Genomic DNA, 55,366 nt, shown 5'->3' with positions numbered 1-55,366 from the left:
CCGGGTCGAGCAGGCCGACTGGGACAACCCGGACCGTGCGTCCTGGGTGGAGGCGCTGGAGCGCGCCATCGATGCCGAACGCACCCCCGTCATCCTCGTCGCCCACAGCCTGGGCTGCGTGACGGTTGCCCACTGGGCCGCGCAGTCCGATCCGGATGTGCTGCGCCGCGTCCGTGGCGCGCTGCTGGTGGCGCCGGCGGATGTGCAGCGCCCCGGTTGTCCCGAGCCGCTCAAGGGCTTTGCGCCGATTCCGCGTGAGCTGCTGCCCTTCCCGACGCTGCTGGTGGGCTCGGACAACGACCACGCCGCCAGCCCCCAACGGGCCCTGGAAATGGCTCGCGACTGGGGGGCGGAAGCCGCCATCCTCACCGGCGCCGGGCATATCAACGTGAAGTCCGGGCACCACACCTGGGAGCAGGGCTTCGCCCACCTCTATCGCCTGCAGAGCCGTGTCGAGCAGTTGGCCCGAATCCGCGCCTGATCTGATTCACCGCCCATTCAGCAATACGCCAGGGTCCGCTGCATCGCAGCCTGGGCCCGGCGGGAGATTTCGCCATGAGCAAGGAAAACCCCGGCCAGCCGCTGCTGAGTTTTGCCGATGCCGACCGCAGCCCGCTGAGCATCCGCGCCCGCGCGCTGGTCTTCGTCGATGAGCGCTCGCGACGTCTGCGCGAGGAGGTCGACCAGCTCGCCCCCGGCACCCTTCCGGTGCTGATCCAGGGCGAGACCGGCACCGGCAAGGAATTGCTGGCGCGACAGATCCATCGTTCCAGCGACCGTCCCGGCCTGTTCGTGGCGGTGAGCTGCAGCGCCATCAGCAAGACCTACGCCGAGGCCGAACTGTTCGGCCATGCCGTCGGCGCCCACAGCGGCTCGGCCAGCAGCCGTGCCGGCTGGTTCGGTTCGGCCAACGGCGGGACGCTCTACCTGGATGAGATCGGCGACCTGCCGCTGCCCCTGCAGGGCAAGCTGTTGGCGGCCCTGGAAAGCCGCGAAGTGGTCCGCGTCGGCGCCCAGCAAGCGACACCGGTGGACGTGCGCCTGGTGGCTGCCACCAGCATCGACCTGGCCAAGGCGGTGGACGCCGGCAAGTTCAACGCACGGCTCTACCAGTACCTGGACGAGGGGAGGGTGGAACTGCCGCCGCTGCGTGAGCGTCCGGACGACATCCTGCCCCTGGCCGAGTATTTCCTCGGCATCTACGCCCAGCGCCTGGACCTGCCGCTGCCCCTGATCGGCCCGGCAGCCCAGGCCGCGCTGGAGGCCTATTCCTGGCCGGGCAACACCCGCGAGCTGGAGAACAGCGTGCACTTCGCCCTGCTGGTCAGCGAGGGCGACGAGATCCAGCCGCAGCACCTCAACCTGCCGCCGCTGCCGGGCTACGCCCAGCTCACCGCGCAACTGCGCCGGCTGGCGGCCAATGACGCCGGGCGCGAGCACCTGCGCCAGCTGTTCGCCGACGTGCTGGCGGGCTAGGGCCTTGGTGTAGGAGCGAGCTTGCTCGCGAATGGCCAGACACCGCTTTCGCGAGCAAGCTCGCTCCTACATTCCGCTCCCAATTCGGGTTACGGGTGGAGCTGCCCGGTGGCTTTAAGGTGATCCTTCACTGACCGCAGGCGCGGTAGCGGAAGGCAGACGAGGATGGTCAGGGCCAGCACGCCTACGCCCATCAGCGGCAGGTTCGCCAGGCCCATGTGGGTGCTCAGCCACAGGCCGCCGATGAAGGCGCCGCTGGCGTTGCCCAGGTTGAAGGCAGCGTGGCTGAGGGTGGCGGCCAGGCTCGCCGATTCGCCGGCCTGCTCCACCAGCAGCAATTGCAGCGGCGAGGAAATCGCGAAGCTGGCCACGCCCCAGAGGAACAGGCAGCCCAGGGCCAGGGCCGGAATCTGCGCGAAGACGAACAGCCCCAGCAGGCACAGCATGCTCACCCCGAAGGCCATCGGCAGCGCGTGGCGGAAGCCCTTGTCCGCCAGTCGCCCGCCCAGCAGGTTGCCCACAGTCAGGCCGATGCCGAACAGCAGCAGGGCGAAGTTGGCGTGTTCCGGGCTGAAGCCGGAAACATCGCGCAGCAGCGGGCTGATGTAGGTGAACACGCCGAACAGCGCCACCGAAGACAGGCTGCAGACGAACAGCGCGTGCAGCACCGGGCGCCGCAGGATGCCATCCCAGGCGCCGGCAGCATTGGCCTGCGGCTTGGGTGTGGCCGGCAGCCAGAGGGCTTGCGCCAGCAGGGTGAGGAAGCCCAGGCCCGCCACCACCATGAAGGTCACCCGCCAACTGGTGGCCTGGCCCAGCCAGGCGCCGGCGGGAACGCCGAGCACGTTGGCGATGGTCAGGCCGCTGAGCACCAGCGCCATGGCCGACGCGCGGCGATGGGGCGGCGCCAGTTCGGCGGCGAGCAGAGTGGCGCAGCCGAAGAAGCCGGCATGGCTGAAGGCGGTGAACATGCGCATGGCCAGCAGCCACTCGTAGCTCGGTGCCAGGGCGCAGCCGAGGTTGCCCAGGGCGTAGGCACCCATCAGCCAGAGCAGCGCCTGACGGCGCGGCAGGCGACCGAGCAGCGGGCCCAGTAGCGGCGCGCCGATCACCACGCCCATGGCGTAGGCGCTGACCAGCAGGCCGGCATCGGACAGGCTGACCTGGAGGTCTTTGGCGACCTCGGGCAAGAGGCCCATGATGATGAATTCGCTGCTGCCGACGACGAAGCCGCCCAGGGCGAGGGCCAGCAAGGGCAGGGAGAGGAGGGTGCTCGGGTTCATGCGGGTTCCGGTGGCGGGGCTGTATTGCGGGGGGGCGCGGATTCTACGCGCATTTGCTTGCGGGGGGCTTGCCGAGTGGGCCGCCGGAGGGGATAGACCCTGTGGGGGCGAATTCATTCGCTATGCAGACCGCAGGTTTGCTCCTTGGATTTCCAGGGGGCAGCTGCGCTGCCCTTTGCGAATGAATTCGCCCCCACAAGGAACGGCAAGGACAATCAGCCGCCCAGGAACTTGCTCAGGAACTGCCGGGTGCGTTCTTCCTTCGGTGCGCTGAACAGCGCCCTGGCCTCGCCCTGTTCGACGATCACGCCCTTGTCGATGAAGATCGCGCGGTTGGCCACGTCGCGGGCGAAGCTCATTTCGTGGGTGACGATCACCATGGTGCGTTTCTCTTCCGCCAGGCCACGGATGGTGGCGAGCACTTCGCCCACCAGCTCCGGGTCGAGCGCCGAGGTGGGCTCGTCGAAGAGGATCACATCCGGCTCCATTGCCAGGGCGCGGGCGATGGCCACCCGCTGTTGCTGGCCACCGGAAAGGCGCTTGGGATAGGCGTCTTCCTTACCCGCCAGGCCGACCTTGGCCAGCAGCCGGTGGGCCCGCTCGATGGCGCGCTCGCGCGGTTCCTTCTTCACCACCACCGGGCCTTCGATGACGTTCTCCAGCGCGGTGCGGTGCGGGAAGAGGTTGAAGTTCTGGAACACGAAGCCGACGTGCTGGCGCAGCTTGCGGATCAGCCCCTGCTGCTGCTTGAGCGGCTTGCTCGCGTCGATCTCGATCTCGCCCACCCGGATGCGCCCGCCGCTGGGTACTTCCAGCAGGTTGAGGCAGCGCAGCAGGGTGGTCTTGCCCGAGCCGCTGGGGCCGATGATGGCCACCACTTCGCCCGGTTCGATGGACAGGTCGATGCCCTTGAGCACCTCCTGGCCCTTGAAGGATTTGGTCAGGTTACGGACGGTGATCATCAGCTGTCCTGCTCATGCTGGTTGACCCGCGCCTCGAGGCGGCCCTGGAAGTGCGACAGCACGGTGGCCAGCACCCAGTAGATCAGCGCGGCGGCCAGGTACATGGTGAAGATCTCGAAGGTGCGCGCGGTGATCAGCTGCGCCTGGCGGAACAGTTCCGGCACCTGGATGGTGGCGGCCAGGGCGGTGTCCTTGACCAGCGAGATGAAGCTGTTGCCCAGCGGCGGCAGGGCGGTGCGCGCGGCCTGCGGGAGGATGGCGCGAACCAGCGTCTGGGTGCGGCTCATGCCGATGCTGGCGGCGGCTTCCCACTGCCCCTTGTCGATGGAGGAGATGGCGGCGCGGAGGATTTCCGAGGTGTAGGCGGCCATGTTCAGCGAGAAGCCGATCAGCGCCGCGGGCAGCGGCTCCAGCTGGATGCCCAGCTGCGGCAGGCCGTAATAGATCATGAACAACTGCACCAGCAGCGGCGTGCCACGGAAGAAGGACACGTAGATCCGCGAAATCCACTGCAGGGCGGTGAAACCGTAGAGGCGCATCAGGGCGAGGACGAACCCCAGCAGCAGTCCGAAGAACATGCCGCCGAGGCTCAGCACCACCGTGAATACCGCGCCCTTGAGCAGGAAGGGCGCGGAATCCAGCGCCAGTTGCAGGCTGGCGTCGATCATTGGGTCACGTCAGCCTTGAACCACTTCTCGGAGAGCTGCTTCAGGGTGCCGTCGGCCTTGAACTTGGCCAGCGCCTTGTCGATGGCGGCCAGCAGTTCCGGGTTGCCCTTGCGCAGGGCGATGCCGGCTTCCTGGCGGGAGAAGGGTTCGCCGGTCACGGCCAGCCTGCCGCCGGTTTTCTCGACCATTTCGAAGGCGGCCAGACGGTCGACGAGGATGACGTCGATGCGGCCGACGTTGAGGTCCTGGAACTTGGTGGGGTCGTCGTCGTAGGTGCGAATGTCGGCCTGCGGAACGTTTTCCTTCAGCCACTGTTCGTAGTTGGTGCCCAGGCCCACGCCGACCTTCTTGCCGGCCAGGTCGGCCGCGCTCTTGATGTCGCCCTCGGTGCCCTTGCGCACCAGCGCCTGGATGCCGGAGACGGTGTAGGGGGTGGAGAAGTCGTACTTCTTCTTGCGCTCGTCGGAGATGGTCACCTGGTTGATCACCACGTCCAGGCGCTTGGATTCCAGCGCCGCCAGGATGCCGTCCCACTTGGTCGGCTGGAACTCGGCCTTCACGCCCAGCTCCTTGGCCAGGGCCTCGGCCAGGTCGACTTCGAAGCCGGTAAGCTTGCCGTTCTCGTCCTGGTAGTTGAAGGGCGGGTAGGTGCCCTCCAGGCCGACCTTGATGGCGCCTTTCTGCTGGATGTCCTGGAGCAGGTCGGCGGCGGAGCTGGTGCCGATGAAACCGGCGCCGAGCACCAGGCTCAGGCTGCCGAGGATGAAGTGACGACGCAGGGATGCAAATGTCATATGAGCCTCACGGGGCAGGTGTCTAGGGGTGGGGCAACTCTAGGTATTTGGTTATATGCAATAAAATAATTAAAAATTATTTATTGCTTAAAATGGTGCATAAGAACGTCTCACGGGGCACCCGCAGGATGATAGGCGAAGAGCGCAGGAGAGCCACCGGTGTGCAGGAACAGCACCGGGCCATCACCTTCGAAGGCGCCCCGGGCGATGCCATCCAGCAGGCCGGCGAAGGCCTTGCCGGTGTAGACCGGGTCCAGTAGCAGGCCTTCGTGGCTGGCGGCCAGGCGCACGGCGTCGAGGGTGCCGGCGTTCGGTTCGCCATAGCGCGGGAAGAAGTACTGGTCCCACAGCTCTACCTTGAGTCCGGCCGGAACCGGTACGCCGAGCAACTCGGCGGTGCGTTGCAGCAGGCCTTCCACCTTGGGCCGCTGGGTGGCGTCCGGGCGCGAGACGGTGACGCCAACCACGCGCGTGCCGGGCAGGGCATGCTCCAGCGCCAGGGCGAGGCCGGCATGGGTGCCGGCGCTGCCGGAAGCCAGCACCACGGCAGAGAAGGTTTCGCCGCTGGCCTTGATCTGCCGGGCCAGTTCCAGGCCGGCACGCACGTAGCCCAGGGCGCCCAGGGCGTTGGAGCCGCCGATGGGCACCAGGTAGGGACGCTTGCCGGCGGCGCGCAGGCGTTCGCCGGTGGTGGCGAGGAGTTCGTCGGCGTTGTCCAGGTCGGGCACCAGTTCTACCTCGGTGCCGAACAGGTCCAGCAGCAGGCGGTTGCCGTTCTCCAGGTAATTGCGGTCAGCGGTGCCGATGGGGTTTTCCAGAAGGGCGACGCAGCCAAGGCCCAGGCGCGCAGCGAGGGCGGCTGTCTGGCGCACGTGGTTGGACTGAATGGCGCCGGCGGTGACCAGGGTATCGGCCCCCTGTGCCAGGGCATCGGCGGCGAGGAATTCCAGCTTGCGCACCTTGTTGCCGCCCAGGGCGAAGGGCGTGATGTCGTCGCGTTTGACGAACACGCTGCGGCCAAGCTGGCGCGAGAGGCGCTCCAGTTTCTCCAGCGGGGTGGGCGAGGGAACCAGTTCCAGGCGGGAAAAGCGGGCGAGGGCGGCGTTGAGCATGACAGCGGCTCACTGGGCAGTTGCGAAGCTTGCCACTCTAGTGAGGCGGCGCTTTGCAGGCAATTCTCAGAGGCGACATGAAAGTACCGGTCAGTCAGGGCGGAGACGGGGTCGGGCGGTCTGTATATGTGTGAAAAATGGAATATTTGAATAAGAAAATGATATTTGATGGTTATAAAAAATCTTCGTAGTGTCGGCGTCACCCCGGCGTACCCCGACCGGGCATCCCAATACCCGCTCGCGGCTGAAGATCCAGCCGGAGCTGCAGAATCGAAAGGATCATCATGAAGAAGACCCTGCTGTTGACCGCTCTGGCTGCCGCCCTTTCCGCCACCCTCGCCCAGGCCGGCGAAAAACTCGTGGTCGCCGCCACGCCGGTGCCCCATGCGGAAATCCTCGAACTGGTCAAACCCCAGCTGGCCAAGGAAGGCGTGGACCTGGAAGTGAAGGTCTTCACCGACTACGTGCAACCCAACCTGCAGGTGGACCAGAAACGCCTGGACGCCAACTACTTCCAGACCAAGCCCTACCTGGACAACTTCAACAGCGGCAAGGGCACCCACCTGGTGATCGTCAAGGGCGTACACGTCGAGCCTTTCGGCGGTTACTCCAGCAAGTACAAGTCCCTCAAGGAACTGCCGGACGGCGCCACCATCGCCATCCCCAACGAAGGCAGCAACAGCGGCCGCGCATTGTTGCTGTTGCAGAAGTCCGGCCTGCTCAAGCTGAAGGACCCGAAGAACGCCCTGGCAACGCCCAAGGACATTGCCGAAAACCCGCACAACTTCAAGTTCAAGGAACTTGAAGCGGCCCTGCTGCCGCGCGTGCTGGACCAGGTCGACCTGGCCCTGATCAACACCAACTACGCCCTGGAAGCCAAGCTCAACCCGTCCAGGGACGCGCTGGTGCTGGAAGACCGCACCTCGCCCTACGTGAACTACCTGGTGGCCCGTCCGGACAACAAGGACAGCGACGCCATCAAGAAACTCTCCACCGCGCTGACCAGCCCGGAAGTGAAGGCCTTCATCGAGCAGAAGTATTCCGGCGCAGTAGTGCCGGCGTTCTGATCAGCTAGCCACGGTGCGGGAAGCATGACCCGCCCCTTCCTCACGCCGACGAGTCTCGACTATCGTCGGCGTTCTTTTTTCTGCTGCACTTGCAGGGACGATTCCTTGTGGGGGCGAATTCATTCGCTGAGGACCGCGCAGCGGTCCCCGACCAGGCAGGGCAGTCCTGCGGACTGCATCGCGAATGAATTCGCCCCCACAGAGACAAATGCCCGCCTGCCTTTCCGGAGTTCCCCATGCCCACCCCCAAACCCGGCCTTTCCACCCGTTCGGTTCACAGCGGCAACGAGGTCGACCGCAGGATGGTCACCCGGCCCAAGAGCCTGCCCATCTACGAATCCTCGGTGTTCGTCTACGACTCGCTGGAGCAGGTGGACGACTTCCTCGCCGGCAACCCCGACAACTACATGTACACCCGCATCGCCAACCCCAACCAGGCGGCGCTGGAGGAACTGGTGTGCGCACTGGAAGGCGGCGAGGCGGCGTTGTTCTCCGCCTCCGGCATGGCCTCGGTGAGCGCGGCGCTGCTGGGAAGGCTGAACGCCGGCGACCACCTGATCGCCAGCCGCGAGCTGTATGGCACCACCCAGAGCCTGATCGAGAAGGAGCTGGCGCGCTTCGGCATCGCCGCCACCCTGGTGGAGATCAACGACCTGGCGGCGGTGGAAGCGGCCATCACCCCGGCGACGAAACTCATCTACACCGAAACCGCCTCCAACCCGCTGGTGCGGGTCAGCGATGTGCCAGCGCTGGCCAGGCTCGCCAGGGCGCACGGGCTGAAGCTGCTGGTGGACAACACCTTCCTTTCGCCCGCGCTCTACAACCCGCTGGCCGAGGGCGCCGACCTGGTGCTGCACAGCACCACCAAGTACCTCAACGGCCATAGCGACGCCACCGGCGGCATCCTCGTCGGCAATGCCGAATGGATCGCCCAGGCACGGCGCTTCCAGATCAACGCCGGCGGCAGCGCCAGCCCCTTCGAAGCCTGGCTGACCTTCCGGGGCGCCAAGACCCTGGCCCTGCGCATGAAGGCCCACTCGGCCAACGCCCAGGCCTTGGCCGAGGCCCTGGAAGCGCACCCGAAGGTGGCGCGGGTGTTCTACCCCGGCCTGCCATCCCACCCCGACCACGCCCTGGCCCGTCGGCTGTTCCCCAAGGGGGCTTCGGGCATGCTCAGCTTCACCCTGCACGGCGGCCTGCCAGAGGTGGACAAGCTGATCCGCGCTCTGAAGAACACCGCCTTCGCACCATCGCTGGCCGGCGTGGCCAGCAGCATCACCCACCCCGGCAAGACTTCCCACCGTGCCCTGTCGCCGGAAGCCCTGGCGGAGCTGGATATCCACGACGGCACCATTCGCGTGTCGGTGGGCATCGAGGATGCGGCCGATATCGTCCAGGACTTCGTGCAGGCGTTGGATAGCCTCTGATAGCTCTCCTTGTGGGGGCGAATTCATTCGCTAAGGACCGCGCAGCGGTCCCCTTCGGAATGGCAGGTCTGCGACCTGCATCGCGAATGAATTCGCCCCCACAAAACAGCAAAAGCTCCGTACCTCGGTCTTCTATCCTTATTCAATAAAAGTATTTCACAGCGCGTTCTTATGCTCGTTATTCTCTCGCCACAACTTGTTATAACAAGTCAGGATCACGAGCGAAGAACACCATGGCAGAACTGCTCCCCCTTTCCCCGGTACCGCTCTACAGCCAGCTCAAGGAGCTGCTGCGCGGGCGCATCCTCGACGGCACCTACCCGCCCCACAGTCGCATGCCTTCGGAAAGCGAGCTGGGCAAGGCCTTCAACGTCAGCCGCATCACCGTGCGCCAGGCGCTGGGCGACCTGCAGAAGGAAGGCCTGATCTTCAAGATCCACGGCAAGGGTACCTTCGTCGCCAAGCCCAAGGCGTTCCAGAACGTCAGCACCCTGCAGGGCCTGGCCGAGTCCATGACGCAGATGGGCTACGAAGTGCTCAACCGCCTGCGCAGCTTCAGGCACGTGCCGGCCAGCGCCCTGGTGGCGGCCCGCCTGCAGGTGGAGGAAGGCAGCCCCGTGACCGAAATCCGCCGTGTGCGCCTGATCAATCGCGAGCCGGTTTCCCTGGAAATCACCTGGCTGCCCAAGGCGGTGGGCGAGAAGCTGGAGAAGGCCGACCTCGCTACCCGCGACATCTTCCTCATCCTCGAAAACGACTGCGGCATTCCCCTCGGCCATGCCGACCTCGCCATCGACGCGGTGCTCGCCGACGGCGACCTGACCCAGGCGCTGGCGGTGGAAGAGGGCTCGCCGATCATGCGCATCGAGCGCCTGACCCACGCCGCCGACGGCACGCCGCTGGACTTCGAACATCTCTACTACCGCGGCGATGCCTTCCAGTACCGCCTGCGCATCGACCGCCAGAAAGGGGCCCACGCATGAGCACCCGTGAACAGGATTACGACATCGTCGTCATCGGCGGCGGCACCGCCGGCCCCATGGCCGCGATCAAGGCCAAGGAGCAGAACCGCGAACTGCGCGTGCTGCTGCTGGACAAGGCCAACGTCAAGCGCAGCGGCGCCATCAGCATGGGTATGGATGGCCTGAACAACGCCGTCATTCCCGGCCACGCCACGCCCGAGCAGTACACCAAGGAAATCACCATTGCCAACGACGGCATCGTCAACCAGGCGACCGTGCACGCCTACGCCACCCACAGCTTCGAGACCATCCAGCAGCTCGACCGCTGGGGGGTGAAATTCGAGAAGGACGAAACCGGCGACTACGCGGTGAAGAAGGTCCACCACATGGGTGCCTACGTGCTGCCCATGCCCGAGGGCCATGACATCAAGAAGGTGCTCTACCGCCAGCTCAAGCGCGCGCGGGTGGAGATCAGCAACCGCATGGTCTGCACCCGCCTGCTGCTGGATGGCGAGGGCGCGGCAAGCGGGGTGATGGGCTTCGACTGCCGCAGCGGCGAGTTCCGGGTGATCCGCGCCAAGGCGGTGATCCTCGCCTGCGGCGCCGCCGGCCGCCTCGGCCTGCCGTCTTCCGGCTACCTGATGGGCACCTACGAGAACCCCACCAATGCCGGCGACGGCTACGCCATGGCCTATCACGCCGGGGCGGAACTGGCGAACCTGGAGTGCTTCCAGATCAACCCGCTGATCAAGGACTACAACGGCCCGGCCTGCGCCTACGTCACCGGCCCGCTGGGCGGCTACACCGCCAACAGCAAGGGCGAGCGCTTCATCGAGTGCGACTACTGGAGCGGCCAGATGATGTGGGAGTTCCATCAGGAACTCGAAGGCGGCAACGGCCCGGTGTTCCTCAAGCTCGATCACCTGGCCGAGGAAACCATCCAAACCATCGAAGAGATCCTGCACAGCAACGAGCGTCCCAGCCGTGGCCAGTTCCACGCTAATCGCGGCACCGACTACCGCTCGCAGATGGTGGAGATGCACATCTCCGAGATCGGCTTCTGCTCCGGGCATTCGGCCTCGGGCGTGTGGGTCAACGAGAAGGCCGAGACCTCGGTGAAAGGCCTGTACGCGGCCGGCGACATGGCGGCGGTGCCGCACAACTACATGCTCGGTGCCTTCACCTACGGCTGGTTCGCCGGGGTCAATGCGGCGCAGTACGTGGCCGGGCGTGAATTCGCCGAAGTCGATGCCGGGCAGGTGGAGCGCGAGCGCGCGCGGGTGTTCGCACCGCTGGAGCGCGAGCATGGCCTGCCGCCCGCCCAGGTGGAGTACAAGCTGCGGCGCATGGTCAACGACTACCTGCAGCCGCCCAAGGTGACCAGGAAGATGGAGATCGGCCTCACACGCTTCGCCGAAATCGAACGGGACCTGGCGCAGATGAAGGCCAGCAACCCCCACGAGCTGATGCGCGCGATGGAAGTGAGCGTGATCCGCGACTGCGCCGAGATGGCCGCCCGCGCCTCGCTGTTCCGCGCCGAGAGCCGCTGGGGCCTGTACCACCACCGGGTGGACTTCCCCGAGCGCAACGACGCCGAGTGGTTTTGCCACTGCCACCTGAAGAAGGGTGAGAACGGTGAGATGACCAGCTTCAAGAGACCTGTCGAGCCCTACCTGATCCCGCTGGATGCCGAGGAACAGCAGGCCTATGACCGCCTGCGGGTGAAGGCGGGGGTCGCGGTGTAGGTTCGCCGGATACGACGCAACAAAACGCGAGAGCCCCAGGCTCCAAGGAAATCGTGAAATGGCCCATCAACCCCAGGAAATCTTCTTCCGCAGCAGCGCGCCGGTGACCATCGACGAAGACAAGTGCATCGCCGAGAAGGGCTGCACCGTGTGCGTCGAGGTCTGCCCGATGGATCTGCTGGCGATCAACCCGGCCACGCAGAAGGCCTACATGGCTTTCGACGAATGCTGGTACTGCATGCCCTGCGAGAAGGATTGCCCGACCGGCGCGGTGAAGGTGGAAATTCCCTACCTGCTGCGCTGAGTCAGCATCGGAAACCTATAGGAGCCAGCTTGCTGGCGAACAGCGGCCCTTCAGGCTCGTGCATCGCCAGCAAGCTGGCTCCTACACAAAGCAAGAACGCAAGTCTGCCATCCGGCCAACCCCGGACGCTTCACCTGAAAGCCCCTCGTTTCCCACCACCCGACCAGGTGGCGGAGACGATTCCAACACTCATGATTCGAGGGGAATTACCCATGCGCCCTAGTGCAACCGTCGCCGGCCTCGCGCTGGCCATCTCCAGCCTGTCCGCCTCCGCGGAAACCATCCGCATCGCCATCGGCACCCAGGACACCACCATCAACTGCGCCACCGGCGGCCTGCTCATTCGCGAGCTGGGCCTGCTGGAGAAGTACCTGCCCCATGACGGCAAGTACAAGGACGCCGACTACCAGGTGGAGTGGAAGAACTTCACCAGCGGCGCGCCGCTGACCAACGAGATGGTCGCCGGCAAGCTGGACTTCGGCGCCATGGCCGATTTCCCCGGCTCCTTCAACGGTGTCGCCCACCTCGACGCCGGCAAGCGCAGCCTGTTCATCAGCGTGCTTTCGGGCAGCACCCGTGGCAGCGGTAACGGCATCGTGGTGCCGGCGTCCTCACCGGTGCAGTCGCTGGCCGAGCTCAAGGGCAAGACCATTTCCGTGCCCTTCGCCTCCACGGCCCACGGCATGCTGTTGCGCGCCGTCGCCGCTCAGGGCTGGGACCCGGAGAAGGACGTGCGGATCATCGCCCAGCCGCCGGAAATCGCCGGTTCCGCCCTGCGCAGCAACCGCATCGAGGCCCACGCCGATTTCGTGCCCTTCGCCGAACTGTTCCCCAACCGTGGCTTCGCGCGGAAGATCTACGACGGTTCCCAGGCCGAGGCGCCCACCTTCCACGGCGCCCTGGTGGACGCGGCCTACGCGCAGAAGTACCCGGAGATCGTCACTGCCTACCTGCGCGCCAGCCTGGAGGCCGACCGCCTGCTCGCCGAGTCGCCCGAGAAGTACAGCGAACTGATCGAGAAAGTCACTGGCATCGAAGCCGAGGTGAACTACCTGTTCCACGGTCCCCTCGGCCTGCAGACCCGCGACCTCACCTGGAAGCCCGAATACCGCAAGGCGGTCGCTACCTCCATCGACACCCTGAAGCTGTTGAAGAAGACCGACCGCGGCCTGGACACCGACAAGTTCATCGACGACCAGTACATCCGCGCGGCATTCAAGGCAGCGGGCCAGGACTACGACAAGGCCCTGCAGAACTACCAGCAGCTGCCGCTTGAGGCCAACGACGCGCTGACCGGCAAGCCCATCACCGACTTCAGGCGCCTGGCGCAGATCTGGGTGCGTGGCGAAGACAAGGTGCGCCATTACGCCTCGCCGGAAGCCGCGCTGAGCGCCCTGGCGCAGCTGGAGCAGGAAGGCAAGGACATCCGCGCCATCTACGCCCAGGCCGCCGACAGCGGTATCAAGCTGCTGGCCAACCAGGCCTGGTTCGTGCGCAACGACAAGGGTGAGCTGAACGCCTTCCTGCTCAAGTCCCAGGCCGAGCAGTACGCCCAGCAGCACGGCGGCATCGCCCTGGACTTCGTCAGCGCCAACCAGAAGCTGGTGGCCCAGCGCTGAACGCCCTTGCCCTCTCCCCCGGCCCCTCTCCCGCAAGCGGGCGAGGGGTGACTCGTGCCGGTTACGCCGTGCACGGACAGCCCCCTCTCCCCTCGGGGGAGAGGGCTGGGGAGAGGGGGTAGCAGCAGGAGATAACCGATGACCGACCTCTATCGCTGGCCCCTGCGCCTCGCCTCGCTGGCCGCCTGCCTGCTGTTCTGGCAGCTGGCCGCCAACGCGCGCCTGGACCTCGGGCTGTTCAGCTTCACTTACGTACCCACGCCCGCCGCCGTACTGGATGCCGCGTGGCAACTGGCGCATTCCAGCAAGCTGCTGCCGCACCTGGCCAGCAGCCTGTCGCGGGTGTTCGCCGGCTACCTCGCCGCGGCCCTGCTGGGGGTGCTGCTGGGGCTACTCATCGGTCGCTCGAAATGGGCCGAAGACAGCCTCCTGCCGCCTCTGGAAGTGCTGCGGCCGATTCCCGCGGTGGCCTGGATTCCCCTGGCCATCCTGATGTTTCCCTCGTCGGAGCTGTCGATGGTGTTCATCACCTTCACCGGCGCGCTGTTCCCGATCCTGCTCAACACCGTACATGGCGTGGAAGCGGTGGACCCGCGCCTGATCGCCTCGGCGCGCAGCCTGGGCGCCGGTCGCCTGGCGATCCTGCGTGAGGTGGTCCTGCCCGGCGCGGCGCCGAGCATCGTCACCGGCCTTGCCATCGGCATGGGCACGTCATGGTTCTGCCTGGTCACCGCCGAGATGATCTCCGGGCAGTTCGGCATCGGTTACTACACCTGGGAGTCCTACGTGGTGCAGAACTATGCCGACATTGTCGTCGGCATGTTGCTGATCGGCCTGCTCGGCATGGGCAGCAGCGCCCTGGTGAAGCGCCTGGGTGCGCTCGCCACGCCCTGGTATCGCGCGCGGAGGAGTGCCTGATGAGCGCCTTAGAGAAATCCGTGGAGCCCGGCCGCATCGAGGCACGGGGCATCTCCATTCGGCTGGGGCAGGGCAAGCAGGCCTTCGAGGCGGTGCAGTCCCTGGACTTCGCCATCGCAGCGGGGGAATTCGTCTGCATTCTCGGCCCTTCGGGGTGCGGCAAGTCGACCCTGCTCGGCGCCCTTGCCGGCCACCTCAAGCCCAGCGCCGGTCGCCTGGAGGTGGATGGCCAGCCGGTGGAAGGACCGTCGCCCGAGCGCGGCATGGTGTTCCAGCATCACACGCTGCTGCCCTGGCGCAGCGTGCTAGACAACGTCGCCTTCGGCCTGAAGATGCAGGGCATCGGCACGCTCGAAAGGCAGCGCCGCGCCGTCGAGTTCCTCGGCCTGGTGGGGCTGGGCGACTTCGCCGAACGTTGGCCCAGCCAGCTTTCCGGCGGCATGCAGCAGCGCGCCGAAATTGCCCGCGTGCTGATCAACCGGTCGCGCCTCTTGTTGATGGACGAACCCTTCGGCGCCCTGGACGCGCAGACCCGTTCGCGCATGCAGGAACTGCTGCTGGATATCTGGACGCGCATCCGCACCACCGTGGTGTTCGTCACCCATGACATCGACGAGGCGCTGTTCCTCGCCGACCGCATCCTGGTGATGAGCCCGCGCCCCGGCCGTTTCATCGAAGACCTGCGCCTGGACTTCCCGCGTCCGCGTCGCGCCAGCCTGCTCACCAGCCCCGGCTTCACCCACCTGAAACGTCACTGCCTGGAACTGCTGCGCCATGAAGAAGGCCGCGAGCTGCCACGCCTGACCCCGCTGGGGCTGCCCACCGACCATCCGCCACTGCGAATCGCCCTATGACCGACCGTGAAACCGACAACCCCGACATCCTCTACCTGCTGCCACGCCTCACCGATGAAGATGCCGGTGTGCGCCGTATCGCTCTGATCGAACTGGCCGACCTGGAAGACCCGGAGGGCCTGCCCTGGCTCACCGACGCCCTGGTGGTGGACCCCGCCGCCGAAGTGCGTGCCGAGGCCGCGCGTCTGCTGGAAGCCTGGGAAGAACCTGAGGTGGTGCAGGCACTCTGCGCCGCCCTGGCGGACACAGCCGAACCCGTGCGCCTGGCTGCGGCCCAGAGCCTGAGCGAGCTGAAGAGCCCGGAAGCGGGGCAACTGATCCTGCCCTGGGTGAACCACGCCGATGCCTTCGTCCGCAGCAGCGCCCTGCGTGCCCTACGCGAGTTGCGACTGGAAGATGCGGCGGGTCCCGCGCTGCTGGCGCTGGGTGATCGCGAGGCGGCGGTGCGCCGCGAGGCAGTGGGCATCCTCGGCTGGCTCAGGCACGCCGAGGCATTGCCGGCATTGGCCCGCCTGGCCAGCGATGACACGGATACCGAAGTCCGTCGCGCCGCCACCGGCGCCCTCGGCCTGGCCCGTGACGCCAGTGTGTTGCCGGCCCTCGATGCCGCGCTGCGGGATCCCGCCTGGCAGGTCCGCGAGGAAGCCGCCACTACCCTCGGCAAGGTCGGGCTGGCCGAGGCTGGTCCCGCGCTGGTGCAGGCCCTGCAGGACGACTACTGGCAGGTCCGCCTGCGCGCCGCCCGCGCCCTGGGACGCCTGCGTTATGGGCAGGCCCTGGGCGAGCTGGCGGCACTGCTCGGCCACGGCATCGCCAACCTGCGCAAGGAAGCGGCCCTGGCCCTGGGCGAACTGGGCGATGCCGCGGCGTTGCCGGCGTTGCGCCAGGCGGAAGCCGACGGCGACCCGGAAGTGCGCAAGGCCGTGCGCATCGCCCTGGCGCAATTGCAGGGAGCGGCCTGATGGACGCCCCCAGTGCCCTGCGCAACTCCCGCAGCCTGGCGCGGCTGAGCCTGGAGTGGGCCGATGGCGAGCAGCAGCAGATCAGTTACACCCGCCTGCGCGGCGCCTGCCCCTGCTCGCATTGCAAGGCGGCGCGGCTGCGCGGGGCGATCGCGCTGGTGGATGAAGGCGTACGCCTGGAACGGATCGCCCTGCAGGGTTACGGCGTGCAACTGGTGTTCAGCGACGGCCACCAGCGGGGCATCTATCCCTGGGAATACCTGCGGGCGCTGGGCGGTACCCATCTGTAGGAGCGAGCTTGCTCGCGAAATGTTGTGCACGGACCCTTCGCGAGCAAGCTCGCTCCTACACGTTCTGCACCGAACCTGTGGGAGCGAATTCATTCGCGATGGAGCCCGTCAGAACGGCTTGTCGCCCAGGATGGTCGCGCGGTGCATCACGCGGCGCTGCGGACGGTAGTCGTCCACGGCGAAGTGCTGGGTGATGCGGTTGTCCCAGAAGGCCACGTCGCCCACCTGCCAGCGCCAGCGGATGGTGAATTCCGGGCGCGTCGAGTGGGTGAAGAGCAGGCGCAGCAGCGCGTCGCTTTCCGCTGCCGAGAGTTCGTTGATGCGGGTGGTGAAGCCCTCGTTGACGAACAGCCCCTTGCGCCCGGTGACCGGGTGGGTGCGCACCACCGGATGGCTGAGTGGCGGGTGCTTGCGCTTGGCGTCTTCCAGGCGCTGGAGTTCTTCGGCAGTGAGGCCGAAGCGTTCCTCGGGGAAGGAGTGGGCCAGGTCGTGGGTGGCGGTGAGGCCTTCGAGCAGTTGCTGGATGGGCTTCGACAGCGCGTCGTAGGCCGCGCTGCTGCTGGCCCAGAGCGTGTCGCCGCCATAGGGAGGGAGCTGCTTGGCGGCGAGCACCGCGCCGAGCGCAGGGGTTTCCAGGAAGGTCACGTCGGTGTGCCAGAGGGCGTTGTCGCGCACGTCGGTGACGGCGGTGTCCAGCACCAGCACTTCCGGCTGTTCGGGGATGTTCGGGTAGATCGGGTGGATGTGCAGGTCGCCGAAGTTGTGCGCGAAGGCGGCCTGTTGCTGCGGGGTCAGCGACTGGTCGCGGAAGAACAGCACCTGGTGGGAAAGCAGGGCGTTTTCCACCGCTTTGCGCAGTGCGCTGTCGAGCGGCTTGCTGAGGTCAATGCCTTCGACCAGGGCGCCGAGGGCAGGGGAGAGCTGAGTGATGTGCAGGGTCATGGCGGATATCTCGACGTTTGGATGCGTTGGGTTTCGCGGCGCTCGCGGAGCGCCGCCCAACCCGACGGAGAAAGGGGGTCAGTGGCTCTGCCCGTGCCAGGGCACGAGCTTGCGTTGCAGGGCGCGCAGGCCGAGTTCGAGGGCGAAGGCAATCAGGGCGATGACGAGGATGCCGAGGGTCACCACATCGGTGACCAGGAACTGCGCCGCCGACTGCACCATGAAGCCCAGGCCGCGGGTGGCGGCCACCAGTTCGGCAGCCACCAGGGTGGACCAGCCGACGCCAAGGCCGATGCGCACGCCGGTGAGGATGTCCGGCAGGGCGCTGGGCAGGATCACGTAGCGGATCAGCTGCACCTGGGTGGCGCCGAGGGACTGCGCCGCGCGCAGCCGCGCCGGGTCGATAGTGCGCACGCCGGTGGCGGTGGCGATGGCGATGGGGGCGAAGATCGCGAGGTAGATCAGCAGCACCTTGGACAGTTCGCCGATACCGCACCAGATGACGATCAGGGGCAGGTAGGCCAGCGGCGGAATGGGCCGGTAGAACTCGATCAGCGGGTCGAAGATGCCACGGGCGATGCGGTTGCGGCCGATGGCGATGCCCAGGGGAATGGCGGTCAGTACCGCCACCAGCAGGGCCAGACCGATGCGCCCGAGGCTCGCTCCCAGGTGCTGCCAGAGGCTGGCCTCCATGTAGCCCTGGGTCAGCAGCACCCAGCCCTTGCGGGCGATGGCCTGGGGGCTGGGCAGGAACAGGGGTTCGATCAGGCCGGCGGTGGTCACCGCCCACCAGAGCAGCAGCAGGCCGCCGAGGGTCAGCAGGCTGATGGACAGCGTGCCGAGGGGCTGGCGCTGGCGGGGTTTCACGGTCGGCTCGGCCTTGGCGGCCAGGGACAGGTCGAGGCTGCTCATGCGCTTCTCCTCTGGCGTTCGGCGAAGACCTGGGCGAGCACGTGCTCGCGGGTTTCGATGAAGCGCGGGTCGGATTTGATCGCCCGCGCGCTTTCCCCGGCGGCGTAGCGCTGGCCGAAGTCCAGGCGCAGGCGCTCGCTGATGCGGCCCGGGTTGGGCGACAGCAGGATGAGTTCGTTGGCGAGGAACACCGCTTCCTCGATGTCATGGGTGATCAGGAAAACCGGCTTGGCCGCACGTCGCCAGACCTGCAGCAGCAGTTCCTGCATCTGTTCGCGGGTGAAGGCGTCGAGGGCGCCGAAGGGCTCGTCCATCAGCAGCACACGCGGGTCGGCGGCCAGGGCGCGGGCGATGCCGACGCGTTGTCTCTGTCCGCCGGAAAGCTCCCAGATACGGCGCTTGTCGAAGCCGGCCAGGTCCACCAGGGCGAGCATTTCGCGGGCACGAGCCTCTCGCTCGGCGCGGGGCACGCCGGCCAGTTCCAGACCGAAGGCGACATTGCCGAGCACGTCCTGCCAGGGCAGCAGGGCGTCGTCCTGGAACACCACGCCGCGCTCGGCGCCGGGGCCGCTGACGAGAACGCCGTCGAGGCTGATGCGCCCGGCGCTGGGGCTGACGAAGCCGGCGATGAGGTTGAGCAGCGTGGTCTTGCCGCTGCCGGAAGGGCCCAGGGCCACCAGCAGTTCGCCGGGGCCGAGGTCGAGGGAAATGTCGGTCAGTACCGGCTCGGCCGTGCCGGGGTACTGTGCGCTGATGCGCTCCAGCTTGAGTAAGGCCATTTTCTGCGGATCTCGAAAGTGCCTGCCCGGGACGTCCGGGCAGGCGGGGCGGATCAATTGGTGACGTATTTCGAGCTGACGTAGGGCGCGTAATCAGGCAGCACGGCGTCGACCTTGCCCTGCTCCTTGAGGAAGGCGGCGGTCTCGCTGATGGCCTGGGTGGTGGGCGCGCCGAGGGCGGTGACCTGGTCGGCGGCAAGCGGGAAGACGTTGCCCTGCAGCAGCAGCGGAATGTCCTCGGCCTTGGCGCCGGAGAGCTTCACCAGCTTGTCGATGTTGCCCTGGTCGGCCAGCCAGGCCTGCGGGTCCTTGCGGTAGTCGGCGTAGGCGTCGAGGGTCACCTTGGCGAAGGCGCGGACCACTTCCGGGTGCTTCTCGGCGAAGTCCTTGCGCACGATCCAGGCATCGAAGGTCGGTGCACCCAGCTTGCCCAGTTCGGCGGAGCTGATCAGCACCTTGCCGTTGGATTTGGCCACGCCCAGGGCCGGGTCCCAGACGTAGGTGGCGTCGATGTCACCGCGCTGCCAGGCGGCGATGATGGCCGGCGGCGCGAGGTTGAGGATGGTCACCCTGGTGGGGTCGATCTGCCAGTGCTTGAGCGCTGCCAGCAGGCTGTAGTGGCCGGTGGAAACGAAGGGCACGGCGATTTTCTTGCCGATCAGGTCTTCGGGCTTGGTGATGCCGGCGCCGTTGCGCGCCACCAAGGCTTCGGCGTCGCCGATCTGGGTGGCGATCAGGAAGGTCTGGATCGGCAGTTGGCGGGTGGCGGCGGCTGCCAGGGGGCTGGAGCCGACATAGCCGATCTGCACGTCACCGGAGGCCACGGCGGTGATGACTTCAGCGCCGCCATCGAACTTGCGCCAGTCGATCTCGGATTTGCTCGCCTTCTCATAGGCGCCATCGGCCTGGGCCACCTTGGCCGGGTCGACGGTGGTCTGGTAGGCGACGGTGAAGTCCGCGGCCTGGGCGCTCAGGGCCAGGCCGCCAAGGGTCAGTGCCGCCAGCAGGCGACGGGGAAACAGGGACGGGATCATGGGGTGCTCCTCAACGGGCTTGGGGGCCGGTCCTGGAGGCCGGTCCACGGGACTGGGGTGGTGCTTTTCTGGGGTCCGGTGGTCCGGTGGAGATAATCTATTTGATCTAAAAAACAATAAATAAATAATTTTTGGGAATTAGCTTAGGTCGGATGCAGCAGCGGAATCCGTAAAATTGCTTATTGCTGAAAGTTCTTTATATCTAAAAAATAATTCTTTTTTGAAATTAGTCTTCACCTACTAGAGTGGCGGCCTGCCGACAGCGGACCGCCGCATCGCATTTGCACCGGAGCCTGTGAAAACGACAGTGGCTTAGAAGGTCACGCAGCGGCGCGTCGCGTCTGCTCCTGCTCCGGGCACCTAACACCCAAATAAGATCGCAATGGAGCATCGAGCATGAACAAGTCGTCCCTCGCCCTGGCCGTCGCCCTCGGCGTGCTGGCCCAGCAGGCCGCCGCCGGCGGTTTCATCGAAGACAGCAAGGCCAGCCTGACCCTGCGCAACTTCTACATCAACTCGGACAACCGCGAAGGCACCGCCGCGCCCTCCAAGCAGGAGGAATGGGGCCAGGGCTTCCTGTTCAACTACGCCTCCGGCTACACCGAAGGCACAGTCGGCGTCGGCGTCGACGCCATCGGCCTGTTGGGCGTGAAGCTGGATTCCGGCAAGGGCCGCCACTACAACCCCACCAGCGCCAACTACGGCGGCACCGTGTTCCCCACTGACGACGACGGCCGCGCCAAGGACGACTTCGGCAGCCTCGGCGTGACCGGCAAGGTGCGCATTTCCAAGACCGAAGCACGCATCGGCACCCTGCTGCCGAAGCTGCCGGTGGTGAGCTACAACGACGGCCGCCTGTTGCCGCAGACCTTCGAGGGCGGCCAGGTGACCTCCAGCGAGATCGCCGGCCTGACCCTGGTTGGCGGCCAGCTGGAACACGCCAAGGGACGCAACTCCAGCGACGCCCGCGGCCTGTCCATCGCCGGTGCGAACAACGCTCGCACCGGCCAATTCGTCAACAAGTTCTACTTCGCTGGTGGCGACTACAAGGTCAGCGACAATCTGCTGGCGCAGTACTACTACGGCAACCTGGAAGACTTCTATAAGCAGCATTTCGTCGGCCTGACCCACAACTGGGCGCTGCCGGTGGGCGCGCTGAAGTCCGACCTGCGCTACTTCTACAGCGACTCCGATGGCAAGAACTCCAGCGCTGCCGGCCGTGCCGAAGGCTTCCGCAGCTCGGGCAACTGGGCGGCCAACGACCCGCACCGGGGCGAGGTGGACAACCGCACCTGGAGCGCCTACTTCACCTATACCCTCGGCGGCCACGCGGCGAGCCTGGGTTACCAGCAGGTGTCCGGCGACAGCGCCTTCCCCTTCCTCAACCAGGGCGACGGTGCCACCGCCTACCTGATCACCGACCGCCAGATCGGCAAGTTCCTCAGCGCCGGCGAGCGCACCTGGGTGGCCGAGTACGGCTTCGACTTCGCCAAGGTCGGCGTGCCGGGCCTGAAGGCGACCACCACCTACCTCAAGGGCAGCAACATCGAGACCCAGGGTAGCGACCAGGGCGAGTGGGAACGCGACTTCCGCCTCGACTACGTGCTGCAGGACGGTCCGCTGAAGGGCCTCGGCGTGTCCTGGCGCAACGCCTCCCTGCGCAGCGATGCCGCGCGTGACCAGGACGAGAACCGCCTGATCCTCAGCTACACCCTGACGCTGCTGTAAGGGCACCTTGGTACCTGTGAGCGATTCCAATCGCGAATAAATTCGCTCCCACAGCCTTCTGTAGGTTGGGTCGGGCGGCGCTTCGCGAGGAACGAAACCCAACATTTCGCGGTTGATGCCGGGCTTGCTGGGCTTCGCTGCGCTCTGCGCCAACCTACGGGGCCGCTGCACGGCCCTTGGCGAATGAATTCGCCCCCACAGGGAGGTGCAGCAGCTGAGCGTCGGCACGGACAGCCCCCTCTCCCTTCAGGGAGAGGGTTGGGGAGAGGGCATTTTGCAAATGTAATCGCCCCATAGAACAGCCGGGAACCTCATTCCAGAGGCCTTCCCGGCTTTTTCACGACTGCAATTAGTTATCTCATAAAGTAATAAATAAATTTTTATTTATTCTTTTTAATTTTCAACGCAACTGCCCATAGTGAGCGCCACGGAACGACATCCAGATACAGGAGCAACTCCATGAGCATCCGCCTCGGCGACATCGCCCCCGATTTCGAGCAGGACTCCAGCGAAGGCCGCATCCGTTTCCACGAGTGGCTGGGCAGCAGCTGGGGCGTGCTGTTCTCGCACCCGGCCGACTTCACCCCGGTGTGCACCACCGAGCTGGGTTTCACCGCCAAGCTCAAGGACCAGTTCGCCGCGCGTGGCGTGAAGGTGATCGCGCTGTCGGTGGACCCGGTGGATTCCCATCACCGCTGGATCGATGACATCAACGACACCCAGGGCACCCTGGTGAACTTCCCGATCATCGCCGACGCCGACCGCAAGGTGTCCGACCTGTACGACCTGATTCACCCCAACGCCAACGACACCCTCACCGTGCGTTCGCTGTTCATCATCGACCCGAACAAGAAGGTGCGCCTGATCATCACCTACCCGGCCAGCACCGGGCGCAACTTCAACGAAATCCTGCGGGTAATCGACTCTCTGCAACTGACCGACAACCACAAGGTCGCTACCCCGGCCAACTGGCAGGACGGCGACGATGTGGTGATCGTCCCCTCGCTCAAGGATGAAGACGAGATCCGCCAGCGCTTTCCGCGCGGCTACAAGGCGGTCCGGCCGTACCTGCGCCTGACCCCGCAACCCAACCGCTGATTCGTCCGGCGCCTCGCGCGCCCTGCACCACTACCCCGCCTTACTCACCCGCCAACGGGCCAGCAGGCAACGACAAAACAAGCAAAGTCATGAGGAGAGCGCCATGCGCACCATCACTTTGCGTCGGAGCCTGGCTGCCCTGTTTGCGGCTGCCCTGGCTTTCGGCGCCATCACCCAGGCACAGGCCGAGACCCTGCGGATCGGCTACCAGAAATACGGCACCCTGGTGCTGCTCAAGGCCAAGGGCTCGCTGGAAAAGCGCCTGGCCGAACAAGGCGTTGAAGTGAAGTGGACCGAGTTCCCCGGCGGCCCGCAGCTGCTGGAAGGCTTGAATGTCGGCTCCATCGACTTCGGTGTGACCGGCGAAACCCCGCCGGTGTTTGCCCAGGCCGCCGGCGCCGACCTGCTCTACGTGGCCTATGAACCGCCGGCGCCGCAGAGCGAGGCGATCCTGGTGCCCAAGGGCTCGCCGATCCAGTCGGTCAAGGAGCTGGCCGGCAAGAAGGTCGCCCTGAACAAGGGCTCCAACGTGCACTACCTGCTGGTGCGCGCCCTGGAAGAGGCCGGCCTGAAGTACAGCGATATCCAGCCCGTCTATCTGCCACCGGCCGACGCCCGCGCCGCCTTCGAGCGCGGCAGCGTGGATGCCTGGGTGATCTGGGACCCCTTCCAGGCCGCCGCCGAGAAGCAACTGGAAGCCCGCACCCTGCGCAATGGCGAAGGGCTTGTGGATAACCACCAGTTCTACCTGGCGACCCGCACCTATGCCCAGAAGCACCCGCAGGTGATCAGCACCCTGATCGAGGAAGTGCGCGCCGTGGGCGAAGACTCCAAGGCCGATCCGGACAAGGTCACCGAACAGGTCGCGCCGCTTCTTGGCCTGCCCAGGGACATCACCTCGCTCGCAGTGAAGCGCCAGGGCTACGGTGCCCAGCCGCTGAGCCCGGAGGTGGTCACTGCCCAGCAGAAGATCGCCGACACCTTTACCGCGCTGAAGCTGATCCCGAAAAAACTCAGCATCGCCGATGTGATCTGGACGCCGCCCGCCAAGGTCGCGCAGCAGTGATTCGAAACCCTCTCCCTGAGGGAGAGGGAACCCCTTTAAGGAGACCACTCCATGAGCTTGAACATCTTCTGGTTCCTGCCGACCCACGGCGACGGCCACTACCTCGGCACATCCGAAGGCGCTCGTGCCGTCGACCACGGCTACCTGCAACAGATCGCCCAGGCGGCGGACCGTCTCGGCTACGGCGGCGTGCTGATCCCCACCGGGCGTTCCTGCGAGGACTCCTGGCTGGTGGCCGCCTCGCTGATTCCGGTGACCCAGCGCCTGAAATTCCTTGTCGCCCTGCGCCCGGGGATCATTTCGCCGACCGTGGCCGCGCGCCAGGCGGCCACGCTGGATCGCCTGTCCGGCGGTCGCGCCCTGTTCAACCTGGTGACCGGCGGTGATCCGGAAGAGCTGGCCGCCGATGGCCTGCACCTCAACCATGCAGAGCGTTACGAGGCCTCGGTCGAGTTCACCCGCATCTGGCGTCGCGTGCTGGAGGGCGAAACCGTCGATTACGACGGCAAGCACATCCAGGTGAAGGGCGCCAAGCTGTTCTACCCGCCGCTGCAGCAACCGCGCCCGCCGTTGTACTTCGGTGGCTCCTCCGAAGCGGCCCAGGACCTGGCTGCCGAACAGGTGGAGCTGTACCTGACCTGGGGCGAGCCGCCGGCGGCGGTGAAGGAGAAGATCGAGCAGGTGCGCGCCAAGGCCGCCAAGCTGGGCCGCACCGTGCGCTTCGGCATCCGCCTGCACGTGATCGTGCGTGAAACCAATGAAGCTGCCTGGGCTGCCGCCGACCGCCTGATCGAGAACCTCGACGACGCCACCATCGCCAAGGCCCAGGCCGCCTTCGCCCGTTTCGACTCGGTGGGCCAGCAGCGCATGGCCGCCCTGCACAACGGCAGGCGCGACAAGCTGGAAGTCAGCCCCAACCTCTGGGCCGGCGTCGGCCTGGTCCGCGGTGGCGCCGGCACCGCGCTGGTGGGCGATGGCCCGACCGTGGCCGCGCGGGTGAAGGAATACGCCGACCTTGGCATCGACACCTTCATCTTCTCCGGCTACCCGCACCTGGAAGAGTCCTACCGGGTTGCCGAATTGCTGTTCCCGCATCTGGACATCGCACGTCCGCGCACCAATGACGGCATCGGTTTCGTCAGCCCCTTCGGCGAGATGGTGGCCAACGAGGCGCTGCCTGAACCCAGGCTGCACAAACTGGCAGCGCAGAGCTGAGGGCGCGGAGATGAAACTCGAATCCATACTCCTGCGCCTGGCGCCCTGGGCCTTGCCAGTGGCGTTGCTGGCGCTCTGGCAGGGCGCGGTGGAAACCGGCCTGCTCTCCACCCGTATCCTGCCGGCGCCGAGCGCGGTGCTGGCGGCGGGCTGGGACCTGCTCTCCAGCGGCGAGATCTGGACCCACCTGGCCATCAGTGGCTGGCGTGCCGGCGTTGGTTTTGCCATCGGCGGCGGGCTCGGCCTGCTGCTCGGTTTCATCACCGGCCTGTCGAAGTGGGGCGAGCGCCTGCTGGACAGCTCGGTACAGATGGTCCGCAACGTGCCGCACTTGGCGCTGATCCCGCTGGTGATCCTGTGGTTCGGCATCGACGAGTCGGCGAAGATTTTCCTGGTCGCCCTCGGCACGCTGTTCCCCATCTACCTCAACACCTACCACGGCATCCGCAACGTCGACCCGGCGCTGGTGGAGATGGCGCGCAGCTATGGGCTGACGGGCTTCGCCCTGTTCCGCCAGGTGATCCTGCCTGGCGCCCTGCCGTCGATCCTGGTGGGCGTGCGCTTCGCCCTGGGTTTCATGTGGCTGACGCTGATCGTCGCCGAGACCATTTCCGCCAGCTCCGGCATCGGTTACCTGGCGATGAACGCCCGCGAGTTCCTGCAGACCGATGTGGTGGTGCTGGCGATCCTGCTCTACGCGGTACTCGGCAAGCTGGCCGATGTCGCCGCCCGTGGGCTGGAGCGGGGCTGGCTGCGCTGGCACCCGGCCTATCAGGCCAAGGGAGGTGCCGCATGACCGCCCTGCATGCACCGCAACAACTCAAGCGCGGCATTCCGCTGGCGCTGCGCGGCATCGGCAAGTCCTTCGGCGAGCGTGAAGTGCTCAAGGGCATCGACCTGCTGATTCCGGCCGGCCAGTTCGTCGCCGTGGTCGGTCGCAGCGGCTGCGGCAAGAGCACCCTGCTGCGTCTGCTTGCGGGCCTGGACAAGCCTTCTCGTGGCGAACTGCTGGCCGGCACGGCAGCGCTGGAGGATGCCCGCGAGGAAACGCGCCTGATGTTCCAGGACTCGCGCCTGCTGCCCTGGAAGCGGGTGATCGACAACGTCGGCCTGGGGCTGTCCGGCAACTGGCGCCCACGTGCCCTGGAAGCCCTCGAAGCGGTGGGCCTGGCCGACCGTGCAAATGAGTGGCCGGCGGCGCTCTCCGGTGGCCAGAAGCAGCGCGTGGCCCTGGCCCGTGCGCTGATCCACCAGCCGCGTCTGCTGCTGCTGGACGAACCCCTGGGGGCCCTGGATGCGCTGACCCGCATCGAGATGCAGCAGTTGATCGAACGCCTCTGGCAGCAGCATGGCTTCACCGTACTGCTGGTGACCCACGACGTGAACGAAGCCGTGGCCGTGGCCGACCGGGTGATCCTGATCGAGGACGGCGCCATTGGCCTCGATCTCACCGTCGAACTGCACCGCCCCCGTGCCCGCGGCTCGGCGCGCCTGGCCGCGCTGGAAGCCGAGGTGCTGGAGCGCGTGCTGGCGCTGCCGCCGGCCTCACCGGAGCCCGAACCCCTTTCCCCCTTGCCCACGCAGCTGCGCTGGGCGCTCTGACCACACCCCAGATCCCGAGCAAAGGAACCAACGCCATGACCATCAAAGCCATCAACGTCCGCAACCAGTTCAAGGGCACCATCAAGGAAATCATCGAGGGCCCGGTACTCTCCGAGATCGACGTGCAGACCGCTGCCGGCATCGTCACCTCCGTCATCACCACCCGCTCCGTGCGCGAGCTGGAGCTGGGCATCGGTTCGGAAGTAATCGCCTTCGTGAAGTCCACCGAGGTGTCCATCGCCAAGCTGTGAGGCAGCGCCGAGCCCGCTTTTCCTGTGGGGGCGAAATCATTCGCTGAGGACCGCGTAGCGGTCCCCGGCCTTGCACGGCAGTCCTGCGGACTGCTTAGCGAATGAATTCGCCCCCACAAGAGCGAGGCCAGTTACATCTGCGTACTGCTCCAAAAACAACCCCCCGCAGCTGCGGGGGGTTGTTCATTTCAGCTTCGCTCAGCGCTTCTGCGGCGCCGGCTGCTGTTGGGTGATGCAGTGGATGTTGCCGCCGCCGAGCAGGATCTCGCGGCCGGGCACCATCACCACTTCGTGCTGCGGGAAGACGCGCTTGAGGATGGCTTCGGCTGCGGCGTCCTTGGCGTCGTCGAACCTGGGCGCGATGATGCCGCCGTTGACGATCAGGAAGTTCACGTAGGAGCCGGCCAGGCGGATCGACGGATCGCGCTCCTGGGTGCCTTCCACCAGGTCCACGCCGGCGCATTCTTCCTCGGTGGCGTAGATCGGGCCGGGGATCGGCATCTTGTGCACCACCAGCTGGCGGCCCTTGGCGTCGCGGGCGCTTTCCAGCACCTTCATCGCCGCCTGGCAACGCGGGAAGTTCGGGTCCTGCGGGTCATCGGTCCAGGCCAGCAGCACTTCGCCCGGACGCACGTAGCAGCAGAAGTTGTCCACATGGCCGTCGGTTTCGTCGTTGTACAGGCCGTCCGGCAGCCAGATCACGGTTTCCACCGCCAGCTGCTCGCGCAGCACCGTCTCGATCTGTTCGCGGGAGAGGTGCGGGTTGCGGTTCTTGTTCAGCAGGCATTCTTCGGTGGTGATCAGGGTGCCTTCGCCATCCACGTGGATGGAGCCGCCTTCGAGCACGAAGCCTTCGGTGCGGTAGCGCTTGCAGCCTTCGATTTCGAGGATCTTGCGGGCCACTTGGTCGTCGCGGTTCCAGGGGAAGTAGAGGCCGCCGTCGAAGCCGCCCCAGGCGTTGAAGGTCCAGTCCACGCCGCGCACTTCGCCCTGGTCGTTGACCACGAAGGTCGGGCCGGTGTCACGCACCCAGGCGTCGTCGTTGGAAATTTCCACCACGCGGATGTTCGGCTCGTCGAGCCGCGCGCGGGCGTTTTCGTACTGGCCGGCGGAGACGCAGACGGTCACCGGCTCGAAGCGGGCGATGGCCTTGGCCACGGCGGTGAAGGCGGCCTGCGCGGGCTTGCCGCCCAGGCGCCAGTTGTCGGGGCGCTCGGGCCAGACCATCCAGGTTCGGGTGTGGGGTTCCCATTCGGCCGGCATGCGGAAGCCGTCGTCGTGGGGGAGGGTATTCAGTGTGTTCATCGATCCACCATCGGTATGGAATGGGGCAGGGGCCAACCCGCTGGCGAACAGTGCATCGCCATCGGGCTGGCCCCTGGATTCGGGCATTACGACTCGAGGGAGCCGTCCAGTGTCTTGATCGGGGAGTATAGGTTCGGGCGGCGGTCGCGGAATACGCCCCAGGCGCTGCGCACGTGCTCCAGGCGGTCCAGGTCGAAGCTGTGCACCAGGATGCCTTCCTCGGTTTCGTTCAGTTCCTGGACCTTGGCGCCGAACTGGTCGGCGATGAAGGAGGAGCCGTAGAAGGTAATGTCGTAGCCGTCCTGCTCTTCCTTGCCGATGCGGTTGGAGGCTACCAGCGGCATCAGGTTGGCGCCGGCATGGCCTTGCTGCACGCGCTGCCAGTGGTCGCGGGACGTGATGCTGGGGTCGTGCGGCTCGCTGCCGATGGCGGTCGGGTAGAAGAGAATCTCGGCGCCCAGCAGCGCCATGCTGCGCGCGGCTTCCGGGAACCACTGGTCCCAGCAGATGCCCACGCCGATCTTCGCGTAGCGGGTGTTCCACACCTTGAAGCCGGTATCGCCCGGGTTGAAGTAATACTTCTCGTGGTAGCCGGGGCCGTCCGGAATGTGGCTCTTGCGGTAGACGCCGAGGATGGAGCCGTCGGCATCGATGATGGCGATGCTGTTGAAGCGCGCGCGGCCGGCCAGTTCGAAGTAGCTGATGGGCAGCACGACCTGGAGTTCCTTCGCGACATTCTGGAAATGCGCGATGGCTTCGTTGGTCTCGGTCGGAGTGGCCAGCTGCAGATAATCCGGGTTCGGCTTCTGGCAGAAGTAGGGCGTCTCGAAGAGCTCCTGGATCAGGATGATCTGCGCGCCCTTGGCGGCAGCCTGGCGGACCAGTTTTTCGGCGTTGGCGATGTTCGCGGCGCGATTCCAGGAACAGGCCATCTGGGTAGCGGCGACGGTAACGATACGGGACATGAAGACACCTCGTCGGGACGTTTTTGGACCGGTTACCGGATATCTATCGGTAAGCGGGGCATTTCCGTGCCGGCGGGGTGTGGGCCGCCGTGCGGATGGCGAATTTATAGTCGATAAAAATCCGTATTGGAAGCGCGATTTTTCTATCAGAGGGCAATCCCTGATTTATTTGCCGATAAATATCGGTGTTTGCCGGGTCAGATTTCCCGGGGCGCGGTCCGTTTCGGCAGGAAGGGTGGCAGGTAGAGACCGAGGTAGGCATCGAACACGCGCATGCCTTCCTCGGCCAGGCGCGGAGTGATTTCGCCGTGCAGCTGCACGGAGCGGGCGTAGACGCGGTCACCCAGTTCCATGGCCAGGGCGAAGACGTCGATGTCCTCGGGCAACGCTGGCAGCTCGAAGTGGCGATCGAACAGGACGTGCATCAGCCGGCCCAGTTCGATGTCGTGCTGGCGGTCGGCCTGGGTGACTTCGCTGAGGCCGTGCTGGGCGAGGATCAGCTGGCGCGCCGCGGCATCCTCCGCGTAGATCGACAGCATGCGCTCTTCCACCAGGCGCGAGAGGTCCTGCCAGTGGCGCAGGCGGTCGTGCTCGATGGGCTGCTGCAGGCAGGCGCGGAAGGCCGCGTGGATGTCGGCGGTGAGGGCTTCGAGTATCGCCGGCACGCTGGAGAAGAAGTGGTACACGGAAGAGGGCGGCATTTCCGCACGCTCGGCGACGCTGTAGATCGACAGGTTGGCCACGCCCTGCTCGGCCAGGAGCGCGCGGGCGGCGTCGAGAATCCCGGCGATGCGTAGCTGGCTGCTGGCGCGCGGTTTGCGTGGCGTGGCATGACGCGGCATGGGCGGCTCCTTTCCGTAGAGGCCGCTATTGGAATCCATGCGCTGGCCTGCGAGCAAGAGACCCACGGGCGGCTGAGGGGCCATTGTGGGGGCGAATGATATCGCCCCTCAGCGTTATTGGCCGTCACGGAAGGCCGTCCACACCTCGTCGCGGGTGGCGCTGAGCTTGTCCGGCACGGGTTCCAGCGGGAACAGGCGGCGCTTGGTTTCCTTGTCCGGGTAGAGGCCGGGCTGGTCGTGCAGGCTTGCGTCCAGGTACTGCTGGGCGTCGGCGTTGCCGCTGGGGTAGAGGGTGGCGCTGGTGACTTTGGCCGCCACTTGCGGACGCAGCATGAAGTCGATGAAGCGGTGGGCAAGGTCGGCGCGCCTGGCGCTGGCGGGAATCGCCAGGTTGTCGATGAACAGCACCGAGCCTTCGTCCGGGACCATGAAACTGACCGGCTGGCCCGCCGCTGCGGCGTTCAGGGCATCGCCGACCCAGGCCATGGCGACGCACAGCTTGCCGGTGTTGAGGTCGTCGATGTAGCGCTCGCTGTCGACATAACGCAGGTTCGGGCGCAGGGCGGCGAGGGTTTCGGCGCTGCGCTTGAGCCGGCTCGGCGCGCTGCGGGAGAGGTTGCGGCCCTGGTAGTTGAGCAGCACGGCGAGGGTTTCGTCGGGGGCGTCCAGCAGGCTGATGCCACACTGGCCGAGGCGCGCGCTCTGGTCGGCGTCGAACAGCAGGCTCCAGCTATGCGGCAGCGGGCCGCCGAAGGCCTTTTCCGCCTGGGGCGTGTTCACTGCCAGGCCTACGGCGCCCCAGAGATAGGGCACGGCGTGCTGGTTGTTCGGGTCCATGGCGGCCAGCTTGCTCAGCAGCTGCTTGTCCAGATGCTGGCGATTGGGCAGGCGGGAGAAGTCCAGCGGCTGCAGGCGGCCTGCCTTGATCAGGCGCGGCAGGTCGTTGTGGGAGGGCACGGCGACATCGATGGGCTCGCCGCCGGCCAATGCCTTGTTCAGCTCTTCGGCGCTGCTGAAGGTGTGGTATTCGACCTTGATGCCGGTTTCCTTCTGGAATTCCTCCAGCACCTCCGGGGCGATGTAGTCGTTCCAGTTGTAGACGCGGATCAGGTCCTCGGCCTGGGCCAGCGCGGGAAGCAGTGCGAGCAACAGCGGGGCGAGCAAACGGGGCATGACGTCCTCCCAGGTAGAGCATGCGGGTTCTGGTTGTCCTGGCGTTCGGGTGCTGCAAGGCGCCGCCAGCCGGGATGGCCCGCTGCGCCGGGTGTTGCAAAGGGTACAGATACGACAACGCCGGCCCGGGGGCCGGCGTTGCGGACTCGCTTACACGGTATGCAGGTACCAGTTGTACTCGAGGTCGGAGATGGAGTGCTCGAACTCCTCCAGCTCACTTTCCTTACAGGCGACGAAGATGTCGATGTAGTCCGGGCTGATGTACTTGGCCAGGGCTTCGCTGTCGTCCAGCTCGCGCAGGGCGTCGCGCAGGTTGTTCGGCAGGCTTTGCTCCAGCTGTTCGTAGGAGTTGCCTTCGATGGGCGCGCCCGGCTCGATCTTGTTGGTCAGGCCGTGGTGAATACCCGCCAGGATGGCCGACATCATCAGATAGGGGTTGGCGTCGGCGCCGGCCACTCGGTGCTCGATGCGCACGGCATCGGGGCTGCCGGTGGGCACTCGAACGGCCACGGTGCGGTTGTCCAGGCCCCAGCTCGGCGCGTTCGGCACGTAGAACTGTGCGCCGAAACGGCGGTAGGAGTTCACGTTCGGGCACAGGAAGGCCATGGACGCGGGCATGGTCTCGAGCACACCGCCGACTGCGTGACGCAAAGCGGCGTTCTGCTCGGGATCATCGGAAGCGAAGATGTTCTTGCCGGTCTTCTTGTCGATCAGCGAGATGTGCACGTGCAGACCGTTACCCGCCTGGCCCGGATAGGGCTTGGCCATGAAGGTGGTGTCCATTTCATGGTCGTAGGCGATGTTCTTGATCAGACGCTTGAGCAGCACCGCGTAGTCGCAGGCCTTCAAGGCGTCTTCGACGTGGTGCATGTTGACTTCGAACTGGGCCGGGGCGCTTTCCTTGACGATGGCGTCGGCCGGGATGCCCTGGACTTTGGCGCCTTCGAGGATGTCCTGCAGGCAGTCGGCGTATTCGTCCAGATCGTCGATCAGGTACACCTGGGTGGACTGCGGACGCTTGCCGGAAATGGGCGAACGCGGCGGCTGCGGACGACCGTTTATGTTCTCCTGGTCGATCAGGTAGAACTCCAGTTCGAATGCGGCGCAGATGGTCAGGCCGAGTTCATCGAATTTTTCCACCACACGACGCAGGACCTCGCGCGGGTCGGCGAAGAAGGGTTCGCCTTCGAGTTCGTGCATGGTCATCAGCAGTTGCGCGGTCGGGCGCTTCTGCCAGGGTTCGTCGCTGAGGGTGCCGGGGATGGGATAGCAGATGCGGTCTGCGTCGCCGATGTCCAGGCCGAGGCCGGTGCTTTCGACGGTGGAACCGTTGATATCGAGAGCGAAGATCGAAGCAGGGAGGTTGATGCCTTTTTCGTAGACTTTGGTCAGGCTGGCGCGTTCGATTCGCTTGCCTCGCACCACTCCATTCATATCTGCGATCAACAGGTCGACGAACTGGACCTCAGGATGTTCCTTAAGGAATTCGTTCGCTTCTTGAAGCTGAACGGCACGCGGGGGTACCGACATGATGCAACACCTTTTTTGTTAAAAATATCAATCACGCTCTATCTAAGGTGTGAGTCAATCCGAATCACCCGTTGATGTCAAGCGAGGCCTATTTTGCCCCAAAAACGGGCTTCATGGCCAGTTTTTGGGCATTTCTGGGCGTCCTGACCTCTCTCGGAACCTTGCCAGTCGCGGTGCTCAGCGGGGCGTGTTCAATTTTTTACAGCCCTATTGTGTAATAAAATGAACAACGCTAAGCTCGGTCGAAACCCATAACAGACAAATAAAACGGGTGTCTCATGTCTCGCCTGCCATTGATAGGCGTATCCGCTTGCACCAGAGAGATCGGTCCTCAGACTTATCATATAGCTGGTGACAAGTATCTGCGTGCGGTAGTGGTTGGAGCCGGTGGCGTTCCGCTGGTGATTCCGGCCCTCGCCGAATTGATGGACCAGGCGACCCTGCTGGCCTGCCTGGACGGTCTGCTTCTTACCGGCTCCCCTTCCAACGTGGAGCCTCATCAATATGAAGGCAGCGCATCCGCGCCCGGTACCCGTCACGATCCCGCCCGGGATCGCACCACTCTGCCCCTTGTTCGCGCGGCCATCGAAGCCGGTATCCCCGTCCTGGGTATTTGCCGGGGCTTCCAGGAAATGAACGTGGCCTTCGGGGGCACCCTGCACCAGCGTGTGCATGAAGTAGAAGGGTTCATGGACCACCGCGAGCCGGCCAACGAGCCGCTCGCGGTGCAATACGCCCCCCGCCATGCGCTGCATGTGCAGCCGGGCGGCGTACTCGACGGCATCGGCTTGCCGTCCGAGATTCAAGTCAACTCCATTCATGGCCAGGGCGTTGAACGTCTGGCGCCGGGCCTGCGTGTAGAGGCTCTGGCGCCCGATGGGTTGGTCGAGGCCTTTTCGGTCGAAGGCGCCAGGAGTTTTGCCCTGGGGGTGCAATGGCATCCCGAGTGGCAGGTGCGGACCAACCCGGACTATCTCGCCATCTTCCAGGCCTTTGGTGAGGCTTGCAGGGAGAAGGCGGGGAAACGCTGAGCGGGAGGATTCTTCAGGAAACCGGCCAAGTTGCCGTGTCGCGTAGTTGGGACTGTACTGATCGCGCGGCCGGTGCCTCGATGGGCGTGTCCGGCATGAACCTGCGGAAGGCTCCTAGTGAAGCTCTCAACCCTGAGGTCTTTATGACTACCAAGCTCGACCAGCTCACAAGCTGGCTGAAAGAACGCAAAATCACCGAAGTTGAATGCATGATCAGCGACCTTACCGGCATTGCTCGCGGTAAGATCTCGCCGACCAACAAGTTCCTGGACGAGAAGGGCATGCGCCTCCCCGAGAGCGTGCTGCTGCAAACCGTAACCGGCGACTATGTTGAGGACGACATCTATTACGAGCTGCTCGACCCGGCGGACATCGACATGTTCTGCCGTCCGGACGAGGGCGCCGTGTTCATGGTGCCCTGGGCCATCGAGCCCACCGCCATGGTGATCCACGACACCTTCGACAAGCAGGGCAACCCCATCGAGCTGTCGCCCCGCAACCTCCTGAAGAGGGTGCTCAAGCTGTACGCCGACAAAGGCTGGAAACCCATCGTCGCCCCGGAGATGGAGTTCTACCTGACCAAGCGTTGCGACGACCCGGACTTCCCCCTGCAGGCCCCGCTGGGCCGCTCGGGCCGCCCGGAAACCGGTCGCCAGTCCTTCTCCATCGATGCGGCGAACGAATTCGACCCGCTGTTCGAGGACATGTACGACTGGTGCGAGTTGCAGGACCTGGATCTCGACACCCTGATCCACGAGGAAGGTCCGGCGCAGATGGAAATCAACTTCCGTCATGGCGACGCGCTGAGCCTGGCGGACCAGATCCTGGTGTTCAAGCGCACCATGCGCGAGGCCGCGCTCAAGCACAACGTGGCGGCGACCTTCATGGCCAAGCCGATCACCGACGAGCCGGGCAGCGCGATGCACCTGCACCAGAGCGTGATCGACATCAAGACCGGGAAGAACATCTTCTCCAACGATGACGGTTCCATGAGCGAGCTGTTCCTGCATCACATCGGCGGCCTGCAGAAGTACATCCCCGAAGTGCTGCCGCTGTTCGCGCCCAACGTGAACTCCTTCCGCCGCTTCCTGCCGGACACTTCCGCGCCGGTGAACGTCGAGTGGGGTGAAGAGAACCGCACCGTCGGCCTGCGCGTACCGGATGCCGGCCCGCAGAACCGCCGCGTGGAAAACCGCCTGGCTGGCGCCGACGCCAACCCCTACCTGGCCATCGCCGCGAGCCTGCTGTGCGGCTACATCGGCATGGTGGAAGGCGTGAGGCCGAGCGCGCCGGTCAAGGGTCGTGGCTACGAGCGCCGCAACCTGCGCCTGCCGCTGACCATCGAGGCGGCGCTGGAGCGGATGGAAGCCTGCCGCGACATCGAAAAGTACCTGGGCGGCAAGTTCGTGACGGCCTATGTGGCGGTCAAGCGTGCCGAACACGAAAACTTCAAACGGGTGATCAGTTCCTGGGAGCGCGAGTTCCTGTTGCTCTCCGTCTGATCCGCAACGGAGGCCGGCCGCCTGGGCCGGCCCTCCAGATAGGTGTTTACTGAGGTAATTAAATGAACAGCCAAGTGACCAACCCCAAGACCCTTGAATGGCAAGCGCTCGGTCGTGATCACCACCTGCCGCCGTTCACCGACTACAAGGCGCTGAACGCCAAGGGTGCGCGGATCATCACCAAGGCCGAAGGTGTGTACATCTGGGACAGCGAAGGCAACAAGATCCTCGATGGCATGGCCGGCCTGTGGTGCGTCAACGTCGGCTACGGCCGCGAGGAACTGGTGCAGGCGGCGACCCGGCAGATGCGTGAGCTACCCTTCTACAACCTGTTCTTCCAGACCGCGCACCCGCCGGCGGTGGAGCTCTCCAAGGCGATCGCCGAGATCGCACCGGAAGGCATGAACCACGTGTTCTTCACCGGCTCGGGCTCGGAAGCCAACGACACCGTGCTGCGCATGGTCCGCCACTACTGGGCGACCAAGGGCCAGCCACAGAAGAAAGTCATCATCGGCCGCTGGAACGGCTACCACGGCTCCACCGTGGCCGGTGTCAGCCTCGGCGGCATGAAGGCCCTGCATGAACAGGGTGACCTGCCGATCCCCGGCATCGAGCACATTGCCCAGCCCTACTGGTTCGGCGAAGGCGGCGACATGGCGCCGGCCGAGTTCGGCGTCTGGGCAGCCGAGCAGCTGGAGAAGAAGATTCTCGAAGTGGGCGAAGACAAGGTTGCCGCCTTCATCGCCGAACCCATCCAGGGCGCGGGCGGCGTGATCGTTCCGCCGGAAACCTACTGGCCGAAGATCCGCGAAGTGCTCGCCAGGTACGACATCCTGTTCGTCGCCGACGAAGTGATCTGCGGCTTCGGCCGTACCGGCGAATGGTTCGGCAGCCAGTACTACGGCAACGCCCCGGACCTGATGCCGATCGCCAAGGGCCTGACCTCGGGCTACATCCCCATGGGCGGCGTGGTTGTCCGCGACGAGATCGTGCAGACCCTGAATGAAGGCGGCGAGTTCTACCACGGCTTCACCTACTCCGGTCACCCCGTGGCCGCAGCGGTAGCGCTGGAGAACATCCGCATCCTGCGTGAAGAGAAGATCGTCGAGAAAGTGAAGGCCGAAACGGCACCGTATTTGCAACAACGTTGGCAGGAGCTGGCCGACCACCCGTTGGTTGGCGAAGCGCGCGGTGTCGGCATGGTGGCGGCGCTGGAACTGGTCAAGAACAAGCAGACCCGTGAGCGTTTCGCCGGTGGTGTGGGGATGCTGTGCCGCGAGCACTGCTTCCGAAATGGCCTGATCATGCGCGCGGTGGGTGACACCATGATCATCTCGCCGCCGCTGGTGATCAGCAAAGACGAAGTCGACGAACTGGTGACCAAGGCACGCAAGTGCCTGGACCTCACCCTGGCTGAAGTAAAAGGCTAAGAAAAAAGATGGCTTGATGGTGGCATTTGCAAGGGCCGCCTGTTGTAAGCAAGCCCTCTAACTTGCCAGACTTCGCCGGTGCGTTGGCCAGGCTCACCGAGTGGTGGCGTATTCGGTACGACGCCACTCGGACACTTCAACAATAAATGGAGCTACCCGCATGATCAAAACCTTCGGCAAGACCCTGCTCGCCATGACCCTGGCGGGTGCCGTGGCCGGTATGGCCCAGGCTGACGACAAAGTTCTGCACGTCTACAACTGGTCGGACTACATCGCGCCGGACACCATCGAGAAGTTCACCAAGGAAACCGGCATCAAGGTCGTCTACGACGTCTTCGATTCCAACGAAACCCTCGAAGCCAAGCTCCTGGCCGGCAAGTCCGGTTACGACGTCGTTGTGCCGTCCAACAACTTCCTGGCCAAGCAGATCAAGGCCAAGGTCTATCAGCCGCTGGACAAGTCCAAGCTGCCGAACTGGAAGAACCTGGACACCGACCTGCTGAAGACCGTCGAAGTTTCCGATCCGGGCAACCAGTACGCCTTCCCCTATATGTGGGGTTCCATCGGCATCGGCTACAACCCGGACAAGGTCAAGGCCGTGCTGGGTGACAACGCTCCGGTCGATTCCTGGGACCTGCTGTTCAAGCCGGAGAACATCGAGAAGCTGAAGTCCTGTGGCGTTTCCTTCCTCGACTCGCCGACCGAGATCCTGCCGATCGCCCTGCAGTACCTGGGCTACGATCCGCTGAGCCAGGATACCAAGCAGCTGAAGGAAGCCGAGGCGCTGTTCCTGAAGATTCGTCCGTACATCACCTACTTCCACTCCTCCAAGTACATCTCGGACCTTGCCAACGGCAACCTCTGCGTGGCCGTGGGCTACTCGGGTGACGTGTACCAGGCCAAGTCCCGTGCCGAAGAGGCCAAGGGTGGCGTGACGGTCGGCTACAACATTCCGAAAGAAGGCGCAGGTACCTTCTTCGACATGGTCGCGATCCCCGCCGATGCCGCCAACCCGGACGGCGCCCATGCCTTCATGAACTTCCTGATGAAGCCGGAAATCATGGCCGAGATCACCAACGAAGTGCAGTTCCCCAACGGCAACGCCGCTGCCACTGAACTGGTCGATGAGGCGATCCGCAAGGACCCGGGCATCTACCCGACCCAGGAAACCATGGCCAAGCTCTACGCCTTCCCGGACCTGCCGGCCAAGGTGCAGCGCGTAATGACCCGTACCTGGACCACCATCAAGTCGGGCAAGTAAGCACGGCTCCCGTGCCCGGCGGGGTTCTCCCCGCCGGTGCCCGGACCGCGCTGCGCAATACCGCGAGTTTACTGGCCCTGGTTGCTGGAACGACCCGGGCATTTGCCGGCTCTGCCGGAAAACAGAAGAGGACGAAACCGTGCATTTCCCCATCCGCAAGATGATGATCACTGCAGCAGCCACCCTGACCCTGGTTTCCCAGGCCCAGGCGGATCAAACGGTGCATATCTACAACTGGTCGGACTACATCGGCGAGACCACCCTGGCGGATTTCCAGAAGGAAACCGGCATCAAGCCGGTGTACGACGTCTTTGATTCCAACGAGACCCTGGAAGGCAAGTTGCTGGCGGGCCGCACCGGTTACGACGTGGTCGTGCCGTCCAACCACTTCCTCGGCAAGCAGATCAAGGCGGGCGCGTTCCAGAAACTCGACCGCAGCCAGTTGCCCAACTGGCAGAACCTGGACCCCAACCTGCTCAAGCAGCTCCAGCGCAACGACCCGGGCAACGAGTACGCCGTTCCCTACCTCTGGGGCACCAACGGCATCGGCTACAACGTCGAGAAGATCAAGGCCGTGCTCGGCGTCGAGCAGATCGACTCCTGGGCGGCGATCTTCGAGCCCGAGAACATCAAGAAGCTCAGCCAGTGCGGCGTGGCTTTCCTCGACTCGGCGGATGAAATGATTCCCGCCGTGCTCAACTACATGGGCCTGGACCCCAACAGCACCAACCCGGACGACTACAAGAAGGCCGAGGAGAAGCTGATGGCGGTACGTCCCTACGTTACCTACTTCCACTCTTCCAAGTACATCGGCGACCTGGCCAATGGCGACATCTGCGTCGCCGCCGGTTTCTCCGGTGACATCTTCCAGGCCGCCGCGCGTGCCGAGGAAGCCGGCAAGGGTATCGAGATCGCCTACGCGATCCCGAAAGAGGGCGGCAACCTCTGGTTCGACATGCTGGCCGTTCCGGCCGACGCATCGAACGTCAAGGAAGCCCATGCCTTCATCAACTATCTACTCAAGCCCGAGGTGATCGCCAAGGTCAGCGATTACGTCGGCTACGCCAACCCCAACCTGAAGGCTGGCGAGTTCATGGATCAGGAAGTACGCACCGATGAGTCCGTCTACCCGCCACAAGCGGTGCTGGACAAGCTGTACGTGTCGGCAGAGCTGCCGGCGAAGGTCCAGCGGCTGATGACCCGCAGCTGGACCAAGGTCAAATCGGGCAAGTAATGCAACATCGGCGGCCCGTGGTGTGGCGGACCCGCCGATGACAATCCGGCCGGGCCAGGCAGGACGTCTGGTTCGTGCCCAAGCTGTACAAACGCGCCCGGCCGCAGGGGTCGGGTAGTAAATTCTGGGAGTGTGGTAATGGCAATAGCCTCCGGTGCCTACAAGAAAGCCCTCGAGGGCAGCCAGCAACCCAAAGAGGTGCTGGTAAAGATCGACCGGGTGACCAAGAAGTTCGACGAGACGGTGGCAGTGGACGATGTGTCGCTGACCATCAACAAGGGTGAGATCTTCGCCCTGCTCGGCGGCTCCGGTTCGGGTAAATCAACTCTCCTGCGCATGCTCGCCGGCTTCGAACGGCCGACCGAGGGGCGCATCATGCTCGACGGCGTGGACATCACCGACATGCCGCCCTACGAGCGCCCGATCAACATGATGTTCCAGTCCTATGCGCTCTTCCCGCATATGACTGTTGCGCAGAACATCGCCTTCGGACTTAAACAGGACAGGCTTCCGGCCGCCGAGATCGACGAGCGCGTCAACGAGATGCTCAAGCTCGTGCAGATGACCCAGTACGCCAAGCGCAAGCCGCACCAGCTGTCCGGCGGCCAGCGCCAGCGCGTGGCCCTGGCCCGCTCGCTGGCCAAGCGTCCGAAGCTGCTGCTGCTCGACGAACCCATGGGCGCCCTGGACAAGAAGCTGCGCTCGCAGATGCAGCTGGAGCTGGTGGAGATCATCGAGCGCGTGGGCGTGACCTGCGTGATGGTGACCCACGACCAGGAAGAGGCCATGACCATGGCCCAGCGCATCGCCATCATGCACCTGGGCTGCATCGAGCAGATCGGCAGCCCGGTGGACATCTACGAAACCCCCATCAGCCGCCTGGTGTGCGAGTTCATCGGCAACGTCAACCTCTTCGACGGTGAAGTGGTCGAGGACGCCGAGGCCCATGCGCTGATCGCCTGCCCCCAGCTGGAGCGTCCGATCTACGTCGGCCACGGCGTGACCACCTCGGTGCAGGACAAGCGCATCACCTACGCCCTGCGCCCGGAGAAGCTGCTGGTGACCACCGAGCAGCCCAAGTGCGAGTACAACTGGTCGCGCGGCCGGATTCACGACATCGCCTACCTGGGCGGTCACTCGGTCTTCTACGTCAAGCTGCCCAACGGCACCGTCGTCCAGTCCTTCGTCGCCAACGCCGAGCGCCGCGGCGCGCGTCCGACCTGGGATGACGAAGTGTTCGTCTGGTGGGAAGACGACAGCGGCGTGGTACTGCGGTCATGAAAATTTCCAAACTGAGCAACCTGCTGCCAACCGGCCGGCATCTCGTCATCGGGATACCGTTCTTCTGGCTGTTCCTGTTCTTCCTGATGCCCTTCGCCATCGTGCTGAAGATCAGCTTCGCCGAAGCCGACGTGGCGATCCCGCCGTACACGGAGATCTACACCTGGGCGGACAACCAGCTGCAACTCATCCTCAACCTGGGCAACTACCTGATCCTCAACGAGGACGAGCTGTACCTGGCGGCCTATCTGGGCTCGCTGAAGATCGCCTTCTTCAGCACCCTGATGTGCCTGCTGATCGGCTACCCGATGGCCTACGCCATCGCCCGGGCCAGCAAGGAAGCGCAGACCGTGCTGCTGCTGCTGATCATGATGCCGACCTGGACCGCGATCCTGATCCGCGTCTACGCCTGGATGGGCATCCTCAGCAACAACGGCCTGCTCAACAGCGCGCTGATGGGCATGGGGCTGATCGACGAGCCGCTGCAGATACTCAACACCAACCTGGCGGTGTACATCGGCATCGTCTATTCGTACCTGCCGTTCATGGTCCTGCCGCTCTATGCCAACCTGGTGAAGCATGACCCGAGCCTGCTGGAGGCTGCGTCGGACCTCGGTTCGAGCACCTTCAACAGCTTCTGGAAGATCACCGTGCCACTGTCGAAGAACGGCATCATCGCCGGCTCCATGCTGGTGTTCATCCCGGTAGTGGGCGAGTTCGTGATCCCGGAACTGCTCGGCGGTCCGGAGACCCTGATGATCGGCAAGGTGCTGTGGCAGGAGTTCTTCAACAACCGCGACTGGCCGGTGGCATCTGCCCTGGCGGTGGTGATGCTGGCGATCCTGATCGTGCCCATCATTCTCTTCAACCGTAACCAGGCCAAAGAGCTGGAGGGCAAGGTATGAATCATCTGTTCGGATCGTGCCCATCATTCTCTTCAACCGGTTCTCCATCCAGAAGCTGGGCCAAAGAACTGGAGGGCAAGGTATGAAGCGCTTCAGTTTCTCCACCGTGATGCTGTGGGTAGGCCTGCTGTTCATCTACCTGCCGATGGTCATCCTGGTCATCTACTCCTTCAACGCCTCCAAGCTGGTGACGGTCTGGGGCGGCTGGTCGGTGAAGTGGTACGTGGGCCTCCTGGACAACACCCAGCTGATGAACTCGGTGGGCCGCTCCCTGGAGATCGCCTTGTACACCGCGATCGCTGCCGTTGCCCTGGGCACCCTGGCCGCCTTCGTGCTGACCCGCATCCCGCGCTTCCGTGGCCGCACCATGTTCGGTGGCATGGTCACCGCGCCGCTGGTGATGCCGGAGGTGATCACCGGTCTGTCGCTGTTGCTGCTCTTCGTGGCCATGGCGCAACTGATCGGCTGGCCCGAGGAGCGTGGCATCGTCACCATCTGGATCGCCCACACCACCTTCTGCTCGGCCTACGTGGCCATCGTGGTGTCGGCGCGCCTGCGTGAACTGGACCTGTCCATCGAAGAAGCGGCCATGGACCTGGGGGCGCGTCCGTGGAAAGTGTTCATCCTGATCACCATCCCGATGATCGCACCCTCCCTGGCGGCGGGCGGCATGATGTCCTTCGCCCTGTCCCTGGACGACCTGGTACTGGCGAGCTTCGTGTCCGGTCCCGGTTCCACCACCCTGCCGATGGAGGTCTTCTCCGCCGTGCGCCTGGGCGTGAAGCCGGAGATCAACGCCGTGGCCAGCCTGATCCTGCTGACCGTCTCGCTGTTCACCTTCTTTGCCTGGTTCTTCTCCCGCCAGGCCGAGGAGCGCCGCAAGCGGGCCATCCAGCAGGCGATGGAAACCATGGCCGAGGAAGCTGCTTCCTCCAGCTGGAAACCGGCCTCCACCCAGGCTGCCTGATCCAGCGCCGCAAAACACAAAGGCCACCTTCGGGTGGCCTTTGTCGTTTCAGGAGGCTGGGACCTTGTCCTGTGGGAGCGAAATCATTCGCGATTGAAATTGCCCTATTGCATCAGGCCGATACTCCGCCGGTGCGCGCGGTGCGCATCGATGGTTTGGCTGGTGTCAGGCGCCAGCGCCGAAGGCGCTGGGGTTAGTCCCTCAGCACCATGCGCACATCCCCCAACCTGGCGCCGTAGGGGCCGTAGCTGCGCTCCACCAGCTCGCGGCTGCCGTCGGCACGGACGATCAGCGCCGAGCTGGCGCGGGTGCCGTAGGTGCGGGTCGCGATGAACACGCTGGAGAGCATGCGCTCGGTGTTCAGCCCCACGCCGGTGTCCGGCAGGATGTGATCCGGCGCAACTTCCGGGTCGTGCAGCAGGTTGAGCAGGGCGTCAGTGCTAGCCGGTTCCAGGCACTCGGCGATGGCTGCCTTGCCGCGCTCGACCTTGGGCCAGGGCGTATCCAGGTCGGCGTTGGATACGCCATAGATGCCCGACCGCAGGTTGATCGGCCCACCGCTGCGGGGATTGAGGAACCACAGCTCGCGGTCGTCACCCACCAGCAGGTTGAAGCCCGAATAATCTCCGGCCCGGCGCAGCGCATCCTCGAGGAACTCGCCCGGCCCCATGGTTCCGCGCAGGAACTGCACACAGAGCTCGCCGCGGGTTCGGCCGACCGGGGGCGTTCGAGGGTCGCGGATATTGGTGAGTGCGGCGAATCGGCCCTTGGGCCCGGCGCCTAGCCAGGTGCCTCCGGCTTCCAGATCGCGACCGGCGATCACGCCGGGCGCGTCTTCCCATTTCGCCATCGGGAGGGTGGGACGTGCGTAGAATTCATCGCGGTTAGCCGCGAGCACCAGCGGGACTTCGTGTCCGGGGCGCCATGCGAATACGATCAGGCACATGGAGTCGTCTCCTTGTTATGAGCCGGAGTGTAGCAGCCGGTAGGAAAACTACATCTTCGGCAAAGGTTCTCTAACGGGGTATCGGCTGCGTCCGTCAGGACTCTACATCCCTCGGGTGGAGCGTGAATCGGCCTTCCGTTAACATGCCGCTTTGTTTTCGGGGGTGTCCATGGAATTCGTGCTCTACCTGGTGCTCGGCGCCTGCGCCGGAGTGCTGGCCGGGCTGTTCGGCGTCGGCGGCGGCATGATCATCGTGCCGGTGCTGGTGTTCAGCTTCACCGCCCAGGGGTTCGATCCGGGCATCCTCACCCACCTGGCGGTGGGGACCTCCCTGGCCACCATCATCTTCACCTCGCTCAATTCGGTACGCGAGCACCATCGCAAGGGTGCGGTGCGCTGGCCGGTCTTCGTCTGGATGGCCATCGGCATCCTCATCGGCGCCGGCCTCGGTTCCATGACCGCGGCGGCAATCCAGGGCCCGATGCTGCAGAGGATCATCGGCGTATTCGCCATACTGGTGGCGATACAGATGGGCCTGGAGCTGAAACCCAAGGCCAGCCGCGAGGTTCCCGGCAAGCCCGGACTGACCCTGGCGGGCGGGGTGATAGGCTGGGCCTCGGCCATCTTCGGCATCGGCGGCGGTTCGCTGACCGTGCCTTTCCTGACCTGGCGCAGCGTCCCCATCCAGCAGGCCGTCGCCACCTCGGCCGCCTGCGGGTTGCCGATCGCCGCGGCGAGTGCGCTGTCCTTCATGGCACTGGGCTGGCACAACCCCGGCCTGCCGCCCTACAGCCTCGGGTTCATCTACCTTCCGGCGCTGGTCGGCATTGCCGCCACCAGCATGTTGTTCGCCCGTTTCGGCGCGCGCCTGGCCCATCGGCTGTCGCCGCGCCTGCTGAAGCGCCTGTTCGCCCTGCTGCTGCTGTCAGTGGGCCTGAACTTCCTGATCTAAGGAGCTGCAATGCTGGCTTATCCCCAGATCGACCCGGTAGCCCTGGCTATCGGCCCTCTCAAGATCCACTGGTACGGCCTGATGTACCTCATCGGCATCGGCGGCGCCTGGTGGCTGGCTTCGCGCCGGCTGAAGGCCTTCGACCCGACCTGGACCCGGGAAAAACTCTCCGACCTGGTGTTCTGGGTCGCCCTCGGCGTGATCGCCGGTGGCCGCCTCGGCTACGTGCTGTTCTACGATCTGTCGGCGTACATCGCCAATCCGCTGCTGATCTTCGAAGTCTGGAAGGGCGGCATGTCCTTCCACGGCGGCCTGATCGGCGTGATGCTGGCCACCCTCTGGTTCGGCAAGCGCAACAACAAGAGCTTCTTCCAGCTGATGGACTTCATCGCCCCCCTGGTACCGATTGGCCTGGGCGCCGGCCGCATCGGCAACTTCATCAACGCCGAGCTCTGGGGCAAGGCTACCGACCTGCCCTGGGCGATGATCTTCCCCACCGATCCGGCCCAGCTGCCGCGCCACCCGTCGCAGCTGTACCAGTTCGCCCTGGAAGGTGTGGCACTGTTCGCCATCCTCTGGTTTTACTCGCGTAAACCGCGCCCGACCATGGCGGTTTCCGGCATGTTCGCGCTGTTTTACGGCATTTTCCGCTTCACGGTGGAGTTCGTCCGCGTCCCGGACGCCCAGCTCGGTTACCTGGCCTTTGGTTGGCTGACCATGGGCCAGATCCTCTGCCTGCCGATGATCATCGGCGGCATCTTGCTGATCGTCTGGGCCCACCACCGCCAGTCCGCCCAAGGAGTCGCCTGATGAAACAGTATCTCGACCTGATGCGCCGCGTGCGTGAGACCGGCGCCTTCAAGAGCGACCGCACCGGCACCGGCACCTACAGCGTATTCGGCCATCAGATGCGCTTCGACCTGGCCGAGGGCTTCCCCCTGGTCACCACCAAGAAGTGCCACCTGAAATCCATCGTCCACGAGCTGCTGTGGTTCCTCCAGGGCGACACCAACATCAAGTACCTGAAGGACAACGGCGTATCCATCTGGGACGAATGGGCCGACGAAGAGGGCAACCTCGGGCCGGTCTACGGCTATCAGTGGCGCTCCTGGCCGGCGCCCAACGGCGAGTCCATCGACCAGATCGCCAAGGTCGTGGAGATGATCCGGAAGAACCCGGACTCGCGCCGGCTGATCGTGTCCGCCTGGAACCCGGCCCTGGTGGACGAGATGGCCCTGCCGCCGTGTCATGCGCTGTTCCAGTTCTACGTGGCCGACGGCAAGCTGAGCTGCCAGCTGTACCAGCGCTCGGCCGATATCTTCCTCGGTGTGCCCTTCAACATCGCCAGCTACGCCCTGCTGACCCTGATGGTCGCCCAGGTCTGCGACCTTGCGCCTGGCGAGTTCATCTGGACTGGCGGTGACTGCCACCTCTACGCCAACCACATCGAGCAGACCGACCTGCAACTCAGTCGCGAGCCGCTGCCGCTGCCGACCATGAAGCTCAACCCGGAAGTGAAAGACCTGTTCGCCTTCAGGTTCGAGGACTTCGAACTGGTGGGCTACCAGGCGCACCCGCACATCAAGGCCCCGGTCGCCGTCTGACCTGCCGCGCCGGGGTGCTTCCAGCCCCGGCCATCCCCTGCCAGGAGTCAGCATGAAAGCCCCGTTCGTGGCCCTGCTCACGGGCCTTGTCAGTCTCTGTCCGTCCTTCGCCGCCTGGGCCGAACCCGCCCAGGGCAGCTTCGTCGCCAGCCAGCGCTGCGAGGCCTTCCAGTCCATCCGCAAGCAGGGCAACCCGGACGGACTCGAAGTCCGGCCGGGCCAGCGCTACGAAGTGGTGGAAGTGAACCGGCGCGACTACGACTGGCTGCGTGTCCGCATGCCCGACAGCGCGACGCCGCTGCGCTGGGTCTCTGCCGACTGCGGCGTGGTGGAGGGGCTGGCATTCAATACCGGCAAGGCGGCCCAGCCTGCCGAAACGGGCGATATCTGCAGCCGGCCGGACCAGCATGACGGCTACGTGCTGGCCGCCACCTGGCAGCCGGGCTTTTGCGAACACGCCTCCTACCAGGGCACCAAGCCCGAATGCGAGGGCCTGGAATCGGGCGAGCTGCAGATTTCCCACCTGACCCTGCATGGCCTCTGGCCGAATCTCCAGTCCTGTGGCAAGAGCTACGGGCACTGCGACGGACCGGGGCTGCAACTTCGTGCCGACACCCTGGCCTATGTCCGTCCCTGGATGCCGAACTTCCGTTACGGCACCAGCTTCGGCCGCTACCAGTGGAACAAGCACGGCGTCTGCCAGACGCAGATGGACGACGACACCTACTTCCGTCGCGCGGTGGACCTGGTGCGGCAGCTGGACGAGTCGAAGGCCGGGCAGTACATCGTGGCCAATATCGGCGGCGCCATTTCCAGGCGAGCGTTCTACCAGAGGGTGGAAGAGGATTTCGGCAGCCGCGATGCGCAGAACAATTTCCTGCTCATCTGCAGCGGCCAGTACCTGCAGGAAATCCGCGTCTCGCTGCCGCGCGAGCTGAAGTCCGCCGACAGCCTGGTGGGCGTGGTCGATGGCCAGTTCGCCGCGCGCCGGCCGAGCGACCGCAGCGAGTGCCGCGCCGACCGTATCCTGATCGAGGCGGGAGGCCGCTGAGCTAGGGTTCCAGCCCTTTCGCCAGGCTGGCCACCCAGCCCTGGCGATCCGCCTGCTCCAGCGCCGCATCCGGGTTCAGCGACGACCATTCCGGGTGGGCGCGAGCCTTGCTCAGCACGGCGGGCAACTTGCCTTCCCGCCATTGTTTCTCTTCCGGCGTGTCGATGCGCACTGCCTCGAAGGCGGCGTGGCCGCGAGCGTCGAGCGCTTGCAGCAACTGGCGCTGACGCAGGGCCAGCAGGCGCAGGATGGCGTCGTCCACGGTCAGCTCGCGCTGCCCCTTGATCTTGCCCAGCAGGCGCTCGCCGTAGTGGCCGAAGGTCTGCCAGGCACCACCGGCAATGGCGCCGAGGGCCGCGGCGGCACCCAGGGTGACACCGCCCACCAGCAGGTCGACGCCGGCGCCGGCCGCTGCGCCCGCTGCCATGCCGCCACCCAGGCGCACACCCAGTTGCCTGAGGGTTTCCGGATTGAACAGATCATCGCCCCAGCGCCCGTCCAGCAGAGGCAGGTCGCTGGCGGCGGCATCCGCCCGGTCGAAGGCGTAGAGCCGCAGCAGGGCTTCCACACAGCGCTGCTCGCGCTGACGCACTTGCTGGCGCAGGGCCTCGGTGGCGGCCACCACGGCGGCCTCCTGGGCGGCTACGCTGCGCCGGCAGGCAGCCACGTCCAGCAGCAATTCGGCGATCAGGCGGCTTCCGGCTTCCAGGCGCAGGCGTCGTTGCGCCTGGTGATCGTCCACCAAGCGCTGCAATTGCGGGCGGGCGCGTTCCAGCAGCAGGGCCAGGCTGTCGTAGAGACGCTGCTCGCCGTCCAGCGGCGGTGCCACGCTGTCGAAGCGCACCAGGGCATGCAGGCCGAGGCGGGCCAGGGCCTCGCGCCAGTCGCTCTCGCGATGGTTTTCGCTGGCGACGAAGTTCAGCACTGGCAGGAGCGGCCGGCCACACATGGCCAGCACCGCCAGTTCGTCACGGTATTTGGCCAGGACCGGCTCGCGGGCGTCGATCACATAGAGCCCGGCATCGGAGGCCAGCAGCTGGCGCAGCACCTTGGCTTCCTGCTCGAAGCGCTGGCGTGCCTCGCTGCCGTCGAGAAAGCGGGCTAGGCGCGCCGGGCCGTCGAGGCGTTCGCCCGGGCGGTCCAGCCGCTCCAGATGTTCCAGCAGCGCGATGGCGTCTTCCAGGCCGGGCGTGTCGTAGAGCTCCAGCAGGGGCTGGCCGTCCACCGACAGCCGCGCGCCTTCCACATGGCGGGTGGTACTGGGGCGGTGGGAGACCTCGCCGAAGGCGCGGTCGCGCAGCAGGGTGCGCAGCAGGGAGGTCTTGCCGACGTTGGTATGGCCGACCACGGCCAGCTTCAGCGGCTTAGTCATGGCCGGTCTCCAGCCAGGTCATGGGCGCGCCCTGGGCGTAGGGCAGGGCGAGGCGGTCGAGGGCCTGATGCCAGTCGTCCAGGCGCTGACTGTCGAGGGATTCGCCGGAAGGCGGGGGCAGCAGCCAGACGCGGGTCCGGCCCGCGCTACGGGCCAGCTCTCCGATCAGCGCCAGGGTGCCGCGATCCGGTGAGCGCCGAGGGTCGCAGGCCACCGCGAGGCGTTCCGGGGGAAATCGGCTGAGCTGGTCCAGCAGGCGCTGGCGCTGCTCGCGGCTGTCCAGCACGCCGGCATCGCCGACGCTCTTGGGCAGTGCAGGCGGCCAGGGGCGGCGGTCGTCCAGTTCGATGGCCACCAGCAGGGCGCCCTGGCTGGAGCCGTCCAGGCTGCCGGATTGCGGTTCGACCAGTTCAGCCGGTGCGGCGTCGCACACCCCCAGGCGTTCGCTGGCCGGTTGCAGGCGTTCGCGCAGCAGGCCGTAGCCGGGCAGGCTGAGATCCAGCCGGAGGCGCGAGCGGCCTTGTACCCAGCGCCAGAAGCAGAACAGCCCCAGCAGCAGTCGCGGCAGCAGGCCGTAGGTGAAAGTGACCCCGAGCAGCCAGCCGGACCACGCCTGGCGCGCGTTCTCTTCCGTCAGCACGGTGCTGCTGGCGCGGATGGTTTCGGCATCCGGCAGGCTGAAGCCGAGCACCCCGGGCAGGGCGCCCAGGGCCTGGATGAGGACGACGAAGGTATCGCTGCCGAGGATGGTGGTTTCCCAGACGAAGCCGTAGCGGCGGGTGGCGAGCAACAGCAGGAGGACCGCCAGCGCGCTGCCCAGGGTCAGCAGCCAGGCGCCGTGGACCAGCGCGCCCAGGCCCCAGCGGGTCAGGCCCTGGCGCTGCAGTAGCAGGAGCAGGGCGGGCGCCAGGTGCGCGGCCTGGGCATCGCGGGCCAGCTTGCCGCTGAGCCAGAGCCAGAGACGCCCGAGCACGCTGGCGCTGCTGCCGAGACCGAACGACAGGGCCCAGCCCAGCAACATCAGCAGGTGCAGGCCGAGCAGGCTGCCCAGGGCCCAGAACAGATTGACCGGACGCTCGCCGTTGCCCAGTGCCGCGATCGCGAGCCCGGCGCCGCTGACCACAGCCAGCACCAGCAACAGCAGGCCGGCGAGCCGCGCGCCCTGGCGCCAGTGCTGCAGGGCCTGCAGCTGACCGTCGCGCCGGGCCAGCCAGAGGGCGCGGGCCTGGATGCGCTGCGCCAGGTCGCCACCTGCGGCATTGGCGCGGCGGTTGGCTTCGGCGTCTTCGAGGGGCCCGGCGTGTTCCTCACGCAGGCGGATGGCCTCGCTCAGCCACAGCTGGTCGAGGGAGGAAAGGGAAGGCAGGGAGGTTGGATTGGGTTCGCTCACGAAGGGCTTCTTGGCCAAGGGTGAGCTCTGAGAATAACCGCTCGAGGCGGACGCATCATCAAAAGAGAAGGCCGGCGCTGGGGCCGGCCTTCGTCTGTCAGTGGCTATGGGAACTGGCCGCCACCTTCACCCGGGGGGCTGATGGCGCGTCGTGGTGGTCGTCATGTTCGGACACCACTTTCACCTCGTTGCCATCGCAGTCGTACAGCTTGCCGTCGCGGAAGTAGTCGCCCTCGTGCAGGGCGGCGATGTCCTGGTAGCGCAGGGTGCGCTCGCTGGCGGCGGCGAACACCGACTGCTGGTCCGAGTTGCCGGCCTTCAGGTGGTTGAAGATCAGGTTCAGCACGATGGCCATGATCGCTGCCGAGCTGATGCCGGAGTGGAAGATGGTTTCGAACCAGGCCGGGAAGTGGTGGTAGAAGGTCGGTGCCGCGATCGGGATCATGCCGAAGCCGATGGAGGTGGCGACGATGATCAGGTTCATGTTGTTGCGGTAGTCGACTTGCGCCAGGGTGCGGATGCCGGACGCGGCTACGGTGCCGAACAGGACCACGCCAGCGCCACCCAGTACCGAGGTGGGGACCGCGGCGATCAGGCGGCCCATCACCGGCAGCAGGCCGAGGGTCACCAGGATCAGGCCGGCGGTGGCCACCACATAGCGGCTCTTCACGCCGGTCACGGCCACCAGGCCGACGTTCTGGGCGAAGGCGCTCTGGGTGAAGGAACCGAACAGCGGAGCCAGGGAGCTGGAGATCATGTCCGCGCGCAGGCCGTTGCCCAGACGCTTGGAGTCCACCTTGGTGCCGATGATTTCACCGACGGCGAGGATGTCCGCCGAGGTTTCCACCAGGGTCACCACGATCACGATCAGCATCGACAGGATCGCCGCGATATGGAACTCCGGCATGCCGAAGTGCAGCGGCGTGGGCAGGGCCACCAGCGGGCCTTCGAGCACCTTGGAGAAGTCCGCCATGCCGAAGAACACTGCAGTCACGGTGCCGATGATCATCGCCAGGAGAATCGACAGGCGCGAGATGCTGGCGCTGCCCAGCTTGCTCAGCAGCAGTACGGTGGCCAGGGTGAAGGCGGCGAGGCTGACGTTGGCCACGCTGCCGAACTCCGGCGACTGGCTGTTGCCGCCCATCGCCCAGCGCGCCGCCACAGGCATCAGGGTGAGGCCGATGGTGGTGATCACGATGCCGGTCACAAGCGGCGGGAAGAACTTGGTGATCCGCGAGAATACCGGCGTGATCAACAGGCCGATCAGCGAGGCGGCGATGACCGCGCCGAGCACGGCTGGAATACCGCCGGCGCCGTTACTGCCGATGATGGCGATCATGGTTGCCACGCCGGCGAAGGACACGCCTTGCACCAGGGGCAGCTGACAGCCGAAGAAGGGGAGGCCGATGGTTTGCAGCAAGGTGGCGAGGCCACCGGCAAACAGTGAGGCTGCGATCAGCAGACCGATGTCCGCGGGCGATAGCCCGGCGGCCTGGCCGATGATCAGGGGTACCGCGACAATTCCGCCATACATGGTCAGTACGTGCTGCAGACCGTAGGCGAGGTTGGCTCCAATGCCGAGGTTTTCGTCTTCCGGGCGTTGTACCGGAGACGGACTTGCGGATGGGACTGTCATGGTGGGCTCTCGGTTTTGTTATTGTGCCGGCAACTGTAGACAATTATCCGGCCTATTGCCTAGTACCTTGTATACAATTTCTGTTGTAGGACTTTTGCGTAATTCTCCGCCTATCTCCCGCAAATTCCTGTAATTTTTCCAATTTTTGTTGTTGACTATTCAGTCAGGAAGTCGATTCGCGACGAACGGTATTTCTCGGACGACCCATCGGGCGCCTCGATCGCCTACTGCGCTCACCCGTCGTCGGCTTTCTCTCCCGGGCGGCAGCCGGTATCCTCGCCGCCATGAACAAGACCCTGCCCCTCTGCCTGATCGCCGCTCTCGCACAGAACCGCGTGATCGGCCGCGACAACCAACTGCCCTGGCACCTGCCGGCGGACCTCAAGCACTTCAAGGCCATGACCCTCGGCAAGCCGATCATCATGGGGCGCAAGACCTGGGACTCCCTTGGCCGCCCGCTGCCTGGCCGGCTCAACCTGGTGGTCAGTCGCCAGGAAGGACTGGTGCTGGAAGGCGCGGAAGTCTTCTCCAGCCTGGAAGCTGCCATCGAGCGCGCCGACGCCTGGGCGCGCAACGCAGGCGCTGCGGAGCTGATGCTGATCGGCGGCGCCCAGCTCTATGCCCAGGGCCTTGCCCGGGCCGACCGCCTCTACCTCACCCGCGTGGAACTGGCTCCTGAAGGCGACGCACACTTCCCGGAAGTTTCGCAGCAGGAATGGCACCTGGCCTCCCGCGTCGAGCACGAGGCGACGACCGACACGCCCGCCTATGCCTTCGAGGTGTGGGAGAAGCGCTGAGGAGCCCGGTTTGGGAGCGAATTCATTCGCCAAGGGCCGCGCAGCGGCCCTGTAGGTTGGCGCAGAGCGCAGCGAAGCCCAACGCGCCCGGCCTCAGCCGCGCAATGTTGGGGTTCGATCCTCACGGAGCGCCGCCCGACCCAACCTACAAGTCCAATTCCTGCAATTCCGCGCGGACCTCACAGCCTTCTATCACCAGAAACCCCACCGACACCGGCAGCTTGAAGCGCCGTGGTCCGGCGCTGCCCGGATTCACATGAACAAGGCCGGCGCGTTCTGTAACCAGCGGCTTGTGGGAGTGCCCGGTGACCACGACGCGGAATCCGCGCGCCTTCAAATCTACGGGGATATCCGCCTGGTCGTGCACCAGGTAGATGCCCGTTTCCCCCAGCCATAGTTCTTCGACCTCGCGTACCGCCTCTGCCCAGGCGTCCACGTCGTTATTGCCGCGCACGGCAGTCAGCGGCGCCAGGTGGCGCAGGGCGTCGAGGATTTCCGGTTTGCCGATGTCGCCGGCATGGAGGATGTGGTTGCAGCCTCGCAGCGCGGCCAGGGCCTGGGGGCGGAGGAGGCCGTGGGTGTCGGAGATCAGGCCGATGCGAAGGGAGGTCATGGGATGGGCCCCATCAAGTGATGGGACCCATTCTGCCACTTAGCGGGATTCCGGCAGGAACCAGTTCAGCAGCAGGGCGCAGAGGCCGCCGGTGGCGACGCCGGATTCGAGAATGTTGCGCAGGGCGGCCGGCATATGCGCGAGGAATTCCGGCACCTGCGACACGCCCAGGCCCAGGGCCAGGGACACGGCGATGATCAGCAGGGCGCGGCGGTCCAGGGTGGTGCCGGCGAGGATGTTGATGCCCGAGGCGGCCACCGCGCCGAACATCACCATGGCGGCGCCGCCCAGCACCGGCTCGGGAATGGCCTGGAGCACGCCGGCGACCGCCGGGAACAGGCCGAGCAGCACCAGCATCAGGGCGATCCACAGGCCGATGTGGCGGCTGGCGATGCCGGTCAGCTGGATCACACCGTTGTTCTGCGCGAAGACCGAGCTGGGGAAGGTATTGAACAGGCCGGCCAGCAGCGAGTTGGCGCCGTTCACCAGCACACCGCCCTTGATGCGCTGCATCCACAGCGGGCCTTCCACCGGCTGGCGCGAAACCTTGCTGGTGGCGGTGACGTCGCCGATGGCTTCCAGCGAGGTAACCAGGTAGATCACCAGCATCGGCACGAACAACGACCAGGAGAAGCCCAGGCCAAAGTGCAGCGGCACCGGCACCTGCACCAGCGGCGCGTCGTGCAGGCCGCTGAAGTCGAGGCGGCCGAGCCAGGCAGCCAGGGCGTAACCCACCAGCAGGGCGATGACGATGGCGCAGCTGCGCATCCACACCAGCGGAATGCGGTTGAGCAACAGGATCACGCCCAGCACGGTGCCGGACAGCAGCAGGTTTTCGCCGTTGGCGAAGGTGCCGTTGGCCATGGCGCCGAAGCCTCCGCCCATGCTGATCAGGCCGACCTTGATCAGGGTCAGGCCGATCATCAGCACGACGATGCCGGTCACCAGCGGGTTGATCAGCCGCTTGACGAAGGGCAGCACGCGGGAGATGCCCATCTCGATGAAAGCCCCCGCCATCACCGCGCCGAAGATGGCGGCCATCACTGCTTCCACCGGGGAGCCCTGCTTGACCATCAGCGCGCCGCCGGCGATCAGCGGGCCGACGAAGTTGAAGCTGGTGCCCTGGACGATCAGCAGCCCGGCGCCGAACGGCCCGAAGCGCTTGCATTGCACGTAGGTGGCGATGCCGGAGACTACCAGGGACATGGAGACGATCAGGTTGGTATCCCGCGCCGACACGCCCAGCGCCTGGCAGATCAGCAGGCCGGGGGTGACGATGGGGACGATGATGGCCAGCAGGTGCTGCAGCGCGGCCAGCAGGGCAGCCAGCGGACGTGGCTTGTCTTCCAGGCCGTAGAGCAGCTCGTTGCGAGCCTCGGGAATGGGGGGCTTTTCCAGTGAAGTCATGGCGATCGACCGCGAAAAAAAGCGGAGATTCTACCTGAGCTGCATGCAAGGCGGTTGGTGCTGGGGCTGTGGGGGTGCTGGAAAGGTCTGTCTCAATACGTCGGATATTTCCTGCTTGATTTCCGAGGATGCTTATCAACTCGATAGATAAAATATGTCGCCTTCCCGCCGGCTGAATATGTGGCTGCTGCGAACTTTAGTGGTATTCCTGTTTCGTGAAGTTGTTATTGCGAGCGTAATAATCAGGATTGTCAGCCTGGGTATTTGGTCGGGAATTTCCAGGCATGAGATATGGGGCAAGCATGAATATAAAGCTTAAGTTTCTGTTGGTGGTGGCTGTATTGGTGGCGGCAGGAGAAGTTCGTGCCTATGAATGCAATACGGTAACCAGTTTTTCCAATATTTCAGTGCCGCAGCTTACAGTTCAGCGGGACTTGCCGCTGGATGCCGAAATTGCACGAGTCGAGTCGGGTGTTGTGTCTACGTATAAATGCACGGGGTCGGATATCACGTGGCAGGAATTCGGCATCAAGGGTTATGGCACCTACGTGAAAAATATTGCTGGAAAACGTATATATGCAAGTGGCATAGATGGAATCGGATATGCCGTTGGCGTGACTATGCCATCTGTACCAGAATGTTCTGGAGGTCCTGGCTGGGTCGGAGAGGTTAACACAACTGGTAACCCGGATAACCGTTTGAAGTGCCAAATAAACGGTTTTTTCGGGACTCAGCCCATGCAGGGCAAGGCCTTCATCGTCTTCTACAAGACCGCCGAAACCACAGGCTCTGGCGAAGTTGCCAGCAAGAATGTGGCGTCTTTTATCTTGAGAACTAATAAATCGTCCTGGCATTACCCGGAGTCGAGAATCAATATCGGCTTCAAGGTCAATACCGTATCCTGTTCCCTTCGCGATGCCTGGATCGAAGTGGATATGGATAAAGTGGGTAGTCATCTCTTTGGAGGGGTAGGAACCTGGCCGGGGGATAACAATACTAAACCATTCAGCATTCCCCTGAGTTGTGCTGCCGGCGCCAAGGTCAATCTGAAAATCGACGGGAATGTGCAGAATGCCAGCCAGGGCGTATTGAAACTGGACGC

Annotated in this window: 53 protein-coding genes (1 of these 53 cut by a window edge); 33 read left to right on the top strand and 20 right to left on the bottom strand. The window is 65.1% G+C overall.

The window, feature by feature from the left end:
- On the top strand, positions 1-481 hold the 3' portion of the coding sequence (locus tag ACFW0B_RS18555) for an RBBP9/YdeN family alpha/beta hydrolase (RefSeq protein ID WP_449150473.1). 101 nt of this gene lie to the left of the window's left edge; the window shows 481 of its 582 coding nt (coding positions 102-582); its start codon lies beyond the left edge, outside the window; the stop codon is at positions 479-481.
- A 74-nt stretch (positions 482-555) separates the two neighbouring features.
- The gene (locus tag ACFW0B_RS18550) at positions 556-1,476 is read left to right on the top strand and encodes a sigma 54-interacting transcriptional regulator (protein WP_449150472.1); all 921 of its coding nucleotides are present in this window, start codon (positions 556-558) and stop codon (positions 1,474-1,476) included.
- An 89-nt stretch (positions 1,477-1,565) separates the two neighbouring features.
- Here the strand turns inward: ACFW0B_RS18550 and ACFW0B_RS18545 are convergent, their stop codons facing one another.
- The 5 genes from ACFW0B_RS18545 to ACFW0B_RS18525 form a co-directional block, all read right to left on the bottom strand.
- Positions 1,566-2,759, bottom strand: a complete 1,194-nt coding sequence (locus ACFW0B_RS18545; protein ID WP_449150471.1) for an MFS transporter — start codon at positions 2,757-2,759, stop codon at positions 1,566-1,568.
- A 215-nt stretch (positions 2,760-2,974) separates the two neighbouring features.
- The gene (gene tcyN / locus ACFW0B_RS18540; RefSeq protein ID WP_449150470.1) at positions 2,975-3,721 is read right to left on the bottom strand and encodes an L-cystine ABC transporter ATP-binding protein TcyN; all 747 of its coding nucleotides are present in this window, start codon (positions 3,719-3,721) and stop codon (positions 2,975-2,977) included.
- Positions 3,721-4,389, bottom strand: a complete 669-nt coding sequence (tcyL, locus tag ACFW0B_RS18535; RefSeq protein WP_449150469.1) for a cystine ABC transporter permease — start codon at positions 4,387-4,389, stop codon at positions 3,721-3,723. The genes tcyN and tcyL overlap by 1 nt, the downstream gene beginning before the upstream one ends.
- Entirely contained in the window at positions 4,386-5,183 is a 798-nt protein-coding gene (gene tcyJ, locus ACFW0B_RS18530; RefSeq protein ID WP_449150468.1) for a cystine ABC transporter substrate-binding protein, read from the bottom strand. Before tcyJ ends, tcyL begins: the two co-directional genes overlap by 4 nt.
- A gap of 110 nt (positions 5,184-5,293) precedes the next feature.
- On the bottom strand, positions 5,294-6,295 hold the full coding sequence (locus ACFW0B_RS18525; RefSeq protein WP_449150467.1) for a D-cysteine desulfhydrase: 1,002 nt from the start codon (positions 6,293-6,295) through the stop codon (positions 5,294-5,296).
- 284 nt (positions 6,296-6,579) lie between these two features.
- Between ACFW0B_RS18525 and ACFW0B_RS18520 the strand changes: the two genes are divergently transcribed.
- The 10 genes from ACFW0B_RS18520 to ACFW0B_RS18475 all read left to right on the top strand — a co-directional run bounded on the left by ACFW0B_RS18520 (position 6,580) and on the right by ACFW0B_RS18475 (position 16,443).
- Positions 6,580-7,362 (top strand): MetQ/NlpA family ABC transporter substrate-binding protein, encoded by a 783-nt coding sequence (locus tag ACFW0B_RS18520; protein ID WP_449150466.1) that lies wholly within the window; start codon positions 6,580-6,582, stop codon positions 7,360-7,362.
- A 236-nt stretch (positions 7,363-7,598) separates the two neighbouring features.
- The gene (locus ACFW0B_RS18515) at positions 7,599-8,789 is read left to right on the top strand and encodes a trans-sulfuration enzyme family protein (protein ID WP_449150465.1); all 1,191 of its coding nucleotides are present in this window, start codon (positions 7,599-7,601) and stop codon (positions 8,787-8,789) included.
- Between the two features lie 233 nt (positions 8,790-9,022).
- Positions 9,023-9,772 (top strand): GntR family transcriptional regulator, encoded by a 750-nt coding sequence (locus ACFW0B_RS18510; protein ID WP_449150464.1) that lies wholly within the window; start codon positions 9,023-9,025, stop codon positions 9,770-9,772.
- Positions 9,769-11,496, top strand: coding sequence for a fumarate reductase/succinate dehydrogenase flavoprotein subunit (locus tag ACFW0B_RS18505; protein ID WP_449150463.1), 1,728 nt, complete (start codon positions 9,769-9,771; stop codon positions 11,494-11,496). The genes ACFW0B_RS18510 and ACFW0B_RS18505 overlap by 4 nt, the downstream gene beginning before the upstream one ends.
- A 58-nt stretch (positions 11,497-11,554) precedes the next feature.
- The gene (locus ACFW0B_RS18500; RefSeq protein WP_028629110.1) at positions 11,555-11,800 is read left to right on the top strand and encodes a 4Fe-4S dicluster domain-containing protein; all 246 of its coding nucleotides are present in this window, start codon (positions 11,555-11,557) and stop codon (positions 11,798-11,800) included.
- 212 nt (positions 11,801-12,012) lie between these two features.
- A complete protein-coding gene (locus ACFW0B_RS18495; protein WP_449150462.1) occupies positions 12,013-13,419 on the top strand; it encodes an ABC transporter substrate-binding protein in 1,407 nt (468 codons plus the stop codon).
- A 138-nt stretch (positions 13,420-13,557) separates the two neighbouring features.
- Positions 13,558-14,337: an ABC transporter permease gene (locus tag ACFW0B_RS18490; protein ID WP_449150461.1), complete on the top strand. Its 780-nt coding sequence runs from the start codon at positions 13,558-13,560 to the stop codon at positions 14,335-14,337.
- Positions 14,337-15,191, top strand: a complete 855-nt coding sequence (locus ACFW0B_RS18485) for an ABC transporter ATP-binding protein (RefSeq protein WP_449150460.1) — start codon at positions 14,337-14,339, stop codon at positions 15,189-15,191. Before ACFW0B_RS18490 ends, ACFW0B_RS18485 begins: the two co-directional genes overlap by 1 nt.
- Complete coding sequence (locus ACFW0B_RS18480; protein ID WP_449150459.1) at positions 15,188-16,153, top strand: HEAT repeat domain-containing protein; 966 nt, start codon at positions 15,188-15,190, stop codon at positions 16,151-16,153. The genes ACFW0B_RS18485 and ACFW0B_RS18480 overlap by 4 nt, the downstream gene beginning before the upstream one ends.
- Positions 16,153-16,443 carry a DUF971 domain-containing protein gene (locus ACFW0B_RS18475; RefSeq protein WP_449150458.1) on the top strand — a complete coding sequence of 97 codons (291 nt, stop codon included), beginning with the start codon at positions 16,153-16,155 and terminating at the stop codon, positions 16,441-16,443. The genes ACFW0B_RS18480 and ACFW0B_RS18475 overlap by 1 nt, the downstream gene beginning before the upstream one ends.
- Positions 16,444-16,551: 108 nt before the next feature.
- Here ACFW0B_RS18475 and tauD read toward each other — a convergent pair whose 3' ends face one another.
- The 4 genes from tauD to tauA form a co-directional block, all read right to left on the bottom strand.
- Positions 16,552-17,385 (bottom strand): taurine dioxygenase, encoded by an 834-nt coding sequence (tauD, locus tag ACFW0B_RS18470; RefSeq protein ID WP_449150457.1) that lies wholly within the window; start codon positions 17,383-17,385, stop codon positions 16,552-16,554.
- A gap of 78 nt (positions 17,386-17,463) precedes the next feature.
- Positions 17,464-18,297 carry a taurine ABC transporter permease TauC gene (gene tauC, locus ACFW0B_RS18465; protein WP_449150456.1) on the bottom strand — a complete coding sequence of 278 codons (834 nt, stop codon included), beginning with the start codon at positions 18,295-18,297 and terminating at the stop codon, positions 17,464-17,466.
- Positions 18,294-19,076, bottom strand: a complete 783-nt coding sequence (gene tauB / locus ACFW0B_RS18460) for a taurine ABC transporter ATP-binding subunit (protein ID WP_449150455.1) — start codon at positions 19,074-19,076, stop codon at positions 18,294-18,296. The genes tauC and tauB overlap by 4 nt, the downstream gene beginning before the upstream one ends.
- A 53-nt stretch (positions 19,077-19,129) precedes the next feature.
- A complete protein-coding gene (gene tauA, locus ACFW0B_RS18455) occupies positions 19,130-20,110 on the bottom strand; it encodes a taurine ABC transporter substrate-binding protein (protein WP_449150454.1) in 981 nt (326 codons plus the stop codon).
- Positions 20,111-20,506: 396 nt separating this feature from the next.
- On the opposite strand from tauA, the gene ACFW0B_RS18450 reads away from it, so the two are divergent.
- From ACFW0B_RS18450 to ACFW0B_RS18420, 7 genes are all read left to right on the top strand, one after another.
- Positions 20,507-21,838 (top strand): OprD family porin, encoded by a 1,332-nt coding sequence (locus ACFW0B_RS18450; protein ID WP_449150453.1) that lies wholly within the window; start codon positions 20,507-20,509, stop codon positions 21,836-21,838.
- Positions 21,839-22,297: 459 nt separating this feature from the next.
- Positions 22,298-22,936 carry a peroxiredoxin gene (locus ACFW0B_RS18445; RefSeq protein ID WP_449150452.1) on the top strand — a complete coding sequence of 213 codons (639 nt, stop codon included), beginning with the start codon at positions 22,298-22,300 and terminating at the stop codon, positions 22,934-22,936.
- Positions 22,937-23,039: 103 nt separating this feature from the next.
- Positions 23,040-24,002: a sulfonate ABC transporter substrate-binding protein gene (locus tag ACFW0B_RS18440; RefSeq protein WP_449150451.1), complete on the top strand. Its 963-nt coding sequence runs from the start codon at positions 23,040-23,042 to the stop codon at positions 24,000-24,002.
- 51 nt (positions 24,003-24,053) lie between these two features.
- Positions 24,054-25,217: an FMNH2-dependent alkanesulfonate monooxygenase gene (gene ssuD, locus ACFW0B_RS18435; protein ID WP_449150450.1), complete on the top strand. Its 1,164-nt coding sequence runs from the start codon at positions 24,054-24,056 to the stop codon at positions 25,215-25,217.
- A gap of 10 nt (positions 25,218-25,227) precedes the next feature.
- Complete coding sequence (gene ssuC, locus ACFW0B_RS18430; RefSeq protein ID WP_449150449.1) at positions 25,228-26,013, top strand: aliphatic sulfonate ABC transporter permease SsuC; 786 nt, start codon at positions 25,228-25,230, stop codon at positions 26,011-26,013.
- The gene (gene ssuB, locus ACFW0B_RS18425; protein ID WP_449150448.1) at positions 26,010-26,819 is read left to right on the top strand and encodes an aliphatic sulfonates ABC transporter ATP-binding protein; all 810 of its coding nucleotides are present in this window, start codon (positions 26,010-26,012) and stop codon (positions 26,817-26,819) included. Before ssuC ends, ssuB begins: the two co-directional genes overlap by 4 nt.
- Before the next feature lie 35 nt (positions 26,820-26,854).
- Positions 26,855-27,070 (top strand): TOBE domain-containing protein, encoded by a 216-nt coding sequence (locus ACFW0B_RS18420; RefSeq protein ID WP_003455791.1) that lies wholly within the window; start codon positions 26,855-26,857, stop codon positions 27,068-27,070.
- A gap of 198 nt (positions 27,071-27,268) precedes the next feature.
- Here ACFW0B_RS18420 and aguA read toward each other — a convergent pair whose 3' ends face one another.
- The 5 genes from aguA to ACFW0B_RS18395 form a co-directional block, all read right to left on the bottom strand.
- A complete protein-coding gene (gene aguA, locus ACFW0B_RS18415) occupies positions 27,269-28,375 on the bottom strand; it encodes an agmatine deiminase (RefSeq protein WP_449150447.1) in 1,107 nt (368 codons plus the stop codon).
- A gap of 86 nt (positions 28,376-28,461) precedes the next feature.
- Entirely contained in the window at positions 28,462-29,340 is an 879-nt protein-coding gene (gene aguB, locus ACFW0B_RS18410) for an N-carbamoylputrescine amidase (RefSeq protein WP_449150446.1), read from the bottom strand.
- Positions 29,341-29,537: 197 nt separating this feature from the next.
- A complete protein-coding gene (locus ACFW0B_RS18405) occupies positions 29,538-30,182 on the bottom strand; it encodes a TetR/AcrR family transcriptional regulator (protein ID WP_449150445.1) in 645 nt (214 codons plus the stop codon).
- Between the two features lie 114 nt (positions 30,183-30,296).
- The gene (locus tag ACFW0B_RS18400; RefSeq protein WP_449150444.1) at positions 30,297-31,355 is read right to left on the bottom strand and encodes a polyamine ABC transporter substrate-binding protein; all 1,059 of its coding nucleotides are present in this window, start codon (positions 31,353-31,355) and stop codon (positions 30,297-30,299) included.
- Positions 31,356-31,505: 150 nt separating this feature from the next.
- Positions 31,506-32,885, bottom strand: coding sequence for a glutamine synthetase family protein (locus ACFW0B_RS18395; protein ID WP_449150443.1), 1,380 nt, complete (start codon positions 32,883-32,885; stop codon positions 31,506-31,508).
- A 278-nt stretch (positions 32,886-33,163) separates the two neighbouring features.
- On the opposite strand from ACFW0B_RS18395, the gene ACFW0B_RS18390 reads away from it, so the two are divergent.
- From ACFW0B_RS18390 to ACFW0B_RS18355, 8 genes are all read left to right on the top strand, one after another.
- A complete protein-coding gene (locus ACFW0B_RS18390) occupies positions 33,164-33,916 on the top strand; it encodes a gamma-glutamyl-gamma-aminobutyrate hydrolase family protein (protein ID WP_449150442.1) in 753 nt (250 codons plus the stop codon).
- A 143-nt stretch (positions 33,917-34,059) separates the two neighbouring features.
- Positions 34,060-35,418 (top strand): glutamine synthetase family protein, encoded by a 1,359-nt coding sequence (locus tag ACFW0B_RS18385; protein ID WP_449150441.1) that lies wholly within the window; start codon positions 34,060-34,062, stop codon positions 35,416-35,418.
- A 62-nt stretch (positions 35,419-35,480) separates the two neighbouring features.
- The gene (locus ACFW0B_RS18380) at positions 35,481-36,848 is read left to right on the top strand and encodes an aspartate aminotransferase family protein (RefSeq protein ID WP_449150440.1); all 1,368 of its coding nucleotides are present in this window, start codon (positions 35,481-35,483) and stop codon (positions 36,846-36,848) included.
- Positions 36,849-37,008: 160 nt separating this feature from the next.
- The gene (locus ACFW0B_RS18375; RefSeq protein ID WP_449150439.1) at positions 37,009-38,109 is read left to right on the top strand and encodes a polyamine ABC transporter substrate-binding protein; all 1,101 of its coding nucleotides are present in this window, start codon (positions 37,009-37,011) and stop codon (positions 38,107-38,109) included.
- Positions 38,110-38,269: 160 nt separating this feature from the next.
- A complete protein-coding gene (locus ACFW0B_RS18370; protein WP_459251722.1) occupies positions 38,270-39,343 on the top strand; it encodes a polyamine ABC transporter substrate-binding protein in 1,074 nt (357 codons plus the stop codon).
- A 138-nt stretch (positions 39,344-39,481) separates the two neighbouring features.
- A complete protein-coding gene (gene potA / locus ACFW0B_RS18365; protein WP_449150438.1) occupies positions 39,482-40,624 on the top strand; it encodes a polyamine ABC transporter ATP-binding protein in 1,143 nt (380 codons plus the stop codon).
- A complete protein-coding gene (locus ACFW0B_RS18360) occupies positions 40,621-41,529 on the top strand; it encodes an ABC transporter permease subunit (protein ID WP_459251721.1) in 909 nt (302 codons plus the stop codon). The genes potA and ACFW0B_RS18360 overlap by 4 nt, the downstream gene beginning before the upstream one ends.
- An 82-nt stretch (positions 41,530-41,611) precedes the next feature.
- On the top strand, positions 41,612-42,496 hold the full coding sequence (locus ACFW0B_RS18355) for an ABC transporter permease subunit (protein ID WP_449150437.1): 885 nt from the start codon (positions 41,612-41,614) through the stop codon (positions 42,494-42,496).
- Between the two features lie 193 nt (positions 42,497-42,689).
- Here the strand turns inward: ACFW0B_RS18355 and ACFW0B_RS18350 are convergent, their stop codons facing one another.
- Complete coding sequence (locus ACFW0B_RS18350; RefSeq protein ID WP_449150436.1) at positions 42,690-43,442, bottom strand: NRDE family protein; 753 nt, start codon at positions 43,440-43,442, stop codon at positions 42,690-42,692.
- A gap of 169 nt (positions 43,443-43,611) precedes the next feature.
- Here ACFW0B_RS18350 and ACFW0B_RS18345 point away from each other — a divergent pair, with 169 nt between their 5' ends.
- From ACFW0B_RS18345 to ACFW0B_RS18330, 4 genes are read left to right on the top strand one after another with little or no spacing between them, the layout of a single operon-like run.
- Positions 43,612-44,394 (top strand): sulfite exporter TauE/SafE family protein, encoded by a 783-nt coding sequence (locus tag ACFW0B_RS18345; protein ID WP_449150435.1) that lies wholly within the window; start codon positions 43,612-43,614, stop codon positions 44,392-44,394.
- Between the two features lie 9 nt (positions 44,395-44,403).
- Positions 44,404-45,204 carry a prolipoprotein diacylglyceryl transferase gene (gene lgt / locus ACFW0B_RS18340; protein ID WP_449150434.1) on the top strand — a complete coding sequence of 267 codons (801 nt, stop codon included), beginning with the start codon at positions 44,404-44,406 and terminating at the stop codon, positions 45,202-45,204.
- A complete protein-coding gene (locus ACFW0B_RS18335; RefSeq protein ID WP_449150433.1) occupies positions 45,204-45,998 on the top strand; it encodes a thymidylate synthase in 795 nt (264 codons plus the stop codon). The genes lgt and ACFW0B_RS18335 overlap by 1 nt, the downstream gene beginning before the upstream one ends.
- Positions 45,999-46,050: 52 nt before the next feature.
- Positions 46,051-47,049, top strand: a complete 999-nt coding sequence (locus tag ACFW0B_RS18330) for a ribonuclease T2 family protein (RefSeq protein WP_449150432.1) — start codon at positions 46,051-46,053, stop codon at positions 47,047-47,049.
- 1 nt (position 47,050) lies between these two features.
- Here the strand turns inward: ACFW0B_RS18330 and ACFW0B_RS18325 are convergent, their stop codons facing one another.
- The 3 genes from ACFW0B_RS18325 to ACFW0B_RS18315 form a co-directional block, all read right to left on the bottom strand.
- On the bottom strand, positions 47,051-48,421 hold the full coding sequence (locus ACFW0B_RS18325) for a GTPase/DUF3482 domain-containing protein (RefSeq protein WP_449150431.1): 1,371 nt from the start codon (positions 48,419-48,421) through the stop codon (positions 47,051-47,053).
- The gene (locus ACFW0B_RS18320) at positions 48,414-49,811 is read right to left on the bottom strand and encodes a DUF2868 domain-containing protein (RefSeq protein ID WP_449150430.1); all 1,398 of its coding nucleotides are present in this window, start codon (positions 49,809-49,811) and stop codon (positions 48,414-48,416) included. The genes ACFW0B_RS18325 and ACFW0B_RS18320 overlap by 8 nt, the downstream gene beginning before the upstream one ends.
- A 97-nt stretch (positions 49,812-49,908) precedes the next feature.
- Positions 49,909-51,447: a nucleobase:cation symporter-2 family protein gene (locus ACFW0B_RS18315; RefSeq protein ID WP_449150429.1), complete on the bottom strand. Its 1,539-nt coding sequence runs from the start codon at positions 51,445-51,447 to the stop codon at positions 49,909-49,911.
- A 284-nt stretch (positions 51,448-51,731) separates the two neighbouring features.
- On the opposite strand from ACFW0B_RS18315, the gene ACFW0B_RS18310 reads away from it, so the two are divergent.
- Positions 51,732-52,244, top strand: coding sequence for a dihydrofolate reductase (locus tag ACFW0B_RS18310; RefSeq protein WP_449150428.1), 513 nt, complete (start codon positions 51,732-51,734; stop codon positions 52,242-52,244).
- A gap of 145 nt (positions 52,245-52,389) precedes the next feature.
- On the opposite strand, the gene ACFW0B_RS18305 is transcribed toward ACFW0B_RS18310, so the two are convergent.
- Both ACFW0B_RS18305 and ACFW0B_RS18300 read right to left on the bottom strand, forming a co-directional pair.
- Complete coding sequence (locus tag ACFW0B_RS18305; protein ID WP_449150427.1) at positions 52,390-52,857, bottom strand: metallophosphoesterase family protein; 468 nt, start codon at positions 52,855-52,857, stop codon at positions 52,390-52,392.
- A 39-nt stretch (positions 52,858-52,896) separates the two neighbouring features.
- On the bottom strand, positions 52,897-54,264 hold the full coding sequence (locus ACFW0B_RS18300) for a nucleobase:cation symporter-2 family protein (RefSeq protein ID WP_449150426.1): 1,368 nt from the start codon (positions 54,262-54,264) through the stop codon (positions 52,897-52,899).
- A gap of 302 nt (positions 54,265-54,566) precedes the next feature.
- Here ACFW0B_RS18300 and ACFW0B_RS18295 point away from each other — a divergent pair.
- A partial coding sequence (locus ACFW0B_RS18295) for a fimbrial protein (protein ID WP_449150425.1) occupies positions 54,567-55,366 on the top strand: 800 nt, incomplete at its 3' end.

The organism is Metapseudomonas phytobenefica, assembly GCF_043392685.1.
Classification (GTDB): domain Bacteria; phylum Pseudomonadota; class Gammaproteobacteria; order Pseudomonadales; family Pseudomonadaceae; genus Metapseudomonas.
Note: the sequence above shows the minus strand (reverse complement) of the source record. Positions and strands in the feature narration are given on the sequence as shown.

Bases quoted from the DNA above. Each gene is read 5' to 3' on its own strand.
- ACFW0B_RS18485 (WP_449150460.1), top strand. From the start codon at position 14,337: ATGAGCGCCTTAGAGAAATCCGTGGAGCCCGGCCGCATCGAGGCACGG.
- ssuD (WP_449150450.1), top strand. From the start codon at position 24,054: ATGAGCTTGAACATCTTCTGGTTCCTGCCGACCCACGGCGACGGCCAC.
- tcyJ (WP_449150468.1), bottom strand. From the start codon at position 5,183: ATGACATTTGCATCCCTGCGTCGTCACTTCATCCTCGGCAGCCTGAGC.
- ACFW0B_RS18440 (WP_449150451.1), top strand. From the start codon at position 23,040: ATGCGCACCATCACTTTGCGTCGGAGCCTGGCTGCCCTGTTTGCGGCT.
- ACFW0B_RS18385 (WP_449150441.1), top strand. From the start codon at position 34,060: ATGACTACCAAGCTCGACCAGCTCACAAGCTGGCTGAAAGAACGCAAA.
- ACFW0B_RS18500 (WP_028629110.1), top strand. From the start codon at position 11,555: ATGGCCCATCAACCCCAGGAAATCTTCTTCCGCAGCAGCGCGCCGGTG.
- ssuB (WP_449150448.1), top strand. From the start codon at position 26,010: ATGACCGCCCTGCATGCACCGCAACAACTCAAGCGCGGCATTCCGCTG.
- ACFW0B_RS18550 (WP_449150472.1), top strand. From the start codon at position 556: ATGAGCAAGGAAAACCCCGGCCAGCCGCTGCTGAGTTTTGCCGATGCC.
- ACFW0B_RS18400 (WP_449150444.1), bottom strand. From the start codon at position 31,355: ATGCCCCGTTTGCTCGCCCCGCTGTTGCTCGCACTGCTTCCCGCGCTG.
- ACFW0B_RS18370 (WP_459251722.1), top strand. From the start codon at position 38,270: ATGATGATCACTGCAGCAGCCACCCTGACCCTGGTTTCCCAGGCCCAG.
- ACFW0B_RS18475 (WP_449150458.1), top strand. From the start codon at position 16,153: ATGGACGCCCCCAGTGCCCTGCGCAACTCCCGCAGCCTGGCGCGGCTG.
- lgt (WP_449150434.1), top strand. From the start codon at position 44,404: ATGCTGGCTTATCCCCAGATCGACCCGGTAGCCCTGGCTATCGGCCCT.
- ACFW0B_RS18375 (WP_449150439.1), top strand. From the start codon at position 37,009: ATGATCAAAACCTTCGGCAAGACCCTGCTCGCCATGACCCTGGCGGGT.
- ACFW0B_RS18355 (WP_449150437.1), top strand. From the start codon at position 41,612: ATGAAGCGCTTCAGTTTCTCCACCGTGATGCTGTGGGTAGGCCTGCTG.
- tauB (WP_449150455.1), bottom strand. From the start codon at position 19,076: ATGGCCTTACTCAAGCTGGAGCGCATCAGCGCACAGTACCCCGGCACG.
- ACFW0B_RS18445 (WP_449150452.1), top strand. From the start codon at position 22,298: ATGAGCATCCGCCTCGGCGACATCGCCCCCGATTTCGAGCAGGACTCC.
- ACFW0B_RS18380 (WP_449150440.1), top strand. From the start codon at position 35,481: ATGAACAGCCAAGTGACCAACCCCAAGACCCTTGAATGGCAAGCGCTC.
- tauD (WP_449150457.1), bottom strand. From the start codon at position 17,385: ATGACCCTGCACATCACTCAGCTCTCCCCTGCCCTCGGCGCCCTGGTC.
- ACFW0B_RS18510 (WP_449150464.1), top strand. From the start codon at position 9,023: ATGGCAGAACTGCTCCCCCTTTCCCCGGTACCGCTCTACAGCCAGCTC.
- ACFW0B_RS18335 (WP_449150433.1), top strand. From the start codon at position 45,204: ATGAAACAGTATCTCGACCTGATGCGCCGCGTGCGTGAGACCGGCGCC.
- tcyN (WP_449150470.1), bottom strand. From the start codon at position 3,721: ATGATCACCGTCCGTAACCTGACCAAATCCTTCAAGGGCCAGGAGGTG.
- ssuC (WP_449150449.1), top strand. From the start codon at position 25,228: ATGAAACTCGAATCCATACTCCTGCGCCTGGCGCCCTGGGCCTTGCCA.
- tcyL (WP_449150469.1), bottom strand. From the start codon at position 4,389: ATGATCGACGCCAGCCTGCAACTGGCGCTGGATTCCGCGCCCTTCCTG.
- ACFW0B_RS18305 (WP_449150427.1), bottom strand. From the start codon at position 52,857: ATGACCTCCCTTCGCATCGGCCTGATCTCCGACACCCACGGCCTCCTC.
- ACFW0B_RS18300 (WP_449150426.1), bottom strand. From the start codon at position 54,264: ATGACTTCACTGGAAAAGCCCCCCATTCCCGAGGCTCGCAACGAGCTG.
- ACFW0B_RS18310 (WP_449150428.1), top strand. From the start codon at position 51,732: ATGAACAAGACCCTGCCCCTCTGCCTGATCGCCGCTCTCGCACAGAAC.
- ACFW0B_RS18520 (WP_449150466.1), top strand. From the start codon at position 6,580: ATGAAGAAGACCCTGCTGTTGACCGCTCTGGCTGCCGCCCTTTCCGCC.
- ACFW0B_RS18480 (WP_449150459.1), top strand. From the start codon at position 15,188: ATGACCGACCGTGAAACCGACAACCCCGACATCCTCTACCTGCTGCCA.
- ACFW0B_RS18330 (WP_449150432.1), top strand. From the start codon at position 46,051: ATGAAAGCCCCGTTCGTGGCCCTGCTCACGGGCCTTGTCAGTCTCTGT.
- ACFW0B_RS18490 (WP_449150461.1), top strand. From the start codon at position 13,558: ATGACCGACCTCTATCGCTGGCCCCTGCGCCTCGCCTCGCTGGCCGCC.
- ACFW0B_RS18525 (WP_449150467.1), bottom strand. From the start codon at position 6,295: ATGCTCAACGCCGCCCTCGCCCGCTTTTCCCGCCTGGAACTGGTTCCC.
- aguB (WP_449150446.1), bottom strand. From the start codon at position 29,340: ATGTCCCGTATCGTTACCGTCGCCGCTACCCAGATGGCCTGTTCCTGG.
- ACFW0B_RS18395 (WP_449150443.1), bottom strand. From the start codon at position 32,885: ATGTCGGTACCCCCGCGTGCCGTTCAGCTTCAAGAAGCGAACGAATTC.
- potA (WP_449150438.1), top strand. From the start codon at position 39,482: ATGGCAATAGCCTCCGGTGCCTACAAGAAAGCCCTCGAGGGCAGCCAG.
- ACFW0B_RS18420 (WP_003455791.1), top strand. From the start codon at position 26,855: ATGACCATCAAAGCCATCAACGTCCGCAACCAGTTCAAGGGCACCATC.
- ACFW0B_RS18350 (WP_449150436.1), bottom strand. From the start codon at position 43,442: ATGTGCCTGATCGTATTCGCATGGCGCCCCGGACACGAAGTCCCGCTG.
- ACFW0B_RS18505 (WP_449150463.1), top strand. From the start codon at position 9,769: ATGAGCACCCGTGAACAGGATTACGACATCGTCGTCATCGGCGGCGGC.
- ACFW0B_RS18315 (WP_449150429.1), bottom strand. From the start codon at position 51,447: ATGACAGTCCCATCCGCAAGTCCGTCTCCGGTACAACGCCCGGAAGAC.
- tauA (WP_449150454.1), bottom strand. From the start codon at position 20,110: ATGATCCCGTCCCTGTTTCCCCGTCGCCTGCTGGCGGCACTGACCCTT.
- tauC (WP_449150456.1), bottom strand. From the start codon at position 18,297: ATGAGCAGCCTCGACCTGTCCCTGGCCGCCAAGGCCGAGCCGACCGTG.
- aguA (WP_449150447.1), bottom strand. From the start codon at position 28,375: ATGAACACACTGAATACCCTCCCCCACGACGACGGCTTCCGCATGCCG.
- ACFW0B_RS18450 (WP_449150453.1), top strand. From the start codon at position 20,507: ATGAACAAGTCGTCCCTCGCCCTGGCCGTCGCCCTCGGCGTGCTGGCC.
- ACFW0B_RS18515 (WP_449150465.1), top strand. From the start codon at position 7,599: ATGCCCACCCCCAAACCCGGCCTTTCCACCCGTTCGGTTCACAGCGGC.
- ACFW0B_RS18405 (WP_449150445.1), bottom strand. From the start codon at position 30,182: ATGCCGCGTCATGCCACGCCACGCAAACCGCGCGCCAGCAGCCAGCTA.
- ACFW0B_RS18545 (WP_449150471.1), bottom strand. From the start codon at position 2,759: ATGAACCCGAGCACCCTCCTCTCCCTGCCCTTGCTGGCCCTCGCCCTG.
- ACFW0B_RS18495 (WP_449150462.1), top strand. From the start codon at position 12,013: ATGCGCCCTAGTGCAACCGTCGCCGGCCTCGCGCTGGCCATCTCCAGC.
- ACFW0B_RS18325 (WP_449150431.1), bottom strand. From the start codon at position 48,421: ATGACTAAGCCGCTGAAGCTGGCCGTGGTCGGCCATACCAACGTCGGC.
- ACFW0B_RS18345 (WP_449150435.1), top strand. From the start codon at position 43,612: ATGGAATTCGTGCTCTACCTGGTGCTCGGCGCCTGCGCCGGAGTGCTG.
- ACFW0B_RS18360 (WP_459251721.1), top strand. From the start codon at position 40,621: ATGAAAATTTCCAAACTGAGCAACCTGCTGCCAACCGGCCGGCATCTC.
- ACFW0B_RS18390 (WP_449150442.1), top strand. From the start codon at position 33,164: ATGTCTCGCCTGCCATTGATAGGCGTATCCGCTTGCACCAGAGAGATC.